Below are 42,147 nucleotides of genomic sequence, written 5' to 3'. Positions count from 1 at the left end.
CGCGGACCGGAAGTCGTAGTTCGGCCTCGCCGCCTCCGCGATGAGGGACCGCACGTTGTTCCTCGACCGCACGGCCTCCGCCATGACGGACCGGAAGTCGTAGTTCGGCCTCGCCGCCTCCGCGATGAGGGACCGCACGTTGTTCCTCGACCGCACGGCCTCCGCCATGACGGACCGGAAGCTCATCGGTGCCAGTTGCTCCCTGTCAGCCGTCTCTGAGTGCTTCTGAGGAGCACTCAGGCGAGCGAGAGCTTCGCTGTACGGGATGTTCTCGTACAGCGCGAGATTGCGGGCCTTCCGCTTGAGAGAGTCATGGTTGCCACGCTTCGTCACAGCCGTCTCCGATTCTCGGCGAGCCCCACGTTCCCACCGAACTTGGCCATGGCTGTTTCGGGTGGTGATGAAGCGTGGGCTCCGAGAGCCTTGACCGTCTGTGCTGCTCGCGACGTGGGCGCATGCGGCTGCGGATCGGCGTACACGACTTGCCGTATAAGGGACTGTACACGATCAGAGATTGCTGACGCCAGATCACCTACAGGTCGGCGGAGCGACTTTGGGCGGGAGCTGCCATGGGGCGAGTGATCATGGCCCCGTAAGCTTCCGGCGAGTCGGGCAGTCTCCTGAGCTGCCCGGTAAAGCACGACGTTGGGGCCATGATCTTCGAGGCTCGCCCCATGGTGGCTGCCTAAAGTCGTGGAGCCGACCGCCCCGGCCACGACGGGTTCTGACCTCATGCCGCCGGCCAACCCTCTCTAGGGCGCGCGTCGGCGCAGCCCGCGCGGAGCGGGCCGAAGGCAGGAGCGTCGCGCGGAGCGGAGCCGGGAGCGCGCCCGGCGGAGCGGAGCGCAGCCGGGGCTTGATGAGGTAGAGAAATCCGTAACTCCGGCCTGGCAGAGGGCTGTTCGGGCGTCCACTGTCACTTTTACTGACAGCGTCACGGCTCGGCGTGGGTACCGTCGTAGTGTCGAAGGGAACCCATGATGGCTGAACTGACCACAGGGCAGCGCGTAGCACGGGCGCGGCGCCGTCTCGGCTGGGATCAAGCGCAGTTGGCGGCATCTGTCGATCGCTCCGTGAGCTGGGTCTCGAAGATCGAAACCGGTCGCCTTCCGCTCGATCGCATGAGCGTCCTCGGCCAGATCGCCGAGGTTCTGGGCGTAGAGGTCGTAGAGCTGACTGGACAGCCGTACCGTCACGAGACTGCGGAACTCGACTCCGGCCACGCCGCGATCCCCGGTCTTCGGCTCGCGCTCCAACAGGCGACCATGCCCGGTGGCGCGGCCTTGATCCCCATGACGGACGTCCCGGTTCTTCCCGCAGTCACGGCACGGGTCGAAGCGGCCGAGAGGCTGAGGCAGGATGCGAAGTTCGCCGCCCTGGGCGACGTTCTCCCCCAGATTCTTCGTGACCTGGTCGTCCTGTGCGATGTGGCCGAGGGCGAAGACGTGCCCCGGGCCGAGTCGCTCATGCTGCGGGCGAGCCACATGGCGCGGGTGTCGTCCAACCTCCTCGGTCACCATGACCTCGGATGGAGCGCCGTTCAGCGTGAGTTGGTGGCGGCTGAGCGGGCAGAGTCTCCGATCCTCCGCGCTGCGGCTCGCTGGGATCTCTGCGGTCTCTGGCTGCACGAGGGGGAGCTAGGCGCAGCGCGCGACATGGCACGCAAGGCTCTCGATGACCTCGAACCTCACATGGGGGCGGCTGATCAGACGCTGCGCGCGCTCTGGGGTGCGATGCATCTGCGGGCCGCTGTCGCATGGTCCCGACTCTGGGATCGACCGGAGGCGGAGTCCCATCTGGCTGAAGCTCGACAGGCGGCGGCCGGCGTATCGGAAGACGGCAACGCATTCCAGACTCAGTTCAACGCGGTCAACGCAGAGATCCACTCGGTGGAAGTGAGCTTGGAGCTGGGCCACCCTCGTGATGTGCTCTCGCGTGCCGAACTGGTCAACATTTCCCACATTGCATCGGGCGAGCGGCAGTCGCACTTCTGGGTCTGCACGGCTGTCGGCCAGATGATGAACGGCAAGTCGGCCCTGGCCGCTGACGCGATCCTGCGCGCCGATGCGATTGCCCCTCAGCACGTACGCAACAGGCCGATTGCCCGGAACCTCGTGGACGATCTGAGGTCGACGGACAAGCACGCACACACGGCGGAGATCAGGCGTCTCGCCACGAGTATGAAACTGGGCTGATCACTGACTGGGGGACAGACGCTGTGAGGGTCGCGGACAGGGCGCGATTATTAGTAGAGCTGCACGAGATCCGGAAGAAGCTCGCCGAAGCCGCCGAGCGGGTCGAGCGACTGTCTTCCTCGGTCAAGGACGTTCGCGAACCTGGGTCTCAAGACGGTCGAGCCGCGAGTTGATCATTTCCAGAGCGGCCTTGATCTCGCCGAGTTCATCAGCCATGGTGCTGGCTCCCTCGGCCGAGTCCGCAAATCCCGGATCGCTGGCGACGAAGGTCCCGCGCCCTTGCTGGCTCACGATGAGCTGTTCGCTTCGCAAGATGTCGAGTGCGTGGCGAATGGTCATCGGTGCAACGCCATAGCGTTCGGCCATCTTGGCGTTTCCGTCGAGCCGCTGGCCAGCCTTGAGAGTGCCGGAGGCAATCCTCCGTCGGAGGTCGTCGGCCACCTGCTCGTAGGCACTACGCGGATCGTCCTGGCTCACCGTCACCTCCCCAGGTTACCTAAGTGACCTAAAGAAATCTGCCCCAGACCTTGCGCGGAATCATCCGGCAACTAATCTAGGTAACACAAGAGAAGTTAGACAGGTTGATCCGCCTGTCAAAGCCAGGGGCGGCGCTCCTACCGCCAAGCAGATTCGCCGCCCCTCGTCCCCTAAGGGAGCTTCCATCATGCCTGCAACGTTGGTCGCACCGCATGCATCTGCATCCGCTGCGGTGGTCGAGACCCTTTCCGGAATGGAACGCGCGGTCGCCCTCTACTCGTCGGACATGCCGAACGGCTACCGGCTCCAGAGGTCTTCGGAATCGGCGCTGATCGCCTGGATCCTCCAAGGCGTTGTGCGGCTGGGACGTGAGGAGACTCGTCGGCGCGCGTCGTACCTGGCCGGACACCGCAAGCTCTGGTTGCGGGACATGACCACCCAGGAGATCGACCGTCGGCATGCGGAGCGTTTCCCGTCCGCCCGCCGCCTCGACCGGGCGGAGGAGCTGGCGTCTGCCTCGGTCATGTGGCTGGTCGGCGTCGCCCCGGAAGCTCGGCATCTCCCGGCCGTCATCGACGGCTGCTGCCCGGAGTGTGACAACTCCAGGAAGGTCTGGGGGACTTGGGTCATCGACGCTGGCTCGGACTGGTCCGAAGAGGGCTATCGAGCCTGCTGGGCATGCCAGACCAACGGCGGTGCCGCGTGAGTACCTTCCCGTCCTGCTACGGCCTGCTCGACGTCGTGCCTCCCACCTGCCCCGGCTGCCGGGCGCACGCCCCGTTCTGGCGCTGGGTCCGCATCGACGGTCTACGCGTTCTCACGCACGACGGTGACCTGATCTGCACGAAGGACCGCACCTTCGGCTACACCCCCGTCCCGGCTCCGCTGGCCGTGGTCGAGCCGCTGGGGGTAGCCGCGTGACGGTGTTCCCCGTCCCCCCGGAGGCCGTGGCCGGTGCTGCGGCCTCCATGGGCACCGACCCCCTGACGCTCGCAGATCTGCTGCGGGTCGCCAACGCGCCCGGCTTCGACCGCTGGCAGGAACAGATCCGCCGTACCGGCGGCTGCTCGCACCCGATCCGGCTGATGGGCCAGACGACCACCCGCGACCGGGCCAGCGGTGACGTCCTCTACTCGTACAGCACCGAGAACGAGCCGGGCGGGATGCTGCGGGTGGCGTGCGGCAACCGGCGGGCCTCGCGCTGCCCGGCCTGCGCCTGGACCTACGCGGGGGACACGTACCACCTGATCCGTGCCGGGATCACGGGTGATGTGAACAAGGGCGTCTCGACCGTGGTCCGGGATCACCCCCGGGTCTTCGCCACGCTCACCGCGCCCTCGTTCGGGCCCGTGCACAACCGGCCGGATGCCGGGTGCTGCCGCTGCGGGAGCTCCCACGCGGAGAGTGATCCGGTGCTGGGGACGGCGCTCGATCCGGGCCGCTACGACTACGCGGGGGCGGTGCTGTTCAACAACTTCGCAGGCGACCTGTGGCGCCGCTTCACGATCTACTTGCGCCGGGAGATTGCCGCCCGCGCGGGCCTGTCTCAGACGGCCCTGAAGGAGGTGTGCCGGGTCTCCTTCGGCAAGGTCGCCGAGTTCCAGAAACGCGGCTCGGTGCACTTCCACGCGGTGGTGCGCCTGGACGGTCCCGACGGCCCGGACACGACTCCGCCGGCCTGGGCCACGGTCGCCCTCCTGGACGACGCAATCCGCGCGGCTGCCGGGCGGGTCTCCGTGCCCGTGGCCGCCTCCGGGGACTTCCCGGCCCGCACCCTGCGGTGGGGCTCCCAGGTCGACGTCCAGCCGATCGGCGCCCTGGGCCAAGAGGAGCTGACCGAACAGGCGGTCGCCTCCTACGTGGCCAAGTACGCCACGAAGGCAGCCGAGACGACCGGCACCGTGGACCACCGGATCGGGGAACTCTCCGAACTCGACAGGCTGCCGCTGCCCACGCACACCCGGCGCCTGATCGAAGCCTGCTGGGACCTGGACGACGCCTACCCGGAACGGATGCTGGCGCGCTGGGCCCACATGCTCGGCTTCCGCGGCCACTTCTCCACCAAGTCCCGCCGCTACTCGACCACCCTCGGCGCGCTGCGCCAGGTCCGCGCCGACTACCGGGCCCGGCAGGAACGCCGCGAACGCGGACTCTCCGAGGACCTCGACGACTCGGAGGGCTCCACGCTCGTGCTCGCCCACTGGACCTACGCCGGACAAGGCCACACCCCCGGTGAGTCCTGGCTCGCCGAATCGATCGCAAAGGACATCCGACTGAACCGAGAGACCGCACGCGAAGCCCTGCAAGACCAACTCGACTGGGAGGAAGCCGCAGCATGACCACGGCTGTGATCACCCGCAAGTGGCACACCACGGCAGAGGTGGCCGAGATGCTCGGCTTCGGCCTGTCCAAGACCAAGATGCTCGTCCTCACCGGAGAGATCCGGTCCGTCAAGATCGGGCGCAACCGGCGCATCCTCCCGGCCTGGGTGGACGAGTACATCCAGCACGTCACCGCCGAGGCTGAGAGGGCGTCAGCATGAGCGGCAAGCGCGCCAACGGCGAAGGCTCCATCTACCCGTACAAGAACGGCTTCGCCGCGTACGTCTGGGTCGACACCCCGGAGGGCAAACGCAAGCGGAAGTACGTCTACGGCAAGACCCGCGAAGAGGTCCACGACAAATGGATCAAGCTCCACACGGAGGCCAAGGAAGGGCCGGTGGCAACGTCCTCGCCGACGCTGGCTCGGTACCTCGCGCGGTGGCTCCGGGAGGTTGTGGAACCGGATCTGAAGCCCAAGACGGCAGAGACCTACGCCATGCACGTTCGGCTCTACATCGCACCGGGACTCGGCTCGAAGCGGCTCGACAAGCTCACCGTGAGGGACGTCCGAACCTGGGTCAATGCTCTGTTGGAGCAGTGCCAGTGCTGCGCCCAGGGCCTGGATAAGAAGCGGGACACGCCGCGCTGCTGCTCCGTTGGCGACTGCTGCGAGCGCATCCCGTCGCGTCGAACGGTGCAGGACGCGCGCACCGTGCTGCGGTCGGCGTTGACCAACGCGATGACGGAAGAGCTGATCTCGAAGAACGTCGCGGGCCTGGTCAAGGTGCGGTCGGCGCGGAAGGTGAAGCGACACCCGTGGTCGGTGGAGGAAGCTCGGCAGTTCCTCGAAGCGGCCAGCACGGGGCATGACCCGCTGTACGCGGCGTACGTGCTCATCCTGGTTCTGGGTTTCCGCCGGGGTGAGGTTCTGGGCCTGACCTGGGAGAGCGTCGACCTGGACGCGGGTGAGGTCACCGTGCAGATGCAGTTACAGCGAATCAGGCGGCGTCTCGTGCACGACGAGACCAAGACCGAGGCGTCGACGGCCACGCTCCCGCTTCCGCAGATCTGCGTGACCGCGCTCCAGCGCCGCAGGAAGGAACAAGAGGTGGCCATGAGGGCGGCCGGCGCAATGTGGGCAGACTCCGACTTCGTGTTCTCCACGCGCTACGGAACGCCGATCGATCCGCGCAACTTCAACCGCGGGTTCGCCAATCGGTCGGCCAGCGCGGGAGTCCGCCGGATTCGGCTGCACGACACCCGGCACACGTGCGGTTCCCTGTTGGCTGCCCTCGACGTGCATCCTCGGGTCGCGATGCAGATCCTCCGGCACAGCAAGATCGCGGTGACGATGGAGGTGTACACACACGTGCCATCGGAGTCGACCCGGCGGGCGCTGCGCAAGCTGGGGAAGCATCTCGGCAAGCAAGATCGAAAGTAGTTGCTGTACTTCGCTGCTGTACGACGCCAAAGAGCCCCAGCCGGATCTCTCCGACTGGGGCTCTGAGCTGCGGTGGACCTGTGGGGATTTGAACCCCAGACCCCCTCGATGCGAACGAGGTGCGCTACCAGACTGCGCCACAGGCCCTTGCAACGAGTGAAACTCTAGCATCCCGATCGAGGTGCTCGGTAATCCGTTCCTGCCTGGTCAGCCGGACCTCCGCGCCCGCCCGTCGCCCCACCCGTCACTCGTTGGCCGCGCGCGGCCGTTCGCCGTCCTCGTACTGGTCGAACAGCGGCGTCCGGCCGCGCTCGCGGGCGCGCCGCGCGGACGCGGCCCGTCGGGCGTCGCTGCGGCTGTCGTCCGCCGCCCCGGCTTCCTCGGAACCGTCGGAGAGGTCCTCGTCGGCCGGCTCGGCCTCGTGCGCGCTCGGCTCCACCGCGCTGGACCGCGCGGAACTCCACGCGTCCGGCGCGCCGAGGTCCACGCTGGACGTCGCCCGGGGCGCGACCGGCGCGGTCACATAGGTCGGCAGGGGAACCGGTACCGGGTCCCAGCTCTCGCCCTGCGACGGCCCGCACTGGCGCTCACGCTGCTGGTCGACCCACTCGGCGTGGTCGGTCTGCTCGACGAGCGCGCGACGGTCGGCGGCGAGGGCCAGGAGACCGGGGTCCGTGTCGGGGGCGGCGTGCTCCTCCGGTTCGTCCGCCACGGGCTCGGTGGACGTCCGCCGGCGGGGCTGCCGCTCGCGGAGCCGCTGCGCCGCGGCCTCGGCCCGGCGGCGGTCCATGGTGTAGGTGAAGCGCCGCCGCTCCTTGGCGCGCAGATGCACGATGTACGAGCTCAGCATCACGGCGGGCACGCCGGGCGCCCACAGGAACGCGAGCCCGCCCACGGCGGCCACGATCGCGCCGAGGCTGAAGGCGAGGAACAGCAGGACCGTCGTTCGCCGGCGGCGTGCGAGGACCTTCACGCGCCGGGCCCGTGCGGCGGCCTCCGCCGAGGCCGCGCGGCGCGCGGCGGGCGCGGCCTGCTGCGGCGCGGACTTGGCCGCGGGTCTCGGGGCGGGCGGGCCCGCCTGGTGCGGTACGGACCGGGCGGTGCCCGAGGTCTCGTACGCGCCGCTCTCCTTGCCGGTCGCGCGTGCGACCGGCTCCTGTTCCGCCTGGGTCGGCGCCGGATCCTGCACGCGTTCCTGTACGTGCGGACGGTGCCGGTCACTCGCCTGGGGCCGGGGCGGGGACACGGCGAAGGCCCGGACGTCCACCGAATCGGTGACGCCGTCCGGGTCGGCGCTGGGCTCCTCCTCCTCGGTGGAGCGTGCGCGCAGGTCCTTGGCGTATCGACGCTCCATGCCCGCCCGTCCGGACAGCAGCCGGATGGCGGTGCTGAAGCGTTCCGTCGGACGGGCTTCGTTCAGCTCGTCCTGCCTACGGAGCCACATCGGCACCAAGTAGGCGGCCCAGGCCCCGACGATGACTGCGTAGATGAGGCCGCTGCTGCTCACGCCTCACACGGTAGAGGGGTTTGTATGAGGCCATCTGCCAATTGCGCCGGTGTGTCGCACGATCCGGCTGATATTTCGACCTTTTTTTGTGACCGATGCGATCAGCAGGCCACCGCGAGCGTGAATTTAATGCCCTGGCGCGATCGCCTGCCGATCATTTTCGAACACCTATTTCATTTTCCGGGGTGTCCGCGCTTGCTCGGGTTCTGTGAACCGGTCTGCTCCGATCCGACCTGATCCGAGCGCCCCGGCGCCGGACGCGTCCGCCTCCAGCGTCCGAGCAGTCCTTCGGGGACTTCCTCCGCGGTGAGCGCGAAGACGAGATGGTCGCGCCAGGCGCCGTCGATGTGGAGATAGCGCGGGCGCAGCCCTTCCTCCCGGAATCCGAGCTTTTCCACGACCCTGCGGCTGGGCCGGTTCTCGGGGCGAATACAGACTTCGATGCGGTGCAGTCCGACGGTGCGGAAACAGTGGTCGCTCACGAGCGCCACGGCCGTCGGCATCACTCCGTGGCCCGCCACCGACTGGTCGACCCAGTAGCCGATGTGTCCGGAGCACATCGAGCCCCAGGTGATCCCGGCGACGGTGAGCTGACCGACCAGGCGCCCCTGGTACTCGATCACGAAGGGCAGCATCCGGCCCGCGTTGGCCTCGGCGCGCAGGTGCCGGACCATCTGCCGGTACGTCGGCCGGTGCGCGATCGGGCCGCTCGGCGTGGGCGGCGGGATCGTCGCCTCCCAGGGGCGCAGCCAGTCGCGGTTGCGCCGGTTCACCTCGCGCCAGACCCGCTGGTCGCGCAGCCTTATCGGCCGGAGGACGACATCGCCGTCCACCAGCTCGACCGGCCAGGATGGGCTGTTCAGCTCGCACCCCCAGTGCCGCTGGGTCTCTGGTGGTCGCCGCCGCGGATCTGGTCGACGGCGTGGATCAGGAGGGGGTCGAGAACGGCCAGTCCGTCCCTGACCCCGCCGGTGGAGCCCGGCAGGTTGACGATCAGTGTCCCCCGGGCGACTCCGGCGAGCCCCCGCGAGAGCGCCGCGGTGGGAACCTTGTCCCTGCCGAACGCCCTGATGGCCTCCGGGATTCCGGGGATCTCGCGGTCGAGCACGCGTGAGGTCGCCTCGGGGGTCCGGTCGGTGGGCGAGATCCCCGTGCCGCCGGTGGTGACGATGACGTCGTAGCCCGCCTCGACCCCGGCGCGCAGCGCCTCCTCCACGGGGTCCCCGTCGGGGACGACCCATGGCCCGTCGACCGCGAAGCCGGATTCCGCGAGGCCCGCTGCGACCAGGGGGCCGCCCTTGTCCTCGTAGACGCCCGCGGCGGCGCGGTTGGAGGCGGTGACGACCAGCGCGCTGTAGCCGGCCGTGAGCGCCTCGCCGATGACGGTGTCGCCGCTCATGCCCGGCTCCAGTCGCCCGACTTCCCGCCGGTCTTCTCTTCCACCCGTACGTCCGTGATGACCGCCCCCTTGTCGACAGCCTTGACCATGTCGATCACGGTGAGGGCCGCCACGCTGACCGCGGTGAGGGCTTCCATCTCGACGCCCGTGCGGTCGGTCGTCCTCACGGTGGCGAGGATCTCGACGGCGTCGTCCGCGACCGACAGATCAATCTTGACACCCGACACCGACAACGGGTGGCACAGCGGGATCAGGTCCGGTGTGCGCTTGGCTCCCATGATCCCGGCGATGCGGGCGGTGGCGAGGGCGTCGCCCTTGGGGACCCCTTCGCCGCGCAGCAGCTCCACGACGCGCGGCGAGACCAGGACCCGGCCGCTCGCGCGCGCGGTGCGGGCGGTCACGTCCTTCCCGGACACGTCGACCATGCGGGCGGCGCCGGCCTCGTCTATGTGCGTCAGCCGGTTCTGCACAGGGGCTCCGGAGGTCTCCCCCCGGGACGGAACAGTCATGCGTGGGCGCTCCCGGTCGGGGCCCGTCGCGGTGCGGCGCGTGGGCCTGGTGTGCGCGACACGTTACCGCCCGCCCGTCCACCGCTCCGCCGTCGTGAGGGACTGTGCGCCCCTGGCCCGACCTGGGCGCCTGCGGTGGGGCCGGGGCGGGGCCCGCTCCGGGCGGCCGGTCAGCCGAGGAGGACGACCTCGACCTCGGTGCCGGGCTCGACCGAGGTGTCCTGCTCGGGGACGACGATCAGCGCGTCGGCGTGCGCGAGGGCGGCGACCAGGTGGGATCCGGCGCCCCCGACAGGGGTCACGGTGCCGTCCGCGTACGTGCCGCGCAGGAACTGCCGGCGGCCCTTCGGCGAGGTCAGCGCCTTGTCCGCGGAGAGCTTCGCCCGGGTCGTGGGCCGGTGGACGTCCGGCAGTCCCATCAGGGTGCGGATCGCGGGGCGCACGAAGAGTTCGAAGGAGACGTACGACGAGACGGGGTTGCCGGGGAGCGCGAGGAGCGGGATGTGGTCGGGGCCGATGGAGCCGAAGCCCTGGGGCTTCCCGGGCTGCATGGCGAGGGTGCGGAAGTCGATGCCGCCGCCCTCCTCGTCCTCGTCGCCGACGGACGACAGCGCTTCCTTGACGACGTCGTAGGCGCCGACGCTCACCCCGCCGGTCGTGACCAGCAGGTCCGCGCGGACGAGTTGGTCCTCGACGGTCGAGCGCAGGGTCTCGGCGTCGTCGGCGACGGCGCCGACGCGGTAGGCGATGGCTCCCGCGTCGCGGGCGGCCGCGCACAGGGCGAAGCTGTTGGAGTCGTAGATCTGTCCGGAGCCCAACTGCTCGTCGGGCTGGACGAGTTCGCTGCCGGTGGACAGGACGACCACGCGCGGGCGGGGGCGCACCCGCACGGTGCCGCGGCCGATCGCGGCGAGCAGACCGATCTGCGGCGGGCCGAGGACGGTGCCCGCTTCGAGGGCGCGGTCGCCCGCCTTCACGTCGCTGCCCTTCGCGCGGACGTGCGCGCGTGCCTCGGCCGGCCGGTGGACCTGGACCTGTCCGTAGGAGCCCTCGGGGGACGCGCTGTGCGCGCGCATGCCGGAGACCGGCCCCTCGCCGAGTCCTCCGTCCGTCCACTCGACGGGGACGACGGCTTCGGCGCCCGACGGGAGCGGGGCGCCGGTCATGATGCGGACGGCCTGGCCGGGGCCCACGTAGGGCTGGTCGGCCTGGCCGGCCGCGACATCACCGACGACCGTCAGGACCGCCGGATACTCCTCGCTCGCGCCCGCCACATCCGCGACCCGGACCGCGTACCCGTCCATCGAGCTGTTGTCGAACGGCGGCAGGGAGACCGGCACCGTGACGTCCTCGAGCAGGACGCAGCCCTGGGCGTCGAGGAGTTGCAGCTCGATGGGTTCGAGGGGGCGGACGGTCGTGAGGATGTCCTCCAGGTGGTCGTCCACCGACCAGAGGTGCTCCTGGCCGGTGGTGCGGGTCGCGGCGCTGCTCAAATCCCTACATCTCCTCGGCTACGTAACGGCGAAGCCAGGTCCGGAAGTCCGGGCCCAGGTCCTCACGTTCGCATGCGAGTCTGACAATGGCACGCAGGTAGTCGCCGCGGTCACCGGTGTCATAGCGGCGGCCCTTGAAGACGACGCCGTGCACGGGGCCGCCGACCTTCTCGTCCGCGGCGAGCTGCTGGAGGGCGTCGGTGAGCTGGATCTCGCCGCCGCGGCCCGGCTCGGTCTTGCGCAGTATGTCGAAGATGTGGGGGTCGAGGACGTAACGTCCGATGACGGCGTAACTGCTGGGCGCGTCCGCCCTGTCCGGCTTCTCGACCAGACCGGTCACCTTGACCAGGTCGCCCTCGTCGGTGGCTTCGACTGCGGCGCATCCGTAGAGGTGGATCTGCTCGGGCGCGACCTCCATGAGCGCGATGACGCTGCCGCCGTGCTGCTCCTGGACCTCGACCATGCGGGCGAGGAGGGGGTCGCGGGGGTCGATCAGGTCGTCGCCGAGGAGGACGGCGAAGGGCTCGCGGCCGACGTGCGGGGCGGCGCACAGGACGGCGTGGCCGAGGCCCTTGGGGTCGCCCTGGCGTACGTAGTGCATGGTCGCGAGGTCGCTGGACTCCTGGACCTTGGCGAGCCGGCTCGCGTCGCCCTTCTTCTGGAGGGCGGATTCCAGCTCGTAGTTGCGGTCGAAGTGGTCTTCGAGAGGGCGCTTGTTGCGTCCGGTGATCATCAGGACGTCGTCAAGACCCGCCGACACGGCCTCTTCGACCACGTACTGGATCGCCGGCTTGTCGACGACCGGCAGCATCTCCTTGGGAGTGGCCTTGGTGGCCGGCAGGAACCGGGTGCCGAGGCCTGCCGCGGGGATGACAGCCTTGGTGATCCTGGGGTGTGACTCAGTCATGTCCGCAACCATAACCGGTCGCTATGTGCAGAATCTGTGGCTCCGGTTAATTCACGTTCATATGAACTGATTAAGAGAGCTACAGGAGTCACCTGTGAGACACGTCGCACGCGAACCAGAGCCTGACAAGCGAATGTTGCGGCGAGGACTCCTGCTGGTGAGAAGTGGGTTGACGGCCGGTGACGTACGGGAGACCGCCGCCGCGCTCGCCGCCCGCGCTCTGGAACTGCCCGAACTGACGCAGGCCCACACCGTCGCCGCCTATGTGTCCGTGGGAAGCGAACCGGGCACCCTCGCCCTCCTGGACGCGCTCCACGCGCGCGGGGTGCGTGTCCTGCTGCCGGTCCTGCTGCCGGACAACGACCTGGACTGGGGCGCGTACACGGGTCCTGACTCCCTCACGGAAGTACGGCACGGCGGGAAGATGGCCCTCCTGGAGCCCGCGGGCGAGCGGCTGGGGCCGGAGGCCGTCCAGGACGCCGACGCCGTCCTGCTGCCCGGCCTCGCCGTCGACGCCCGCGGGATGCGGCTGGGGCGCGGCGGTGGCTCGTACGACCGTGTACTGGCCCGTCTGGAGCGCGCGGGCGCGGACCCGGCGCTGGTGGTGCTCCTGTACGACACCGAGGTCGTCGACCGGGTCCCGGAGGAGGCGCACGACCGGCCCGTCCACGCGGTGGTGACCCCTTCCGGGGTGCGCCGCTTCCGCTGACGGGAGGCGGCCGGGCGGACGAGGGTCCCGGAGCGGCGGACGCGAAGTGGCCCTCCACGCACGCGTGGAGGGCCACTTTCGTCAGGCACCGGCTTCAGGGCACCGAGCACGGCGAGGACGCCGGCGCCGACGGCCGCCGAAGCGTCAGGGCTTCAGGACCAGGGTGTCGGTCGTCTTCTGGTCGACGGCCTTCTTGCTGAAGGCCCACGGCAGGAGTTCCCCCTTGGCCCACAACTCCGTCTGGTCGGTGTAGTGCGCGCTGTAGGCGTGCCCCGAGGCGCCCGTGAGGTTGATCCACTTGGACTTGTCGAGGTCCTGGAGGTTGACGACCATCCGCATCGAGGGCACCCAGACCACCCCGTAGCCGCCCGCCGCGTTCCAGCCGGTCGCGTTGACCGTCGCCTCGCCGCCGCTGAGGTTCCAGGGGCCGCGGTTGAGCATGTACTTCAGGAAGCCGGGGCCTTCGGTACCGAGGGTCTGGTTCTTGAGGAACAGGCGGTGCAGCCGGCCCCAGCTCCAGGTGTCGATGTCCTTGCCGAGCTTGGCGGTCAGCTCCCAGCGCGCGTCCGTCATGGCCCGGCGGAACAGGTCGTCCCGGGTGGCGGTCGCCTCCTCGGTACGCGTCTTGGGCAGCTTCCACCAGTCGTTGTGCTCGTCGTCGATGATCTTCCGGATCACCTCGAACCAGCGGTCGCCGCCGTCCGGCTGCGCCTGGTCCGGCTCACGCTCGCCGCACTCACGCACCGTCTGGTCCTCGTCCGCGGGACCGGTCGTGTCGACCCGCTCGACCCACAGGCACTGGCCCTTGACCCGCAGCTCCTTGGGCAGCTTGTTGCCGAAGGCGAGCTTGAGGATGTTGCGCCAGGTGGCGTTGAAGTACGCGGCCGCCGCGGAGTCTGCGTCCTGGGTGTAGTCCCAGCCCTCCAGGAGCTTCTGCGCCTGGCGGACGTCCTTGTCGGGGACGTCGATCTTGAGCAGCCTGGGCACGATCTTGCTGGCGATCTCGCTGCTGTTGTCGAGCTGCATCTGGCGCATGTCGTCGGTCGAGATCTTGGCGCCGCCCCGGGTCTTCGTCTCGATCAGGCTGGTGATCCGCTGGCTGCGGGTGCCGTAGCCCCAGTCCGTGGTGAGCGTGTACGGGTACTTGTCCGGGTCCACGACCGCCTGGTTGGCGGTGACGATGTAGCCGCGCTTGGGGTTGTACTCGTAAGGCAGGGCGGACGGCTTGATGTAGCCGGTCCAGCGGTACTTCGAGTCCCAGCCGGGCGAGGGCAGCGAGCCGTCGTCGCCCTTCGCGCGCGTGGGGATCTTGCCGGGGAGCTGGTAGCCGATGTTGCCGCTCGCGCCGGCACCGTCGGCGTAGACCAGGTTCTGGGACGGCACCTGGAACGACTCGGCCGCCTTGCGGAACTCGCTCCAGTCGGACGCCTTGTCCATCGCGAAGACGGCGTCCATGGTGTTGCCCGGAGCCAGTGCGGTCCAGCGCAGTGCTATCGCGTAACCGTCGCCCCGGTCGGGCGCCTCCGCGTCGACGGTGGCCTTCTTGCCGACCTGGACGAGTTCGTCGTCACGGTCGGAGAGCAGCGGCATCCCGTCCTGGGCCTGCCGGACGACGATCGTCTTGGCGTCACCGCCCGCGACCTTGATCGTCTCCTTGCGGGTGGTGAAGGGCAGCACCTTGCCGTCGTACTCGTAGCCCTGGCCGGTGATCTTCTCCAGGTAGAGGTCGGTGACGTCGACCCCGGAGTTGGTCATGCCCCAGGCGATGTCCGCGTTGTGGCCGATGATCACGCCGGGCATGCCCGCGAAGGTGTATCCGGAGACGTCGTACTGGCACTTCGCGGAGACCGCGGTGCAGTGCAGGCCCATCTGGTACCAGACCGAGGGCAGCGACGCCGACAGGTGCGGGTCGTTGGCCAGCAGCGGCTTGCCGGTGATCGTGTGGCTTCCGGCGACGACCCAGGAGTTGGAGCCGATGCCGTTGCCGTTCACGCCGACGGCGGTGGGCAGGTCGTCGAGGACGTTGTAGAGACCCGAGAGCTGGCTCTGGAACCCGGAGGGCGTCGCCGTGCCGCCCGCGAGCCCCGTGCCCGCGCTCGACGCCGAGCCGGTGCCCGAGGAGCTGTACGTCCCGGTGGCGCTGTCGTACGCGCCCGTCTGGACGATCGTCTTGTTGCGGCTGTACGGGTACTCCGGGTAGAGGTCCGCGATCTGCTTCGGGCCGAGCCGGCTCGTCATCAGGGAGCGGTCGATCTCCTCCTGCATGTTGCCGCGCAGGTCCCAGGCCATCGCCTTGAGCCAGGCCACCGAGTCGACCGGGGTCCACTCGGTCGGCTTGTAGTCGTTGGTGAAGCCGAGGGCCGCGTACTCCAGGGAGATGTCCTCGGAGCTCCGGCCCTTCAGATAGGCGTTGACCCCCTCGGAGTACGCCTGGAGGTACTTCTTCGTGGAGGACGACAGCTTTTCGTCGTACTCCTTCTTCGCGATCCGGTCCCAGCCCAGCGTGCGCAGGAACTCGTCGTTCTTGACCTGGCCCTCGCCGAACATCTCGGAGAGCCGGCCCGAGGTCATGTGGCGGCGCACGTCCATCTCGTAGAACCGGTCCTGCGCCTGGACGAAGCCCTGGGCCTTGAACAGGTCCTCGTCGGACGAGGCGTAGATCTGCGGGATCCCGTTGCCGTCGCGCTGCACCGTCACGGGCCCGGACAGCCCGTCGATGCGGATGGATCCCTTGGTCTGCGGGAAGGAGGCCCGCACCGTGCTGATGCTCCAGTACGCGCCGAAGGCGATGCCTCCGATGATGGCGAGAACCAGGACAATCAAGAACAGTCGGGCTTTGCGCCCCTTCTTCCTGCCGGACTTGCCGGGCTGCTGGCCGGAAGAGGCGGTGGTGTTGGGGGGCATCGCTGTCCTTGCTGTCCTAACGCGAGCGGCAGGCGGTCCTGGAGTGCTGGGGCAACCATAGGCGCAGGGCCAACCACGCCTTGACGCGGAGTAGGAAACCGGGAAGCACGACTGTTCGATCTTGCCTCCGGGAACGTCAAGAAAACGTCAAGAGTTAGGTAAGGTAACGAAGTACTTGCACTGAAGTGGCCGGCTTCCGGTGCTCGGATCCGGATACCGCCCCCGCGGAGCCGGATCGGCGAGAAAGGAACAGCCCCTGACTGTCCACCACCTCAACCAGCTCCTGCTCGTGTGCTCGCTCGTCCTCCTCATCGCGGTGGCGGCGGTCCGGATCTCCTCGCGCAGCGGGCTTCCCACGCTGCTCGTGTACCTGGGGATCGGCGTCGCGATCGGCCAGGACGGAGTCGGCGACGTCCAGTTCAGCAACGCCGAACTGACCCAGGTCATCGGATACGCGGCCCTGGTCGTGATCCTGGCCGAGGGCGGACTCAGCACGAAGTGGAAGGAGATCAGACCGGCCCTGCCGGCGGCCTCCTCGCTGGCGACGGTGGGCGTCGCGGTCAGCGTCGGCGTCACGGCCGCGGGCGCGCACTATCTGATCGGCCTGGAATGGCACCAGGCGTTCATCATCGGGGCGGTCGTCTCCTCGACGGACGCGGCGGCGGTCTTCTCTGTCCTGCGGAAAATCCCCCTCCCCACGCGCGTGACGGGCATCCTGGAGGCCGAATCGGGCTTCAACGACGCCCCGGTCGTCATCCTGGTCGTCGCGTTCTCCACCGCGGGCCCGGTGGAGCACTGGTACACGCTGCTCGGCGAGATAGCGCTGGAGCTGAGCATCGGCGCCGCCATCGGTGTCGCGGTCGGCTGGCTGGGCGCGTACGGACTGCGGCACGTGGCACTGCCGGCCTCCGGCCTCTACCCGATCGCCGTGATGGCGATCGCCGTCGCGGCCTACGCCGCCGGCGCGCTCGCCCACGGCAGCGGCTTCCTCGCCGTCTACCTCGCCTCCATGCTCCTCGGGAACGCGAAACTGCCGCACTGGCCCGCCACACGCGGCTTCGCCGAGGGGCTCGGATGGATCGCCCAGATCGGCATGTTCGTGCTGCTCGGCCTGCTGGTCACCCCGCACGAGATGGGCGACGACATCGTCCCGGCCCTCGTCATCGGCCTGGTGCTGACGATGGTGGCGCGGCCGCTGAGCGTGGTCGCGGGCCTGCTGCCGTTCCGCATCCCGTGGCAGGAGCAGGTGCTGCTGTCCTGGGCGGGCCTGCGCGGCGCGGTGCCCATCATCCTGGCGACGATCCCGATGGTGAGCGGAGTCGCGGAGAGCAAGCGGATCTTCAACATCGTCTTCGTCCTGGTCGTCGTCTACACCCTCGTCCAGGGCCCGACCCTGCCGTGGCTGGCCCGCAAGCTCCGCCTCGGCGCGTCCTCGGGGGCCTCCGACCTGGGCATCGAATCGGCACCCCTTGAGCGGCTGCGCGGCCATCTGCTGTCCGTCGCGATCCCCGAGGGATCGCGCATGCACGGAGTCGAGGTGGGCGAGCTGCGGCTGCCCCCGGGCGCGGCGGTCACCCTCGTCGTCCGCGAGTCGAAGTCCTTCGTGCCCATGCCCACGACGGTGCTGCGGCTCGGCGACGAACTGCTGGTCGTGGCGACCGACCCGGTCCGCGACGCGACCGAGAGACGCCTCCGCGCGGTGGGCCAGGGCGGCAAGCTCGCCGACTGGCTGGGCGTCGACGACGGCGGCAGGGAACACCGGACCCAGCACAGAACGGGCCTGTGAGGCGACCGCCGCGCCGTCGGCCGGCTTCCCGCGAAACCGCGGCTTCTCAACAGGACTGCCGCTTCTTACGGAACTCGGGACGCGGCTCTTACGCGCCCTCGCCGGGGCTTGCGAGACATCGAACGAAAACGCGAAGACGAAGGGCATTCACAGGCTCACGACCTCGGAGTGCTCTTTTTCACAGGCCCGGCACGACGGCCACCCCCTGTACGATGAACGCACACCTTGATCGAACCAACTCTGCCTGACGCAGAGCTGGCGCGACCGTATGGCGGCCGTGACGTCCTCCCGCAGGGGACGCCGGTATCTACCGCAGATCCGCGCAAGAGGACAGCTCTCGGCGCCCCCGCACGGGCGCGCTACCAGGCGGCAGAAAGGCACGGCCGTGGCATCCACGGTCACCTCCCGTCCTGGATACGGGCAACTGCTGCGCACCCGTGGCGCCTGGACGTTCCTGCTGCCCGGCTTCGCCGCCCGCCAGCCGTTCGCCATGCTGACGATCTCCATCGTGCTGCTCGTGCAGCACACCACCGGCTCGTACGGGGCGGCCGGCGCCGTCGCGGCCGTCACCGGTGTCTCCATGGCGCTGTTCGCGCCCCTGACCGGACGTCTGGCCGACCGGCACGGCCAGCGGGCCGTCCTGCTCCCCGGCGTCCTCGTGCACGCCGTGGCCGGCTTCTCCCTGACCGCGCTCGCGCTGGCGGACGCCCCCCTGTGGGTGCTGTTCGCCGCCGCGGTGCCCACCGGCGCCTCGGTGCCGCAGGTCGGCCCCATGGTGCGGGCACGCTGGGGCGTGAAGCTCCAGGGCTCGCCCCTGATGTCGACCGCCGCCGCCTTCGAGTCCGTCACCGACGAGCTGACCTTCGTCTTCGGCCCGCTGCTCGCCACCGCGCTGTGCACGGCCGTCGCCCCCGCCGCGGGCCTGCTGACCGAGGCGTCGCTGACCCTCGTCGGCGGTCTGCTGTTCGCCGCGCAGAAGAGCACACAGCCCGCGGTCACCGCCGCCGGGCACGCGCGCGTGGAACACGGTTCCGCCCTGCGGATCCCCGGAGTGCGCGTTCTGATCATGACGTTCCTGGGCATCGGCTCCGTCTTCGGCGGCATGCAGGTCTCGCTGGCCGCGTACAGCGAGTCGATCGGCGAGCCCGGCATGAACGGTGTCCTGTACGGCGTCTTCGCAGCCGGCAACATGCTCTCGGGCATCGTCTGCGGCGCCGTCGCCTGGAAGGTGGCCCCGCAGCGGCGGCTCGTCGTCGGGTACGCCGCCCTCGCGCTGGCCGCCTCCGGGCTGTGGGCCGCGAACTCGGTGATCGTGCTCGCCGGCCTCGGCCTCGTGGTCGGCATGTGCATCGCCCCGAGCCTGATCACCGGCTACACCCTGATCGAGAGCCTCGTCCCGCAGGGCGCCCGCACCGAGGCCTTCACCTGGCTGACCGGTGCCGTCGCGCTCGGCCAGGCGGCGGCCGTCACGGTCGCCGGACAGCTCGAGGACAGGCTCTGGGACGGCGCCGGGTTCCTGGTGCCGATGGCCGGTACGGCACTGGCTCTGGCGACCCTGGTGGCACTGCGTTCACGTCTCGTCGCACATGCCCCGAGCCGCGCCGTCGCACGTGGCGTCGGTCACCGCGTGCCGGTGACAGTGGACTGATCTCGCGGAATACGTCAGTATGGACCGTCGTTAGCACTCACTGAGTGAGAGTGCCAGGAGGAAGACAAGTGCCGACCTACCAGTACCAGTGCACCGAGTGCGGCGAGGGCCTCGAGGCGGTGCAGAAGTTCACCGATGACGCCCTGACCGTATGCCCGAGCTGCGACGGCCGCCTGAAGAAGGTGTTCTCGGCCGTCGGCATTGTGTTCAAGGGCTCCGGCTTCTACCGCAACGACAGCCGCGGCTCCTCGTCGAGCAGCTCGCCGGCGTCGAAGCCGTCCACGTCCTCGACCTCGGACGCGAAGTCCTCGTCGTCGGCGTCCGCCTCGTCGTCCTCGGACACGAAGTCGTCGAGCGCGAAGTCGTCGGGCAGCGGCTCCGCCGGCAGCTCGGCCGCGTAAGGACTCCTCGGCCCGCGGCCGGGGCTTCCCGTCCCGGCCCGGCCGCAGCGCCTCACGGCGCGCAGGCCGCACAGGCCCGTTTCCGCGGAAGACCCCTTCGTCCTACGACGACGGGGTCTTCCGCGTTCCTCCGTCGGGACAGCCCGTAGGGTGCCGTTCATGGCGAACACGGAGAACCCACAGAACCCGGCCGGGAAACAGCGGACCGCCTCGGCCGAGATCGGTGTCATCGGCGGCTCGGGCTTCTACTCCTTCCTCGACGACGTGACCGAGCTGCGGGTCGACACCCCTTACGGGCCGCCCAGCGACTCCCTGTTCCTCGGCGAGATCGCCGGCCGGCGGGTCGCCTTCCTGCCCCGCCACGGCCGCGGCCACCATCTGCCGCCGCACCGCATCAACTACCGGGCCAACCTGTGGGCGCTGCGCTCCGTCGGCGCCCGCCAGATCCTCGGCCCCTGTGCCGTGGGCGGACTGCGTCCCGAGTACGGGCCCGGCACCCTGCTCGTTCCCGACCAGTTCGTGGACCGTACGAAGTCACGGGCCCAGTCCTACTTCGACGGGCTGCCGCTGCCCGACGGCACGGTGCCCAACGTGGTGCACGTGTCGCTCGCCGACCCGTACTGCCCCGTCGGACGGAAGGTCGCGCTGGAAGCGGCACGCGGACGTGACTGGGAAGCCGTGGACGGCGGCGCGCTCGTGGTCATAGAGGGCCCGCGGTTCTCCACCCGGGCCGAATCGCTCTGGCACCAGGCGCAGGGCTGGTCGGTGGTCGGCATGACCGGACATCCCGAAGCCGCGCTCGCCCGCGAACTGGAGCTCTGCTACACGTCTCTGACCCTGGTCACCGACCTGGACGCGGGCGCCGAGAGCGGCGAGGGCGTCTCGCACGACGACGTGCTGAAGGTGTTCGCGGCGAACGTGGACCGGCTGCGGGGCGTGCTGTTCGACGCGGTCGCGGGACTGCCGGCGAACGGATCGCGGGACTGCCTGTGCACGAGGGCGCTGGGCGGCATGGACCCCGGCTTCGAGCTGCCGTGACCTGAACCACCGCGGCGCCGACCGCCGTGATCCGGGCGCCTTGATCAAAGTGGCGGGGCCCTCTTGCCGTGACCCGAGCCGGCGGACCGAGCCACCGTGACGCGTGCCCGAGCGGGGCGGAATCTCCCGTTCGGGTGAGGGAGTTGTCCACAGTTCCCGGGTCGTCCACGGGTGCCTGCGGGCTTCGGCGCGAGACCTCATCGTGGGATCGCAAGCCGGTCCCTCGTCACAGGTGGTGGTCACCATGGCACAGCTCTCGCGACACGTCCGCCCGCCGGGCGCGGACACGCCTCCGACGTGCGAGGTGCCGCAGTTCGCGCCCGTCCGGGTGCGGGGCGGACGCTTTCGGCCCCGGCCCCTCGCACGGCACAGGAGGCGGGCGGTCGCCGCGGGCCTGGCCATGACGGCTGCCGCGCTCGTGGCGGCGGGCCCGGGCGATGCCGGGCGGGCGCGCGGACATCCGGCGTCCACGCCCTCCGCGTCCGCCTCCACCACGGCCTCCACCCCCGTACGCGGGCCCGGCCAGGTCGAGACGGTGAGGGCGCCGGTCCGGATCGCGGACGGAGACGCGGCGCGTCTGTTGCGCCCCGGCGACCGGGTCGACGTGGTCGCGGCGGACGACGGCGGCGAGGTGCGGGTGGTCGCGGCCGGGGCGCGGGTCACCGGGGTCCCGGACGTCGGCGCCACCGGCACCGGAGCACTGGTCGTCCTCGCCGTTCCGCGCGCGACGGCCGTGCGGCTGGCCGGCGCGGGCACCACGTCACGGCTGGCGGTGACGCTGCGATGAGCGCCGAAACCGTGTCAAGTCTCTCGATCGAGCTACCCAGTTGGACAGGCTCCGAACACCCTGCCGTAGGTTGCGGAGCTGTTTGTTCCACAACATGCGCGGAGGGGCCTCCTAGTGAGCGACAACAAGCAGCCCGGTGTCTGGGAGGGCTTCAAGGCCTTCCTGATGCGCGGCAACGTCATCGACCTGGCCGTCGCCGTGGTCATCGGCGCGGCCTTCACCAACATCGTCAACGCCGTGGTGAAGGGCATCATCAACCCGATGGTGGGCGCTGTCGGTACGAAGAACCTCGACAACTACAGCTCCTGCCTGGAGAAGCCCTGCACGGGCAGCGGGGCGAACGCCAAGGGCATCGAGATCATGTGGGGCTCGGTGCTGGGCGCCACGCTCAGCTTCGTGATCACCGCCACCGTCGTGTACTTCCTGATGGTGCTGCCGATGGCCAAGTTCCTGGCCCGGCAGGCGGCCCGCCAGAAGGCGAAGGAAGGCACGCGGGAGGTCCTCGAGGTGTCCGAGCTGGAGGTGCTCAAGCAGATCCGCGACGAGCTGGTCGCCCAGCGCGGTCAGGGACGCCGCGAGTACTGACGGCGAGGCTGTGGGCGCGCGCCCGGGACCTCGGCCGGCGGCGCCGGGAGACCGGGGCGCGCCGGTCCTCGGGCGAGGGCGCCCGGAGCCGAGCTCAGATGTGGTGGGGCGGCTTCTCGTCGAGGAAACGCTTCAGGTCGGCGGCGCTGTCACCCGTGCTGTCGGCCCGCTCGCCCCACCCACGGTCCGTATCGTCCGAGGACTGCTGGTTCAACGGATCGTCGAAGACCAGTGCGGGCTTCGGATCGCGCGGTTCGGGGGCGGGGGCGGGACTCATGCCCCCAGCGTACGCCGCGGGGAGGCGGGGCCACTGCGGTCCACCCGGTCGACCCGAGGCCGCTTGTGAAGGCATTCACAAGAATTCCCGGCGCTTTTCTGCTGTGCTTGGCCCTATGACCTCCCGTTCCACTCCGGAATCCGCCTCGACACCACGGTCCGCGGGCCACTGGCCGTTGCGCAGAATGACGGCCCGCGGCCGCGACGAGGCGCACCGGGTCGCGTCGCCGCTGGAGCTCCTGTTCGACCTGTGTTTCGTGGTGGCCATCGCCCAGGCGGGCGCCGAGCTGGTGCACGCCGTGGCGGAGGGGCACGCGGGTCAGGGCATCCTCGACTACGCGATGATCTTCTTCGCCATCTGGTGGGCGTGGATGAACTTCAGTTGGTTCGCGTCGGCCTACGACAACGACGACGTGCTCTACCGGGTGGTCACGCTGGTGCAGATCGCCGGCGTCCTGGTGCTCGCGGCCGGGGTGTCCAAGGCGTTCGAGACCCACGACTTCCTGGTGGTCTGGCTGGGCTACGTGATCATGCGGTTCGCGATGATCGCGCAGTGGCTGCGGGTGGCCCGGTCCACCGAGGGGACCGAGAGAACGGCGGCCCTGCGGTACGCGGGCGGGGTTCTGCTGTGCCAGATCGGCTGGCTCGGCCTGCTCATCGCGCCGGAAGGCGGCCGCGCGTGGGTGTTTCTGGTGGTGGCCCTCGCCGAGCTGTGCGTCCCGCTGTTCGCGGAGAAGGACTTCACCACGTCCTGGCATCCGCACCACATCGCCGAGCGGTACGGACTGTTCACGATCATCGTGCTGGGCGAGACGATCGCCGCCGCGACCGTCGCGGTGAAGTCGGCCGTCGACGAGCACGACGCGCTGGGCGAGTTGCTTCCGATCGCCGCGGGCGGCCTGCTGATCGTTTTCTCCGCCTGGTGGATCTACTTCGTGGTGCCGATCCACGGCCATCTGCGGTCCAGCGGACAGGCCTTCCTGTGGGGGTACGGCCACTACCTGATCTTCGCGTCGGCCGCCGCGATCGGTGCGGGTCTGGAGGTCGCGGTGGAACAGACGGTCGGCACGGCGCACATCTCCAGACTCTCGGCGTCCGCCGCGGTGACGCTGCCGACCGCCCTGTACTTCCTCGCCGTGTGGGTCCTGCACTCCCGCCACTTCAAGGTCGGCATCGCCCAGCAGCTCGTGCTGCCGACCACCGCGCTGCTCGTCATCCTGTGCACTTTCCTGGGCGACTGGGCGGTCCTCGCCGCGGGGATCGTCTCCGCGCTGGCCGTGGCGGTCGGGGTGGCGATGACGACGCGGATGGTGACGCGGGAAACGGCGGCCGAGGCGGCGCGCAGCGCCTAGGCAGTGTCCGCAAGGGCTCGTCTGTCCGGCGGGCGAACGACGCGACTTTGCGGACACGACCTGGCGCCCGTCCGACACTCCTCTTCCGCCCGGCGTGCGCGAACACGCCGCCGGGGTCACGGCCGGGGAAGACTGGGCGCATGACAGTTGACGCTCTGACAGATGTCGTGGGTCTGCGGGTGGGGCACGCGACGCGCAGCGGGGACGGTTGGCTCACGGGGACGACGGTGGTGCTCGCTCCCGAGGGAGGTGTGATCGCCGCCGTGGACGTGCGCGGCGGCGGGCCCGGAACCAAGGAGACGGACGCGCTCGATCCGCGCAACCTCGTGCAGCGGATCGAGGCGGTCGTACTGACCGGGGGCAGCGCCTACGGGCTGGACTCGGCGTCGGGCGTGATGGCGTGGCTGGAGGAACGGGGACGCGGGGTGCGGGTGGGGCCGGACCCGACGCACGTCGTGCCCGTCGTGCCGGCGGCCTGCGTCTTCGATCTGGGGCGCGGCGGCGACTTCCGGTCGCGGCCGGACGCCTCCACCGGACGCGCGGCGGTCGAGGCCGCCGACGCGAGCGCGCTGCGGGCGCCGGTGCGCGAGGGCGCCGTGGGCGCCGGTACCGGCGCGGTGGTCGGAGCGCTCAAGGGCGGGGTCGGGACGGCGAGCGCCGTGCTGGAGTCCGGTGTCACGGTGGCCGCGCTGGTGGTGGCCAACGCGGTGGGCTCGGTGGTGGAGCCGGAAACGGGGGCGTTGTACGGGGAGTTGGCGCGAGGGCGTACGGCGGGCCCGTCGGCCGCGGTGCGCGAGGCGGCCCGGCTGCGGCTCGCGGAGGCCGCCGCGCGGAACGCGCCGCCCCCGCTGAACACCACGCTCGCCGTCGTCGCCACCGACACCGGTCTGACGCGGGCGCAGGCGCAGAAGCTCGCGGGTACGGCGCACGACGGGATCGCGCGCGCCGTGCGGCCGGTGCATCTGCTGAACGACGGCGACACGGTGTTCGCGCTGGCCACGGGCGACAGGGCGCTCGACGCCGGGAACCCCTTGGCGCTCAACGAGATCCTGGCGGCGGGCGCGGACCTGGTGACGCGCGCGATCGTGCGGGCCGTACGCGCGGCGGAGCCGGTGGACGGGCCGGGCGGAGCGTGGCCGTCGTACGAAGAGCTGTACGGGGAGGGAGGGTTGGGGAACCGGACGTCATAGCGCCCGGGAACTGGTGCGGCAAGGGCGCCTTGCAGGACAATGGGCGCGAGGGGCCGGAACCTTTCGCGGACCGCGTGGACCGCTGGAAGTGCCGCCCGACGAGGGCTTTTTGACGAACTGACGAGCCGCCGGGGAACTGACCGCACGGCCCGCCCGTTTTCCGTCCGTACGTTTTCTCGGTTCGCGGACATGATGTCCGACCGAGGGGCTACGGTATGCACCCACAAGGTGACATGCAGCAACGCCGGGAGAAACCTTGAGCGTTCCGTACGAGACAGCAGCGTACGAACCACCCGAGTCGCCCGAGTCTCCGGAGGAGCATCTCGCACGACTTCTGGGCCGCGCCCTGAACTCGTTCGAGCTGCCCGACGAGGCGATACGGCGACTCGACTGCGCGCTGGCGCACGACAGCTCGCTGCACTCCGCGCACCACAGCGCGGGGCTGCACCGGGAGACGTACCGGCACACCTGGCTGCTCGCCGACGGTTCCACCGTCACGCTGTGGGAGCTGGTGCACAACACGGCGGCCGGTCACGACGCCCAGCACGAGGTGTACGTCGACGAGGAGGAGTTGCGCACGGCCACGGCCCGGCTTCCGCTCCCCCCGGACGCGCCGGACTTCGAGCTGCCCGTGTTCGTGCAGTTGTCGTCGATCCCCGAGCCGCGTCACACCTATGTGCCCGACGACTCCGCCGATCACGCGCGCCGGCTCCTGCGGCGTGCGGAGAATCCGGACCGGCCGGGCGCCGACCTCACGTCGCTGCTGCTGCGGGAGGCGTTCGCGCACCAGATCACGCAGGCCTTCGGACGCCCGTGCCGTGCGGGGCAGGCGGGGCTGTGCTTCTCGCTCTACGAGCACGCGTTCCTGCTGCGCGACGGGCAGGAGATCTCCTTGTGGGAGGTCGAGCACACGGCGACACCGGACCGGCAGCACATGTGCGAGGTGTACGCGAGCGAGGACGCGGCCCGGGACGCGATGGAGCGCCGGGCGGCACGACTGGGCTGACACCCGGAAGGGGCCCGGCACCTGAGGTGCCGGGCCCCTTCTCCGTTCGGACCTCCGCGTCGCGCGGGTGGCGGCGGAACCGGGCATCGCCCCCGCGGCGCCGCCCCCGACAGGGGATCAGCCGACGAACTCCGGCTTCAGGTCCTGGTCCGCGCCCTGCTCCCGGCCCTCGTCCTGACTACCGCCCTGGTCCCGGCCCGACTTCTGATTCCCGCCCTGGTCCTGGCCGTCGTCCTTGCTCCGGCCCTGTTCCTGGGCGTCCGTCTCGTCCTGTGCGCCTTCCACGTGCTGGGCCGGCCGCTTCGGCAGGGCGAACATCAGCAGGAAGATGACGGCCAGCACGGCGGCGACCCAGCCCAGCGCGTGCTGGAAGGCGTTCACGAACGCCGGACCCACCTGGGCGGGGGTCAGCCGGTCGCCGATCTCTCCGAAGAAGAGGACCGAGACCAGGCCGAGGCCGAGCGCGTTGCCCATCTGCTGCACGGTGTTGATCAGGCCCGAGGCCGAACCCGAGTGCTCACGCGGGACGTCGGAGAGCACGGCGTCGGTCAGCGGCGCGACGATGAAGCCCATGCCCGCGCCCATGACCACCAGCGGGAGGGCCATCTGCCAGGGGGCGATGTCCATGCCGTAGCGGTCGGACTCCCAGATGTAGAGCAGCACACCCAGCGCCATGATCAGGGCGCCCGCCTGGAGCACCTTGCGCCCGAAGCGCGGGACCAGAAGCTGCACGGACATGCCGGCCGCCGCCGAGACCGCGATCGAGAACGGCACTCCGGTCAGCCCGGCCCGCAGCGGGCGCCAGCCCAGTCCGATCTGCATGTACAGCGTCCAGACCAGGAAGAAGATGCCGAGCGCGACACCGAAGACGGTCTGCACCGCGATGCCCGCCGCGAAGCTCTTCACCTTGAACAGCGACAGCTCGACCAGCGGAGAACCGTCCCGCGCCGTCTTCCGCTTCTCGTACGCCACCAGCGCCGCGAAGACCACCAGGGAGCCGGCCATCGAGACGTACCCCCACAGCGGCCAGCCCAGCTCACGGCCGCGGGTCAGCGGGTAGAGCAGCATCAGCAGGCCCAGCGTGACGAGGGCGACGCCGACGAGGTCGAGCTTGAGGGCCTTCGGGGCCTTGGACTCGCTGATGAAGCGGCGGCCCAGGATGAGCGCGACGACACCGACCGGCAGGTTGATGAGGAAGATCGGCCGCCATTCCAGACCGAACAGGTTCCACTCGGTGAGCAGCGCGCCGAGGAGCGGGCCCGAGACGGCGCCCAGGCCGACGATCGCGCCGAACAGGCCGAAGACCTTGCCTCGCTCGTGCGCCGGGAAGGTGGCGTGCACGATCGACAGGACCTGCGGCACCATCATCGCCGCCATGGCGCCCTGGAGGATGCGCGAGGCGACGAGCATCTCGGGGTTCGCCGCGAAGCCGCACAGCGCGGACGCGACCGTGAAGCCGGCCACGCCGAGGAGGAAGAGCCGCTTGCGGCCGTGGATGTCACCGAGCCGTCCGCCGGTGACGAGTCCCGCGGCGAAGGCGAGCGCGTAGCCCGCGGTGATCCACTGGATCTGGCTGAAGGAGGCGCCCGCGTCCTGCTTGATCGACGGGATCGCGATGTTGACGATCGTGACGTCGACCAGGTCCATGAAGGCCGCGGTCATCACGATGGCGAGGGCGAGCCAGCGCCTTCGGTCGGCCGCGGCGCCGGGTGCCGGGCTGCTGAGAGCTGTCTCAGGGGTCTCGGTGGAGGTCATGCGACAAACCTAGAACCCCATTAGGTCAGATCGTGTCCTAGTTCTCCGGCACCCTGGAAACCATGACGACCGATACTCCGGCCCGGCTCCTCCAGCTCCTCTCCCTCCTCCAGACGCCCCGCGAGTGGCCCGGCGGCGAGCTGTCCGAGCGCCTCGGGGTGTCCCGTCGTACGGTCCGGCGCGACGTCGACCGGCTCCGCGAACTCGGCTATCCGGTGCAGGCGACCAAGGGCGCGGACGGCGGCTACCGGCTGGTGGCGGGCACGGCGATGCCCCCGCTCGTCCTCGACGACGAGGAGGCGGTCGCGATCGCGGTGGGCCTGCGGGCCGGCGCCGGGCACGCCCTCGCGGGCGTGGACGAGGCCTCCGTGCGGGCGCTCGCCAAGCTGGAACAGGTGCTGCCGTCCCGGCTGCGCCGCCGCGTGTCCATGCTCCAGGCCGCGACCACTCCCCTGACCAGCGGGGACGGGGCGAGCATCGCCCCCGAGACACTGACCGTGATGGCGTCGGCCGTCGCGGGCCGGGAACGGCTGCGGTTCGCCTACCGCTCCGGGGACGGAACACCGTCGCGGCGGCTGACCGAGCCGTACCGGCTGGTCTCGACCGGCCGCCGCTGGTATCTCGTCGCGTTCGACCTCGACCGCGACGACTGGCGGACGTTCCGGGTCGACCGGGTGAGCGAACCCTTCGCGACGGGAGCCCGGTTCACGCCCCGCGAACTGCCGACGGGGGACGCCGCCGAGTTCCTGCGGCAGTCGATGTACCGGCGTCAGGAGACCTACACGTACGACATCACCTTCGCGGCCCCGGCCGAGTTCGTCGCGGCGCGCGTGCCCGCGTGGGTCGGCGCGCCCGAGCCGATCGACGAGCGGAGCTGCCGGCTGCGGGCCACCTCCAGTGACTCGGTGGAATGGCTCGCGGTGCGGATCGCGATGGTCAACTGCGACTTCACCGTACGAGAACCGAGAGAACTTGTGGATTACGTAAGGGAGTTGGGTGCACGACTGAGCCGGGCGGGGGAAGTGCCGCAGACTGGCGGCGCTTGACGGTCGGCCGCACTCCACGGGGGTGGTGACACCCGGTGGACCGTCGGCGACGGCAGGTTATGTCGCTGTGGCAGAATCTGCCATCCGGGTCACCCCGGGGTTCAGGTTCGGGGTGGCCCGCCCCCGTGCTGCCCGGAACCCCCCGCACCCGTCCCGCACCGCGCCAGGCCTGCTCCTCCGCAGGCCCCGCGCGCCGGAACCCGGCCACCTCCAGCCCTTGCCCCTCCGCCTCGCCGACCCCTGAAACAAAAGGGAGCCGAGCTTCGGCGCCAGGGGGGGAGGCGCCGAAGCTCGACTCTGGAAGAGTCCCGGCGCGGGGGGGGTGAGCGTCGGGACTCGGTTCTCGGGAGCGGCGTGGCTCCGTCGCGGTGACTTCCGCTCGGGGCTGCCGCTCGGCACTTCTGTTCGCTTCTTCCGCTCGGACGGGGCCCGAAGCGTGGGCCCTGAAGTCTTGTTCCCAGGGCCCGGCGGATTGAAGCGGCCTTACATGGCCATGTCTGGTCGACTTGTGGCCAACGTGGCGGGGGTGCCCGTGCGCGGACTGGGCGGAGCGGGTCCGGCGCCCGCTCGACGAGTCAACCCGTACGGCCCACTCACCTCGCTCGCCCGGACCGCACCCTGCGCTCCGCGTGTCCCGTCGCCGTTACGCCGCCGCGTCGAATCCGGTGTCGCGCGCCAGCTTCTTCAGTTCGAGCAGGGCGTGCTTCTCGATCTGACGAATGCGTTCGCGCGTCAGTCCGTGCTCCTTGCCGACCTCCGTGAGCGTCCGCTCCCGGCCGTCGTCGATGCCGTACCGCATCTTGATGATGGAGGCGGTGCGCTGGTCGAGGTGGCCGATCAGATCGTCCAGCTCCTCGCTGCGCAGCAGGGTGAGCACCGACTGCTCGGGCGACACGGCCGAGGTGTCCTCCAGCAGGTCGCCGAACTGGGTCTCGCCCTCGTCGTCCACCGCCATGTTCAGGGAGACCGGGTCGCGGGCCCAGTCGAGCACGTCGCCGACACGCTCCGGCGTCGTGCCGAGCTCGGCGGCTATCTCCGCGTGCTCGGGCTCCCGCCCGTTCTCACGGTTGAACTCGCGCTGCACGCGGCGGATCCTGCCCAGTTCCTCGACCAGGTGGACGGGGAGGCGGATCGTGCGCGACTGGTCGGCGATGGAGCGGGTGATGGCCTGACGGATCCACCAGGTGGCGTACGTCGAGAACTTGAAGCCCTTGCGGTAATCGAACTTCTCGACCGCGCGCACCAGGCCGGCGTTCCCCTCCTGGATCAGGTCGAGCAGGGGCAGGCCACTGCGCGGATAACGGCGCGCCACGGCGACGACCAGCCGCAGGTTCGAGCGGATGAAGACGTCCTTGGCGCGCTCACTGTCGGCGACCAGCGCCTCCAGCTCTTCGCGGGACGCGTCGGCCTTGGCCTCCGCCTCACCGTCGAGGATCTGCCGCGCGAACACACCCGCCTCGATGACCTGGGACAACTCGACTTCCTTGGCGGCGTCGAGCAGCGGTGTTCGGGCGATCTCGTCGAGGTACATGCCGACCAGGTCGCGATCGGCGATTTCGCCGCCTCCGGCGCGAACACTGCGTGCCGCGTCGGATGTCCCGCCAGTGGCGGACTTACGACGGGCGACGGCACGGGTTGCCATGCGTGCTCCCTTGCGTGGTGGGCTTGCGGGTGGTCCCGGACATCCGGTTTCACCCTCCCGGGTGCCCGGCATCCGATGGAAACAACGACTGGAATCAGGACAGAATTCCCAACCCGCCCCTTGATTTTTCTGATCATGCAGTACCCTGTCGCACCACTCGGGAGGGTCAATGCGGTCAGAACGTACAGATGTGCAGGTCAGGCCGGGAGCCGCGGCCGACCTCGGCGCGCTCACGGAGGTGTACAACCACTACGTGCGTGAGACGCCCATCACGTTCGACACCATCGTCTTCACGCCGGAGGAACGTCGTCCGTGGCTGCTCTCCCACCCTGAAGACGGACCGCACCGCCTGATGGTTGCCACAGAAGCCGATTCACAGGCGATTCTGGGGTACGCCACATCCAGCGCCTTTCGCGTGAAACCCGCCTACGCGACCTCGGTGGAGGTGACGGTCTACGTCGCCCCGGGCGCCGCGCGCAGAGGCGTCGGCACCCTCCTCTACGAAGCGCTCTTCTCGGCGCTCGCCGGCGAGGACCTGCACCGGGCCTACGCCGGCATCGCGCTGCCCAACGAGGCGTCCGTTCGCCTGCACGAACGCTTCGGGTTCCGGCACGTCGGCACCTACGGGGAGGTCGGCCGCAAGTTCGGCCGCTACTGGGACGTCGCCTGGTACGAGAAGGAGCTCGCCCACTAGGGCCCGCCCGGGACGCCCGGGGACGAGCCCGCCGACGGGCGGCGCCGCCCTCCGTCCGCCCGGTTGGCCGCCCTCCGCCCGCCCCGGAGCCGAGCCGACCGCGGCCCCGGGGCCGTCCGCACACGCTCAGCCGAACTGCACCGACCGCTTGGCCATTCCCAGCCAGAATCCATCGATCACGGACCGCTGCCCGTCGAGTCCTCCGACGGCGTCCGCCGCGCCCATGGTCACGAAGAGCGGGGCGAAGTGCTCGGTGCGCGGGTGGGCGAGACGGCCCGCCGGGGACTTGCGCTCGAAGTCGAGCAGCGCGTCCACGTCACCGGCCTCCAGCGCGCGGTGCCCCCAGTCGTCGAACTCGCTCGACCAGGTGGGCACTCCCCCGCCGGTGTGCCTGAGGGCCGCGAGATTGTGGGTGAAGAAGCCGGAGCCGACGATCAGCACGCCCTCGTCGCGCAGCGGCGCCAGCTTCCGGCCGATCTCGAAGAGCCGGACCGGGTCGAGCGTCGGCATGGAGATCTGGAGCACCGGGATGTCGGCCTCGGGGAACATCTCCTTGAGGGGGACGTACGCGCCGTGGTCGAGCCCCCGGTCCGGGATGTCCTGCACCGGCGTACCCGGCGCGCGCAGCAGCTTCCGTACGGACTCGGCGAGTTCCGGGGCGCCGGGAGCCGCGTACGTCACCTGGTAGTAGTGCTCGGGGAAGCCCCAGAAGTCGTAGACGAGAGGGATCGTCTCGATCGCGCCGAGGGCGAGCGGGGCCTCCTCCCAGTGGGCGGAGACCATGAGGATCGCCTTGGGGCGGGGCAGGTCGGCGGACCAGGCGGCGAGCTGGCCGGGCCACACCGGGTCGTCGGCGAGCGGCGGGGCACCATGGCTGAGGTAGAGGGCGGGCATGCGCTCCGGCGCGGGGCGCTCCTCGGTGGCGGCGGTCATGGCTGCTCCCTCCAGAGAGTTACATCGTACGGCGGCAGTGCTTGATCTTTGAAGCAGTTGCTTAAAGTCTCAAGTTCTCAGTCGAGACTACGGGTGCTTTGTTTAAGTTTCAAGAAGAGGCTCGTACAGTGGAGTACATGAACACGGCACCCGCTCCCGCTGAAGAGCCGCGCTGGCTCACCGACGAGGAACAGCGCATCTGGCGTGCGTACATGCACGCCACGACCCTCCTGGAGGACCACCTCGACCGTCAGCTCCAGCGCGACGCGGGCATGCCGCACATCTACTACGGCCTGCTCGTCCAGCTCGGCGAGGCCCCGGACCGCCGGCTGCGGATGACGGAGCTGGCCATGAACGCGAAGATCACCCGCTCACGGCTCTCGCACGCCGTCGCACGGCTGGAGAAGAACGGCTGGGTACGCCGCGAGGACTGCCCGTCCGACAAGCGGGGCCAGTTCGCCGTCCTGACCGACGAGGGCTACGAGGTGCTGAAGCGCACCGCGCCCGGCCATGTCGCCGCCGTACGCCAGGCCCTGTTCGACCGCCTCGGCCCGGACCAGCGGAAGGCCCTCGGCGAGGCCATGCGGATCATCGCCGAGGGCCTCCAGCCCAAGGACGCGGGCGCGGACCTGCCCTGGCTGCGTTAGCGCTCGCCGTCCGGATCGATCGGCGGACACGGGACCGGCTGCCCGCCTCCCTGTGGCGGACACGGGACTGCCCCGGCTCCCTGTGGCGGGAGCCGGGGCAGTCCCCGGAGTCGTACGGACGAGGCGTCCCCACCCCGCGTCCGTACGCGAAGTACCCGAAGTGAGTCTGTGCCGAGAACGTCAGTGGGCGACGACCGGAACCTTCAGCTCGTCCTCCGCACCCTCGCCCGAGCCGACGACCGCCGAGGTGTCCGGACGGCCCGTGTTGATCAGGGTGAAGGCGAGTCCCGCGGCGACCACGAGGATGCCGACGGCGAACCAGATCGCGTTGCTGTAGCCGTGCACCATGCCCTCCGCCTGGACGAGCTGCTGCTGCGCCTTGGTACCGGCGCCCGCCATGTGGTCCTTGATGTAGGCGGTGGTCGCGGAGGCCGCGATCGTGTTCAGCAGGGCCGTGCCGATCGCACCGCCGACCTGCTGCGAGGTGTTGACCATCGCCGAGGCGACACCGGCGTCACGCGGCTCGATGCCGTGCGTGGCGAGCGACATGGCCGGCATGAACGCCGTACCCATGCCGAGACCGAGCAGAAGCATCGCCGGCATCACCAGGGAGACGTACGACGAACCGATCTCCAGCTGCGCCAGGAACAGCATGCCGACCGCGGCGACCAGGAAGCCGGGGCCCATCAGCAGCCGCGGCGCGACCCGGGTCATCAGCCGGGCACCGATCTGCGTGGAGCCCGTGATCATGCCCGCGATCATCGGCAGGAAGGCGAAGCCGGTGGAGATCGGCGAGTAGCCCTTCACGATCTGCAGGTAGTAGGTGAGGAAGAGGAACGTGCCGAACATCGCGATGATCGCGAGGCCGAGGGAGAGGTAGACGCCGCCGCGGTTGCGGTCGAGGACGACGCGCAGGGGCAGCAGCGGGGCCTTGACCTTGGACTCGGTGAAGACGAACGCGGCCAGCAGCACGGCCGAGGCCACGAACAGGCCGACCGTCAGGGAGTCGCTCCAGCCGTCCGACTCGGCGCGGGTGAACCCGTAGACGAGGGAGACCAGACCGAGGGTGGACAGGACGACGCCCGGGATGTCGAGCGGCGAACGGTTGCGGCCGCCCTTCGGCTCACGGATGACGAAGTACGCGCCGGCCGCGGCGACGATCGCGAACGGGATGTTGACGAAGAAGGTCCAGCGCCAGTTCATGTACTCGGTGAGGACACCGCCGAGGATGAAGCCGACGGCGCCACCGCCACCGGCGATCGCGCCGTAGATGCCGAAGGCCTTGGCGCGCTCCTTGGCGTCGGTGAACATCACGGCGAGCAGCGAGAGCGCCGCGGGCGCCAGCAGCGCGCCGAACACACCCTGAAGGGCACGGGCGCCGAACATCATCGCGCCGCTCTGCGCGGCACCACCGAGCGCGGAGGCCGCGGCGAAGCCGATCAGGCCCACGACGAAGGCGCGCTTACGGCCCCACAGGTCGGCGATCCGGCCGCCGAAGAGGAGCAGACCACCGAAGGCGAGGGCGTAGGCCGTGACGACCCACTGCCGGTTGCCGTCGGTGATACCCAGGTCCTGCTGGGCCGAGGGCAGGGCGATGTTCACGATCGTGGCGTCGAGCACCACCATCAACTGGGCGAGCGCGATGAAGACGAGCGCCTTCCAGCGGTTGCTGTGCGCGTCGGACGCTGGATCCGGAACTGCTTTGGACGTGCCTGTTTCAGACATGGGGGTACCCACTCCGGGACTTCGTAGCGAAAAATGCAGTGAAAGGGGACGGCGCGTCGACGGTGACGGCCGGAAGAGCAGCGTGTGCGGCTCGGGCTGTACGGCTGTGCGAGTTATGAGTGACGCATGGTGCGTCGCGTGTCGTGATGTGCGAACGGTGAACTGTGGGTCACGAGTTGTCGGATGTGAGCTGGGGTCACGAGTTCTGACGGGCGTCCGGTGCCGGACTCATCGGCCGTCGGCCGATCGGTCACGGCGCCCTACGTGTCGGTCACACTCGTCGCAGTCCCTCCACGGTGGCGGCCACTCCCGGCAGTTCGGAACGGGCCGGGGCCCGCATCCCGTCCAGGAAAAGCTGCAGATGACGGTGTACGAAGCGGTCGATGCCCTGGCACCCGGTGCCCGGCAGCGGCCTGGTGAGCTGACTGACGGCGATCATCAGATCGCCCACCTCGACGTCGGGTCGGAGCTGTCCGGCCTCACGGGCACGGGACATCAGCCGCTGGATCAGTTCGGTGATCCGGTCGCGCGCCGCGACCAGGTCGGGATGGTTCTGGTCGAAGTTCGCGGAGAGCATCGGGCACAGGGCGCCGATCCGCTCGTCGGCGGCGAAGTGCACGAAGCCGCTCAGCGCCTCGAACGCGTCGCCGTCCACGGAGAGCGTCTCCTCGATCCACTCCGAGGTGCGGTCCATGACCGAGCACACGACCTCACGGGCGAGGGCGTCGCGGTCGGGGAAGTTGCGGTACACCGTGGCGTTGCCGACACCGGCCCGGCGGGCGATCTCGTCGAACGGCACCTCGGCGCCGAACTCGACGAACATCTCGCGGGCGGCGGAGACGATCCGCTCCCGGTTGCGCAGGGCGTCGGCACGGGGCCGGGCCACTCGGCGCTGCACGGGGGTTGCGGTCTCCACGGCGTACTCCTCGAAGCGTTTCAAAACTTGAGTGCGATCCGGGGATTCGGTCCCCGTTTCGCTCGGACGTATGGCTAAACGGGGAAACGATCCCCGGTTATTTCCCGGACCCGGAAGAGATTGATGTGACCTGCGTCACATCCATTCTTCCTCGCTCGCTCGCGCCCCTCCACCTCGCCGTCCCCTACTTCCTGACCTCGCGCTTCCCGGCTTCTCGACCCCAGTCCCCTTGTTTCTCCACCTCGCCCGCCCCTCCTTCTCCACCTCGCCCGCCTCCCCTTCCCGGCCTCCCGCGGATGAACTTCTCCGCCTCCCGTGGATGAACCCGATCGGGCTCACTCAGCGCGCGCCCGGCGCGTCGGCGACTCAGGGTGATCGAAAGGGTGCAGTCGGAGACCGGTGGCTGCCGTGGAGTGAAGGGCCCCCGCATGCAGCCGTCCAGCCGCCGCATACGCCCGCGCCGTGTGGCCGCGCTGGTCACGGTGACCGTGCTGACGCTGGCGGTCAGCACCTCCGCCGGCACCGGACACCTGACGGCCGGCTCCGCCACGGCGGGCTCCACGGCGCTGGCCCGCTCCACGGCGCTCGGCCCCTGCATGATCAACGGTCCGTCGGACGTCCAGATGGGGGAAGGGATTCCGACCGCACCCGGTTACGCCCGCTCCACCGGCGTCCTGCGGGCCCTGACCCTGATGGTCGACTTCTCCGACGCGCCCGGCAAGGGCAGCGCCCGCGCCCGGTACGACGAGTTCTTCCCGAAGACGCAGGAATGGTTCCGCACCGCCTCCTACGGCCGTCTCGACTATCGTCCCGAGGCCCCCGTCAAGCACTGGCTGCGGATGCCCAAGCCCTTCAAGGAGTACGGGATAGAACGCGGCGCGCCCTTCGACCCCGGGTACCGCGAACTGGTCCAGGACATCGTGGCGACGGCCGATCCCGAGGTCGACTTCCGGTCGTACGACATCCTGAACGTGCTGGTCACACCGAACGCCGGGCCCTCCGCCCTGGACACCGTGCTGTCCGTGACCTTCGCCGGCAACACCGAGGCGCCGGTGGCCGACGGCGTCCCGGTCGCCAACGCGTCCTTCGTCTACAGCCGCCAGGACGACGGCTCGGGCTCCTACGCCGACACCGGCTACCGCGTCCTGCCGCACGAGAACGGTCACACCTTCGGCCTGCCCGACCTCTACACCCAGGACGGCGGTGGCGCGGTCGGGCACTGGGACATCATGAGCGAGGACTGGGGGGCCGACAACGACCTGCTCGGCTGGCACAAGTGGAAACTCGGCTGGCTCGACGCCTCCCAGGTCGACTGCGCGACGGCCCCCGGCACCAGCGCGTACACGCTCACCCCGCTGGCCAGGAAGGGGGGCGTCAAGCTCGTCGTCATACCCTTCGGCACCCGCAGCGGGTACGTCCTCGAACTGCGCACCCGCGCGGGCAACGACTCCGCCGTCTGCCGTCCGGGGATCCTCATCTACAAGGTCGCCGCCGACGTGGACACCGGGAACGGGCCCGTCACGGTGTACGACTCCCACCGCGACAGCGGCGGGTGCACCCGCTCGCCGAACGTCCAGGCGGAACTCTCCGACGCTCCCTTCTCCCCCGGCGAGACCTTCAAGGTCCCCCACACGGGGCTCACCGTCCAGGTCGCGTCGGCGGACAGGGCGGGGAGGTATCGGGTGTACGTGACGCGCCGCTGACCAGCGGTTGAGCTGCCCTGCGGCCCGGACGGGAAGCCTGCGGGGCTGTACGGAGACCCTCTCCACCCGGCTTGCCCCGAGAGCGGCCGTACCGCTCCCCTCAGGGGTGTGTTCGACGGGCGGAGAGCGGTGTGCGGCGGCAGGAGAGGGGTGCGCTCGGCGGCCGGCGGCCGTGCCCATGCCTGCGCCCGTACCACCACCCGTACCCGTACCCGTACCCGTACCCGTACTCGTGCTCGTGCTCGTGCTCGTGCCGGGAAGCGGCCGACCTGCTTCGACGGGCCGACAAGCACTACCGTGGCTTTTCTGAGATCCACCACACGGTGGCTCATCCAAGATCCGCCGTGCGGTGACTCCTCTGAGCCCCACCGGAGAACCCATGCCATCAAGTTCCCCGCCATCGAGCCCCACGCCGCGGCGGCCGCATGCCACTCCTTCGCCTGTCACGCCGTCGCACGTCACGCCCCCGGGCCGGGCATCGGCCGGGCTGGGCGCTGGGTCCGGGTCCGGGGTGTCCGGGTCCGGGGTGTCCGGGTCCGGGGTGTCCGGGTCCGGGGTGTCCGGCTCCGGCTCCGGCTCCGGACGAGCCGCTGTCGGAGCGGAAGCGCCGGAGGAGGCGGTCACGCCGCTCATCCGCGGGATCGCCGTCCTGCGGAGGCTGACCGAGGCGGACGGTTCGGCCAGTTTGAGCGGACTCGAACGGGCCACCGGGCTCGCACGGTCCACCGTCGACCGGATCACGGCGACCCTGGCACGCATGGGCTACGTACGCCTCGACGGCCGGGACGCCGTACTGGCCCCACGGCTGACGGAACTCGGCAACGCCTATCTCGCCGCGCTCCGGCTGCCCCGCGTCCTGGACGCACACGCCGACGCGCTCGCCGACGAACTCGACGAGTCCGTGTCCCTCGCCGTCCGCGACCGGGACGGCATCCGCTTCGTCCATCAGACGACCCGGCGCCGCGCGATGTCGCTCAGATTCCGCATCGGCGACCTGCTGCCCGCCGAACGCACCGCTCCGGGACCGCTGTTCGCGTCCGAGTGGAGCGAGGAGGACTGGACGCACTGGCGGGAGCGCCGCGCGGCCGATCCGGAGGACCGAGGCTTCCCGGCCGTACCCGCGCGGAGCAGACCCTACGACGGAGGGGCGGCCATCTCCGCGCTGCCCGCCTCCCAACGCCCCACCCTCGGCGACGACTTCGAGCAGCGGACGGCCGAAGCGGGCCGGACCGGCTGGGCGTTGGACGACCAGCTGATCGAACCGGGCCTCGTAGCGCTCTCGATGCCGGTACGGGAGGCGGGACGGATCGCCTGCGTGGTGAACGTCGTGAGCCATACGAGCCGGCACAGCGCCGCCGAACTGCGGGACGCGCTGCTGCCGCGGCTACGGACGGCGGTGGCCGAGATGGAACGGGCGCTGGCGCTCGACGAGGCGGGGGGCATGGAAGGCGCGAGCGGCACGGAAGGGGCGGGAGGCCCCGGAACCGCCGAGGGCCCGGGCTCCACGGAAAGCCCCGACCCCGCAGGAACCCCCGACACAGCCCGGAGTCCCGACACCGCAGGAAACACGGAGCCCGTAGGAAACACGGAACCCGTTGGGAAGGCCACCGCCACCCCACCCACCCCACCCACCACAACCGACGCCGTCACGGCGGCCCCTCCCGGGCTCGCCGACTGGACCGGCGCCTCCAAGCAGGAACTGGGGCGGGAGTTCATCGAGTCGCTGGCGCGTGGTCTGACCGTGATCACCGCCTTCGGTGAGGGCCGGAGCGAACTGACCCTCACCGCGGTCGCCCAGGCGACCGGACTCGCCCGCGCGACCGCTCGCCGCGCCCTGATCACCCTGGAACACCTCGGCTACGTCACCACGCACGACCGGGTCTTCCGCCTCACCCCGCGTGTCCTGGGGCTCGGCTTCCCGCCACTCTCACGGACCACGTTCCCCGAGATCGCGGCCCCGCATCTGACCGACCTCTCCCAGCGGCTGCACGACTCGGTGTCGCTCGCGGTGCTGACGGGCGACGAGATCCAGTACACCGGGCACGTGTCCACCCGAGGCATCATGAGCGTCCACGTCGCCGTCGGCACACGGCTGCCCGCGTACGCCACCTCGCTGGGGCGAGCGATCCTGGCCGATCTCCCGCCGGCCCAGGCGATGGAGACGATGGCCGGCGCGCCCGAGTCCGCCACCGGGCGGACCATCACGGACCCGGAGCGGTTCAGGGCCGAACTGGACCGGGTTCGTGCGGCTGGATACGCGCTGGTCGAGGAGGAGTTGGAACAGGGACTGCGGTCCGTCGCCGTCCCGGTGCGGGACCGCGAGGGACGGACCGTGGCCGCGGTGAACGTGGCCATGCACAGCAGCCGTCGTACCGCGGAGGCTTGCGTGAGCGAGGTGCTGCCCGAGCTGCGCGCGACAGCGAGACGCGTCGAGGCGGACCTGCACATCGCGGCCCGCTTCCGCCGGGTACCACGGACCTGAACCCAACGGCCCACAGAGAAAGACCCCCTCCCCCTCTCCCTCCTCCACTCTTCAACCAGCGCTTTGTTCAAGGGAGTCAAGGTCTGGCGTGAAGATGATCTGTGCGGGAGAGGCGCCGTTGACAGATCCAAAAGCGGGTTTCTAGCGTCGCTTGCGGCAGGACGAACAGCAGCCGAACGACAAGGAGCGTCCGGGTGGTCGCGTCGTGGTGAAGCAGGAGAGGTCCGAGCGGACCAGGCGCAACCTGATCCGGGCCGCCTCGACCGTGTTCGACCAGTCCGGCTACGAACGGGCCACCCTGTCCGCGATCAGCGAGCGGGCGCAGGTCACCAAGGGCGCGCTGTTCTTCCACTTCGCGGCCAAGTCGGATCTGGCCCGAGCCGTCCAGGCACAGGCCTGCGTGACGTCGGGGGCCGCGCTGGGGAAGCTGGCGCGGCGCGAGACGCCGGCGTTCGAGATCGCCACCGCCATGGCGCACACGCTGGTCGACCTCCTCGAAACCGACACGACCATCCGCGCGGGGGCACGTCTCACCCAGGAGATCAGGACTCCCGACGACCCCTCCCTGCACTGTCACATCAACTGGCTCGGCGCCCTGCACGGGATCCTGGCCCGGGCCCGGAAGGACGGCTCGCTGCTCCCGGACGTCGATGTCCGCGCGGCGGCCGTGTTGATGCTGTCCATGATCACCGGCACGACGGCCCTCCCCCGCCTCCCCGCGGACCCCGTCGCCTCCGGCACCGCGCGGCCCCCTCGTCCGCGGCCCACCCCGACCGCCGGCTCCGCTCCCCGCACCCCTCAGGAGACAGGCACCCTGTGGCTGACCCGCATGCTCCACCTGACCCGCCCGGCCCTCTCGGACCTCCCGGCCAACTGACCCGACCCCACCCCGCCCCACCTGCACGAACGGGAACCTTCCCAGCCCCCACCCGGTATCCGCTACGCTAGCTACCGGATCGCACACGATCCGCACGCCTTCGTAGCTCAGGGGATAGAGCACCGCTCTCCTAAAGCGGGTGTCGCAGGTTCGAATCCTGCCGGGGGCACATGGGAAAAGGGCACCTACGGATCTCCGTAGGTGCCCTTTGACATCCACTTCTGACATCAACGAGCACGGTCACTCACGACCGGGGCGCTTCCTGAGCAGCCGGTCCATGTGGCTCATGGCCTCGCGCTGGGTGTCCTGCACGACGTGCGTGTACACGTCCATGGTGATGCTGATCTGCGAGTGCCCCAGGATTTCCATCACAACGCGAGGCGCGACTCCGGCCGCAGTCAGCAGGGTGGCCGTGCCGTGCCGAGCGTCATGCAGCCGGATCACGCGAAGGCCGGCGGACTCAGCGACGCGAGTGAAGGAGCGGTAGACGTTCCGCGGCTCGACCTGGCGGCCGGTGCGAGTCGTGAAGACGTAGCCCGACTCGTGCCACTGCTCCCCCGCCTTGGCGCGCGCGGCGGACTGACGCATCCGGTGCCAGCGCAGCGGGGCGATGCACAGCGCGGGCAGAGGGACAACCCGGCGACGACGGCTCTTGGGATCGTCGTCGTACAGGACGCCGCGGCGGCGCTGAGTCTGCTGACGGACGTAGAGGACCCGGTTGTCGAGATCGAGGTCCGACCACCGGAGGCCGATGATCTCGCCCCGCCGGAGCCCCATGGCGATGGCGAGCACGAAGGCCGCGTAGAGCGGATCTCTGCGGGAGGCCGCGAGGAAGTCGAGTGTCTCGTCTAGCGTCCAGGGCGTCAGCTGGGTCTACCTCGAGCACGGTCAGGCGCCGGGCAAGCAGGCGGCATAGCGGTGGCGGGGGCCCCGGCGCTGGGGAGACTGATCTCGCGCTGCTCTAAGCTCGGTTCACCCTGAAGGGCCTTCCAGCGGGTCGGGGCGCGCGATCTATGGTCTCGTCTCAACTATGCCCAAGATCTCCAAAATCACCGCATCCCGGGTACAGGAGTTCGGTCCGGTGACCGACCGGCGCGAGGACATGGACGGTTACACGGTCGAGTTCGTATCTTTCGCCGCGGACACCGACCTCGATGGCCCGCTCAAAGCCCTGCCCGGGAGTCAGTGCCCCTGCCCTCACTGGGGCTACGTCTTTGCCGGACACGTGCGCTTCGTCTTCGACGACCACGAGGAGGTGTACGAGACCGGTGATGCGTTCTACACCCCGCCTGGTCACCGACCCTACGTCGACGCCGGCACCGAACTCCTGCAATTCAGCCCGACCGAACAGCTCGCCGAACTTGAGCAAGCCATCGCGGAGTGGATGAGCAAGCAACAAGGCGGCTGAGAATCGGCGGGGGCGACCAGCACGGTTGAACGCCGAATCCAGGGATAGAACTTTCCCTACTTCATCAAGTGCCCGCGCGAGCGCGGGCTGGCCCATGGGGCCCGGCCCCTCTGCGCCTTCGGCGCCGGGGCCGGGACCCTGGGGCCGCAGCAAGCGACGGCCCATGAGTAGAGACCCGGACATGGAGTCTCTCGGTCAGAACGTGCCTCCGGCGGGGGCGCTCAGGCTCCGAGATGGCGGGGGCGCCGTTCGCGAGTGCCAGCCGAGTGTGGCGTGCGCGGGGTGCTCCCATCCCGTCCGCCATCGACCCAGGCAGAGCCGAGCAGACGCGGCCCAGGGCGTCCAGGTCGTTCGTCCGGCAGGGCGCTCCACCTGGACGCCCTGAACC

At 70.0% G+C, this 42,147-nt stretch carries 38 protein-coding genes, 2 tRNA genes and 1 pseudogene; 24 read left to right on the top strand and 17 right to left on the bottom strand.

Annotation, left to right across the window (positions count from 1 at the left end):
* Positions 1–186 (bottom strand): hypothetical protein (locus ACIQ7M_RS21805; RefSeq protein WP_403646698.1); only part of this gene is annotated, 186 nt, incomplete at its 3' end.
* Between the two features lie 794 nt (positions 187–980).
* Here ACIQ7M_RS21805 and ACIQ7M_RS21800 point away from each other — a divergent pair.
* Positions 981–2,195 carry a multiprotein-bridging factor 1 family protein gene (locus ACIQ7M_RS21800; RefSeq protein WP_403646695.1) on the top strand — a complete coding sequence of 405 codons (1,215 nt, stop codon included), beginning with the start codon at positions 981–983 and terminating at the stop codon, positions 2,193–2,195.
* 123 nt (positions 2,196–2,318) lie between these two features.
* Here the strand turns inward: ACIQ7M_RS21800 and ACIQ7M_RS21795 are convergent, their stop codons facing one another.
* Positions 2,319–2,672, bottom strand: a complete 354-nt coding sequence (locus ACIQ7M_RS21795; protein ID WP_403646692.1) for a GntR family transcriptional regulator — start codon at positions 2,670–2,672, stop codon at positions 2,319–2,321.
* 187 nt (positions 2,673–2,859) lie between these two features.
* On the opposite strand from ACIQ7M_RS21795, the gene ACIQ7M_RS21790 reads away from it, so the two are divergent.
* From ACIQ7M_RS21790 to xerC, 5 genes are read left to right on the top strand one after another with little or no spacing between them, the layout of a single operon-like run.
* The gene (locus tag ACIQ7M_RS21790) at positions 2,860–3,378 is read left to right on the top strand and encodes a hypothetical protein (RefSeq protein WP_403646689.1); all 519 of its coding nucleotides are present in this window, start codon (positions 2,860–2,862) and stop codon (positions 3,376–3,378) included.
* Positions 3,375–3,593: a hypothetical protein gene (locus tag ACIQ7M_RS21785; protein ID WP_403646686.1), complete on the top strand. Its 219-nt coding sequence runs from the start codon at positions 3,375–3,377 to the stop codon at positions 3,591–3,593. The genes ACIQ7M_RS21790 and ACIQ7M_RS21785 overlap by 4 nt, the downstream gene beginning before the upstream one ends.
* A 26-nt stretch (positions 3,594–3,619) precedes the next feature.
* On the top strand, positions 3,620–5,011 hold the full coding sequence (gene repSA, locus ACIQ7M_RS21780) for a replication initiator protein RepSA (protein ID WP_403646980.1): 1,392 nt from the start codon (positions 3,620–3,622) through the stop codon (positions 5,009–5,011).
* The gene (locus ACIQ7M_RS21775) at positions 5,008–5,214 is read left to right on the top strand and encodes an excisionase family DNA-binding protein (protein WP_403646683.1); all 207 of its coding nucleotides are present in this window, start codon (positions 5,008–5,010) and stop codon (positions 5,212–5,214) included. The genes repSA and ACIQ7M_RS21775 overlap by 4 nt, the downstream gene beginning before the upstream one ends.
* Positions 5,211–6,434, top strand: coding sequence for a tyrosine recombinase XerC (gene xerC, locus ACIQ7M_RS21770; protein ID WP_403646680.1), 1,224 nt, complete (start codon positions 5,211–5,213; stop codon positions 6,432–6,434). Before ACIQ7M_RS21775 ends, xerC begins: the two co-directional genes overlap by 4 nt.
* A 73-nt stretch (positions 6,435–6,507) precedes the next feature.
* On the opposite strand, the gene ACIQ7M_RS21765 is transcribed toward xerC, so the two are convergent.
* The 7 genes from ACIQ7M_RS21765 to galU form a co-directional block, all read right to left on the bottom strand.
* Positions 6,508–6,581: transfer RNA gene (locus ACIQ7M_RS21765), tRNA-Ala, on the bottom strand.
* Between the two features lie 97 nt (positions 6,582–6,678).
* A complete protein-coding gene (glpR, locus tag ACIQ7M_RS21760) occupies positions 6,679–7,941 on the bottom strand; it encodes a gephyrin-like molybdotransferase receptor GlpR (protein WP_403646677.1) in 1,263 nt (420 codons plus the stop codon).
* A gap of 173 nt (positions 7,942–8,114) precedes the next feature.
* Positions 8,115–8,774 carry a GNAT family protein gene (locus ACIQ7M_RS21755; RefSeq protein WP_355761240.1) on the bottom strand — a complete coding sequence of 220 codons (660 nt, stop codon included), beginning with the start codon at positions 8,772–8,774 and terminating at the stop codon, positions 8,115–8,117.
* A gap of 26 nt (positions 8,775–8,800) precedes the next feature.
* Complete coding sequence (locus tag ACIQ7M_RS21750; protein ID WP_386978106.1) at positions 8,801–9,340, bottom strand: molybdenum cofactor biosynthesis protein B; 540 nt, start codon at positions 9,338–9,340, stop codon at positions 8,801–8,803.
* Positions 9,337–9,849, bottom strand: a complete 513-nt coding sequence (moaC, locus tag ACIQ7M_RS21745; RefSeq protein ID WP_403646673.1) for a cyclic pyranopterin monophosphate synthase MoaC — start codon at positions 9,847–9,849, stop codon at positions 9,337–9,339. The genes ACIQ7M_RS21750 and moaC overlap by 4 nt, the downstream gene beginning before the upstream one ends.
* 170 nt (positions 9,850–10,019) lie before the next feature.
* The gene (gene glp, locus ACIQ7M_RS21740; RefSeq protein WP_403646670.1) at positions 10,020–11,342 is read right to left on the bottom strand and encodes a gephyrin-like molybdotransferase Glp; all 1,323 of its coding nucleotides are present in this window, start codon (positions 11,340–11,342) and stop codon (positions 10,020–10,022) included.
* 4 nt (positions 11,343–11,346) lie between these two features.
* Positions 11,347–12,249, bottom strand: a complete 903-nt coding sequence (galU, locus tag ACIQ7M_RS21735; protein ID WP_403646667.1) for a UTP--glucose-1-phosphate uridylyltransferase GalU — start codon at positions 12,247–12,249, stop codon at positions 11,347–11,349.
* 133 nt (positions 12,250–12,382) lie between these two features.
* Here galU and ACIQ7M_RS21730 point away from each other — a divergent pair, with 133 nt between their 5' ends.
* Positions 12,383–12,958 carry a 5-formyltetrahydrofolate cyclo-ligase gene (locus ACIQ7M_RS21730; protein WP_355761254.1) on the top strand — a complete coding sequence of 192 codons (576 nt, stop codon included), beginning with the start codon at positions 12,383–12,385 and terminating at the stop codon, positions 12,956–12,958.
* 144 nt (positions 12,959–13,102) lie between these two features.
* On the opposite strand, the gene ACIQ7M_RS21725 is transcribed toward ACIQ7M_RS21730, so the two are convergent.
* Positions 13,103–15,862 carry a penicillin acylase family protein gene (locus ACIQ7M_RS21725; protein WP_403646663.1) on the bottom strand — a complete coding sequence of 920 codons (2,760 nt, stop codon included), beginning with the start codon at positions 15,860–15,862 and terminating at the stop codon, positions 13,103–13,105.
* A 199-nt stretch (positions 15,863–16,061) separates the two neighbouring features.
* Between ACIQ7M_RS21725 and ACIQ7M_RS21720 the strand changes: the two genes are divergently transcribed.
* From ACIQ7M_RS21720 to mscL, 6 genes are all read left to right on the top strand, one after another.
* Complete coding sequence (locus tag ACIQ7M_RS21720) at positions 16,062–17,648, top strand: potassium/proton antiporter (protein ID WP_403646660.1); 1,587 nt, start codon at positions 16,062–16,064, stop codon at positions 17,646–17,648.
* A 268-nt stretch (positions 17,649–17,916) separates the two neighbouring features.
* Complete coding sequence (locus tag ACIQ7M_RS21715; protein WP_403646657.1) at positions 17,917–19,296, top strand: MFS transporter; 1,380 nt, start codon at positions 17,917–17,919, stop codon at positions 19,294–19,296.
* Between the two features lie 68 nt (positions 19,297–19,364).
* Positions 19,365–19,697 (top strand): FmdB family zinc ribbon protein, encoded by a 333-nt coding sequence (locus tag ACIQ7M_RS21710; RefSeq protein WP_355759467.1) that lies wholly within the window; start codon positions 19,365–19,367, stop codon positions 19,695–19,697.
* A gap of 159 nt (positions 19,698–19,856) precedes the next feature.
* Complete coding sequence (locus tag ACIQ7M_RS21705) at positions 19,857–20,735, top strand: S-methyl-5'-thioadenosine phosphorylase (protein ID WP_403646654.1); 879 nt, start codon at positions 19,857–19,859, stop codon at positions 20,733–20,735.
* Between the two features lie 244 nt (positions 20,736–20,979).
* Positions 20,980–21,522, top strand: coding sequence for a hypothetical protein (locus ACIQ7M_RS21700; protein WP_403646651.1), 543 nt, complete (start codon positions 20,980–20,982; stop codon positions 21,520–21,522).
* Positions 21,523–21,636: 114 nt separating this feature from the next.
* A complete protein-coding gene (mscL, locus tag ACIQ7M_RS21695) occupies positions 21,637–22,107 on the top strand; it encodes a large conductance mechanosensitive channel protein MscL (RefSeq protein ID WP_403646648.1) in 471 nt (156 codons plus the stop codon).
* Between the two features lie 94 nt (positions 22,108–22,201).
* Here the strand turns inward: mscL and ACIQ7M_RS21690 are convergent, their stop codons facing one another.
* Positions 22,202–22,384 (bottom strand): hypothetical protein, encoded by a 183-nt coding sequence (locus ACIQ7M_RS21690; protein WP_355759474.1) that lies wholly within the window; start codon positions 22,382–22,384, stop codon positions 22,202–22,204.
* 115 nt (positions 22,385–22,499) lie between these two features.
* On the opposite strand from ACIQ7M_RS21690, the gene ACIQ7M_RS21685 reads away from it, so the two are divergent.
* The 3 genes from ACIQ7M_RS21685 (at position 22,500) to ACIQ7M_RS21675 (ending at position 25,931) form a co-directional block, all read left to right on the top strand.
* Entirely contained in the window at positions 22,500–23,735 is a 1,236-nt protein-coding gene (locus tag ACIQ7M_RS21685; RefSeq protein WP_386978077.1) for a low temperature requirement protein A, read from the top strand.
* A 140-nt stretch (positions 23,736–23,875) separates the two neighbouring features.
* Positions 23,876–24,925 (top strand): P1 family peptidase, encoded by a 1,050-nt coding sequence (locus ACIQ7M_RS21680; protein ID WP_403646644.1) that lies wholly within the window; start codon positions 23,876–23,878, stop codon positions 24,923–24,925.
* 256 nt (positions 24,926–25,181) lie between these two features.
* A complete protein-coding gene (locus tag ACIQ7M_RS21675) occupies positions 25,182–25,931 on the top strand; it encodes a DUF6227 family protein (protein ID WP_355759479.1) in 750 nt (249 codons plus the stop codon).
* Between the two features lie 117 nt (positions 25,932–26,048).
* Here ACIQ7M_RS21675 and ACIQ7M_RS21670 read toward each other — a convergent pair whose 3' ends face one another.
* The gene (locus tag ACIQ7M_RS21670) at positions 26,049–27,686 is read right to left on the bottom strand and encodes an MFS transporter (RefSeq protein WP_403646639.1); all 1,638 of its coding nucleotides are present in this window, start codon (positions 27,684–27,686) and stop codon (positions 26,049–26,051) included.
* A gap of 62 nt (positions 27,687–27,748) precedes the next feature.
* Here ACIQ7M_RS21670 and ACIQ7M_RS21665 point away from each other — a divergent pair, with 62 nt between their 5' ends.
* Positions 27,749–28,732 carry a helix-turn-helix transcriptional regulator gene (locus tag ACIQ7M_RS21665; protein ID WP_403646636.1) on the top strand — a complete coding sequence of 328 codons (984 nt, stop codon included), beginning with the start codon at positions 27,749–27,751 and terminating at the stop codon, positions 28,730–28,732.
* A 643-nt stretch (positions 28,733–29,375) separates the two neighbouring features.
* On the opposite strand, the gene ACIQ7M_RS21660 is transcribed toward ACIQ7M_RS21665, so the two are convergent.
* A complete protein-coding gene (locus ACIQ7M_RS21660; RefSeq protein WP_355759484.1) occupies positions 29,376–30,374 on the bottom strand; it encodes a sigma-70 family RNA polymerase sigma factor in 999 nt (332 codons plus the stop codon).
* A gap of 169 nt (positions 30,375–30,543) precedes the next feature.
* On the opposite strand from ACIQ7M_RS21660, the gene ACIQ7M_RS21655 reads away from it, so the two are divergent.
* Positions 30,544–31,068 carry a GNAT family N-acetyltransferase gene (locus tag ACIQ7M_RS21655; RefSeq protein WP_403646633.1) on the top strand — a complete coding sequence of 175 codons (525 nt, stop codon included), beginning with the start codon at positions 30,544–30,546 and terminating at the stop codon, positions 31,066–31,068.
* 126 nt (positions 31,069–31,194) lie between these two features.
* Here ACIQ7M_RS21655 and ACIQ7M_RS21650 read toward each other — a convergent pair whose 3' ends face one another.
* The gene (locus ACIQ7M_RS21650) at positions 31,195–32,001 is read right to left on the bottom strand and encodes a dioxygenase (RefSeq protein WP_386978064.1); all 807 of its coding nucleotides are present in this window, start codon (positions 31,999–32,001) and stop codon (positions 31,195–31,197) included.
* Positions 32,002–32,138: 137 nt separating this feature from the next.
* On the opposite strand from ACIQ7M_RS21650, the gene ACIQ7M_RS21645 reads away from it, so the two are divergent.
* Positions 32,139–32,648 carry a MarR family transcriptional regulator gene (locus ACIQ7M_RS21645; RefSeq protein WP_355759490.1) on the top strand — a complete coding sequence of 170 codons (510 nt, stop codon included), beginning with the start codon at positions 32,139–32,141 and terminating at the stop codon, positions 32,646–32,648.
* Positions 32,649–32,828: 180 nt separating this feature from the next.
* Here the strand turns inward: ACIQ7M_RS21645 and ACIQ7M_RS21640 are convergent, their stop codons facing one another.
* On the bottom strand, positions 32,829–34,373 hold the full coding sequence (locus tag ACIQ7M_RS21640) for an MFS transporter (RefSeq protein ID WP_403646629.1): 1,545 nt from the start codon (positions 34,371–34,373) through the stop codon (positions 32,829–32,831).
* A gap of 271 nt (positions 34,374–34,644) precedes the next feature.
* Positions 34,645–35,289, bottom strand: coding sequence for a TetR/AcrR family transcriptional regulator (locus ACIQ7M_RS21635; RefSeq protein WP_403646626.1), 645 nt, complete (start codon positions 35,287–35,289; stop codon positions 34,645–34,647).
* 428 nt (positions 35,290–35,717) lie between these two features.
* Between ACIQ7M_RS21635 and ACIQ7M_RS21630 the strand changes: the two genes are divergently transcribed.
* From ACIQ7M_RS21630 to ACIQ7M_RS21615, 4 genes are all read left to right on the top strand, one after another.
* Complete coding sequence (locus tag ACIQ7M_RS21630) at positions 35,718–36,992, top strand: M6 family metalloprotease domain-containing protein (RefSeq protein ID WP_386978058.1); 1,275 nt, start codon at positions 35,718–35,720, stop codon at positions 36,990–36,992.
* Between the two features lie 631 nt (positions 36,993–37,623).
* Positions 37,624–39,474, top strand: coding sequence for an IclR family transcriptional regulator C-terminal domain-containing protein (locus tag ACIQ7M_RS21625; protein ID WP_403646977.1), 1,851 nt, complete (start codon positions 37,624–37,626; stop codon positions 39,472–39,474).
* A 151-nt stretch (positions 39,475–39,625) separates the two neighbouring features.
* Positions 39,626–40,351: a ScbR family autoregulator-binding transcription factor gene (locus ACIQ7M_RS21620; RefSeq protein ID WP_403646622.1), complete on the top strand. Its 726-nt coding sequence runs from the start codon at positions 39,626–39,628 to the stop codon at positions 40,349–40,351.
* A 96-nt stretch (positions 40,352–40,447) separates the two neighbouring features.
* A tRNA-Arg gene (locus tag ACIQ7M_RS21615) sits at positions 40,448–40,520 on the top strand.
* Positions 40,521–40,591: 71 nt separating this feature from the next.
* Here ACIQ7M_RS21615 and ACIQ7M_RS21610 read toward each other — a convergent pair.
* Positions 40,592–41,221 (bottom strand): annotated as a pseudogene (locus tag ACIQ7M_RS21610) (tyrosine-type recombinase/integrase); the annotation flags it as partial.
* 160 nt (positions 41,222–41,381) lie between these two features.
* On the opposite strand from ACIQ7M_RS21610, the gene ACIQ7M_RS21605 reads away from it, so the two are divergent.
* On the top strand, positions 41,382–41,759 hold the full coding sequence (locus ACIQ7M_RS21605; RefSeq protein WP_403646619.1) for a hypothetical protein: 378 nt from the start codon (positions 41,382–41,384) through the stop codon (positions 41,757–41,759).
* Positions 41,760–42,147: the final 388 nt, after the last annotated feature.

The sequence above is a fragment of the Streptomyces sp. NPDC096324 genome (genome assembly GCF_044763015.1).
Lineage (GTDB): Bacteria > Actinomycetota > Actinomycetes > Streptomycetales > Streptomycetaceae > Streptomyces.
The sequence above is the reverse complement of the archived record's forward strand: the minus strand, read 5'-3'. Positions and strand labels throughout refer to the sequence as shown.

Bases quoted from the DNA above. Each gene is read 5' to 3' on its own strand.
- ACIQ7M_RS21715 (WP_403646657.1), top strand. From the start codon at position 17,917: ATGGCGGCCGTGACGTCCTCCCGCAGGGGACGCCGGTATCTACCGCAG.
- ACIQ7M_RS21685 (WP_386978077.1), top strand. From the start codon at position 22,500: ATGACCTCCCGTTCCACTCCGGAATCCGCCTCGACACCACGGTCCGCG.
- galU (WP_403646667.1), bottom strand. From the start codon at position 12,249: ATGACTGAGTCACACCCCAGGATCACCAAGGCTGTCATCCCCGCGGCA.
- ACIQ7M_RS21725 (WP_403646663.1), bottom strand. From the start codon at position 15,862: ATGCCCCCCAACACCACCGCCTCTTCCGGCCAGCAGCCCGGCAAGTCC.
- ACIQ7M_RS21690 (WP_355759474.1), bottom strand. From the start codon at position 22,384: ATGAGTCCCGCCCCCGCCCCCGAACCGCGCGATCCGAAGCCCGCACTG.
- ACIQ7M_RS21655 (WP_403646633.1), top strand. From the start codon at position 30,544: ATGCGGTCAGAACGTACAGATGTGCAGGTCAGGCCGGGAGCCGCGGCC.
- ACIQ7M_RS21670 (WP_403646639.1), bottom strand. From the start codon at position 27,686: ATGACCTCCACCGAGACCCCTGAGACAGCTCTCAGCAGCCCGGCACCC.
- ACIQ7M_RS21630 (WP_386978058.1), top strand. From the start codon at position 35,718: ATGCAGCCGTCCAGCCGCCGCATACGCCCGCGCCGTGTGGCCGCGCTG.
- ACIQ7M_RS21750 (WP_386978106.1), bottom strand. From the start codon at position 9,340: ATGAGCGGCGACACCGTCATCGGCGAGGCGCTCACGGCCGGCTACAGC.
- ACIQ7M_RS21790 (WP_403646689.1), top strand. From the start codon at position 2,860: ATGCCTGCAACGTTGGTCGCACCGCATGCATCTGCATCCGCTGCGGTG.
- ACIQ7M_RS21640 (WP_403646629.1), bottom strand. From the start codon at position 34,373: ATGTCTGAAACAGGCACGTCCAAAGCAGTTCCGGATCCAGCGTCCGAC.
- ACIQ7M_RS21605 (WP_403646619.1), top strand. From the start codon at position 41,382: ATGCCCAAGATCTCCAAAATCACCGCATCCCGGGTACAGGAGTTCGGT.
- ACIQ7M_RS21645 (WP_355759490.1), top strand. From the start codon at position 32,139: ATGAACACGGCACCCGCTCCCGCTGAAGAGCCGCGCTGGCTCACCGAC.
- ACIQ7M_RS21730 (WP_355761254.1), top strand. From the start codon at position 12,383: ATGTTGCGGCGAGGACTCCTGCTGGTGAGAAGTGGGTTGACGGCCGGT.
- ACIQ7M_RS21680 (WP_403646644.1), top strand. From the start codon at position 23,876: ATGACAGTTGACGCTCTGACAGATGTCGTGGGTCTGCGGGTGGGGCAC.
- ACIQ7M_RS21700 (WP_403646651.1), top strand. From the start codon at position 20,980: ATGGCACAGCTCTCGCGACACGTCCGCCCGCCGGGCGCGGACACGCCT.
- ACIQ7M_RS21660 (WP_355759484.1), bottom strand. From the start codon at position 30,374: ATGGCAACCCGTGCCGTCGCCCGTCGTAAGTCCGCCACTGGCGGGACA.
- ACIQ7M_RS21705 (WP_403646654.1), top strand. From the start codon at position 19,857: ATGGCGAACACGGAGAACCCACAGAACCCGGCCGGGAAACAGCGGACC.
- moaC (WP_403646673.1), bottom strand. From the start codon at position 9,849: ATGACTGTTCCGTCCCGGGGGGAGACCTCCGGAGCCCCTGTGCAGAAC.
- ACIQ7M_RS21665 (WP_403646636.1), top strand. From the start codon at position 27,749: ATGACGACCGATACTCCGGCCCGGCTCCTCCAGCTCCTCTCCCTCCTC.
- ACIQ7M_RS21800 (WP_403646695.1), top strand. From the start codon at position 981: ATGGCTGAACTGACCACAGGGCAGCGCGTAGCACGGGCGCGGCGCCGT.
- ACIQ7M_RS21650 (WP_386978064.1), bottom strand. From the start codon at position 32,001: ATGACCGCCGCCACCGAGGAGCGCCCCGCGCCGGAGCGCATGCCCGCC.
- ACIQ7M_RS21775 (WP_403646683.1), top strand. From the start codon at position 5,008: ATGACCACGGCTGTGATCACCCGCAAGTGGCACACCACGGCAGAGGTG.
- xerC (WP_403646680.1), top strand. From the start codon at position 5,211: ATGAGCGGCAAGCGCGCCAACGGCGAAGGCTCCATCTACCCGTACAAG.